Source organism: Methylonatrum kenyense (assembly GCF_023195885.1).
Taxonomy (GTDB): domain Bacteria; phylum Pseudomonadota; class Gammaproteobacteria; order Nitrococcales; family Aquisalimonadaceae; genus Methylonatrum; species Methylonatrum kenyense.
The window spans coordinates 55,695-111,742 of sequence record NZ_JALPKO010000001.1 but is presented as its reverse complement, the minus strand read 5'-3'; the positions used below and the strand labels follow the sequence as shown (position 1 = coordinate 111,742).

56 protein-coding genes (2 of these 56 cut by a window edge) are annotated in these 56,048 nt (G+C 64.0%); 38 read left to right on the top strand and 18 right to left on the bottom strand.

Annotated features, from left to right (window positions below; all coding sequences use genetic code 11):
* A protein-coding gene (gene apbC, locus M0534_RS00550; RefSeq protein ID WP_248566460.1) for an iron-sulfur cluster carrier protein ApbC crosses the window boundary here: on the top strand, positions 1–74 show its end. It extends 1,024 nt beyond the left edge of the window; the window shows 74 of its 1,098 coding nt (coding positions 1,025–1,098); the start codon falls outside the window, past its left edge; it ends in the stop codon at positions 72–74.
* On the opposite strand, the gene M0534_RS00545 is transcribed toward apbC, so the two are convergent.
* A complete protein-coding gene (locus M0534_RS00545) occupies positions 71–1,462 on the bottom strand; it encodes a sigma-54 interaction domain-containing protein (protein ID WP_248566459.1) in 1,392 nt (463 codons plus the stop codon). The two genes, apbC and M0534_RS00545, sit on opposite strands and share 4 nt — an antisense overlap.
* A gap of 162 nt (positions 1,463–1,624) precedes the next feature.
* Between M0534_RS00545 and mobA the strand changes: the two genes are divergently transcribed.
* Together mobA and M0534_RS00535 are read left to right on the top strand one after the other, a co-directional pair.
* Positions 1,625–2,257 (top strand): molybdenum cofactor guanylyltransferase MobA, encoded by a 633-nt coding sequence (mobA, locus tag M0534_RS00540; RefSeq protein ID WP_248566458.1) that lies wholly within the window; start codon positions 1,625–1,627, stop codon positions 2,255–2,257.
* Positions 2,254–4,638: a tetratricopeptide repeat protein gene (locus M0534_RS00535; RefSeq protein ID WP_248566457.1), complete on the top strand. Its 2,385-nt coding sequence runs from the start codon at positions 2,254–2,256 to the stop codon at positions 4,636–4,638. The genes mobA and M0534_RS00535 overlap by 4 nt, the downstream gene beginning before the upstream one ends.
* 93 nt (positions 4,639–4,731) lie before the next feature.
* On the opposite strand, the gene M0534_RS13680 is transcribed toward M0534_RS00535, so the two are convergent.
* The 3 genes from M0534_RS13680 to M0534_RS00525 are packed head-to-tail and all read right to left on the bottom strand — an operon-like array spanning position 4,732 to position 6,753.
* A complete protein-coding gene (locus M0534_RS13680; protein WP_282571217.1) occupies positions 4,732–4,866 on the bottom strand; it encodes a hypothetical protein in 135 nt (44 codons plus the stop codon).
* Entirely contained in the window at positions 4,863–5,636 is a 774-nt protein-coding gene (yqeC, locus tag M0534_RS00530; protein ID WP_248566456.1) for a selenium cofactor biosynthesis protein YqeC, read from the bottom strand. The genes M0534_RS13680 and yqeC overlap by 4 nt, the downstream gene beginning before the upstream one ends.
* A complete protein-coding gene (locus M0534_RS00525) occupies positions 5,623–6,753 on the bottom strand; it encodes a WD40/YVTN/BNR-like repeat-containing protein (RefSeq protein WP_248566455.1) in 1,131 nt (376 codons plus the stop codon). Before M0534_RS00525 ends, yqeC begins: the two co-directional genes overlap by 14 nt.
* A gap of 212 nt (positions 6,754–6,965) precedes the next feature.
* Here M0534_RS00525 and M0534_RS00520 point away from each other — a divergent pair, with 212 nt between their 5' ends.
* Entirely contained in the window at positions 6,966–7,370 is a 405-nt protein-coding gene (locus M0534_RS00520; protein ID WP_248566454.1) for a M67 family metallopeptidase, read from the top strand.
* Positions 7,367–8,812, top strand: a complete 1,446-nt coding sequence (moeB, locus tag M0534_RS00515) for a molybdopterin-synthase adenylyltransferase MoeB (RefSeq protein ID WP_248566453.1) — start codon at positions 7,367–7,369, stop codon at positions 8,810–8,812. The genes M0534_RS00520 and moeB overlap by 4 nt, the downstream gene beginning before the upstream one ends.
* Before the next feature lie 17 nt (positions 8,813–8,829).
* On the opposite strand, the gene M0534_RS00510 is transcribed toward moeB, so the two are convergent.
* Positions 8,830–9,537 carry a DUF3012 domain-containing protein gene (locus tag M0534_RS00510; RefSeq protein ID WP_248566452.1) on the bottom strand — a complete coding sequence of 236 codons (708 nt, stop codon included), beginning with the start codon at positions 9,535–9,537 and terminating at the stop codon, positions 8,830–8,832.
* 232 nt (positions 9,538–9,769) lie between these two features.
* Positions 9,770–11,047: a molybdopterin molybdotransferase MoeA gene (gene moeA / locus M0534_RS00505; protein ID WP_248566451.1), complete on the bottom strand. Its 1,278-nt coding sequence runs from the start codon at positions 11,045–11,047 to the stop codon at positions 9,770–9,772.
* A 37-nt stretch (positions 11,048–11,084) separates the two neighbouring features.
* Here moeA and M0534_RS00500 point away from each other — a divergent pair, with 37 nt between their 5' ends.
* On the top strand, positions 11,085–11,300 hold the full coding sequence (locus M0534_RS00500) for a DUF6494 family protein (RefSeq protein WP_248566450.1): 216 nt from the start codon (positions 11,085–11,087) through the stop codon (positions 11,298–11,300).
* A 97-nt stretch (positions 11,301–11,397) separates the two neighbouring features.
* Here the strand turns inward: M0534_RS00500 and moaA are convergent, their stop codons facing one another.
* On the bottom strand, positions 11,398–12,408 hold the full coding sequence (gene moaA, locus M0534_RS00495) for a GTP 3',8-cyclase MoaA (RefSeq protein ID WP_248566449.1): 1,011 nt from the start codon (positions 12,406–12,408) through the stop codon (positions 11,398–11,400).
* Positions 12,409–12,819: 411 nt separating this feature from the next.
* Between moaA and M0534_RS00490 the strand changes: the two genes are divergently transcribed.
* From M0534_RS00490 to M0534_RS00395, 20 genes are all read left to right on the top strand, one after another.
* Complete coding sequence (locus M0534_RS00490; protein WP_248566448.1) at positions 12,820–13,365, top strand: DUF3305 domain-containing protein; 546 nt, start codon at positions 12,820–12,822, stop codon at positions 13,363–13,365.
* The gene (locus M0534_RS00485) at positions 13,362–14,036 is read left to right on the top strand and encodes a DUF3306 domain-containing protein (protein WP_248566447.1); all 675 of its coding nucleotides are present in this window, start codon (positions 13,362–13,364) and stop codon (positions 14,034–14,036) included. Before M0534_RS00490 ends, M0534_RS00485 begins: the two co-directional genes overlap by 4 nt.
* A complete protein-coding gene (locus M0534_RS00480; RefSeq protein WP_248566446.1) occupies positions 14,029–15,708 on the top strand; it encodes a 4Fe-4S binding protein in 1,680 nt (559 codons plus the stop codon). Before M0534_RS00485 ends, M0534_RS00480 begins: the two co-directional genes overlap by 8 nt.
* Positions 15,705–16,349 carry a TorD/DmsD family molecular chaperone gene (locus tag M0534_RS00475; RefSeq protein WP_248566445.1) on the top strand — a complete coding sequence of 215 codons (645 nt, stop codon included), beginning with the start codon at positions 15,705–15,707 and terminating at the stop codon, positions 16,347–16,349. Before M0534_RS00480 ends, M0534_RS00475 begins: the two co-directional genes overlap by 4 nt.
* Positions 16,350–16,399: 50 nt before the next feature.
* Positions 16,400–16,615 (top strand): twin-arginine translocation signal domain-containing protein, encoded by a 216-nt coding sequence (locus M0534_RS00470; RefSeq protein WP_248566444.1) that lies wholly within the window; start codon positions 16,400–16,402, stop codon positions 16,613–16,615.
* A 56-nt stretch (positions 16,616–16,671) separates the two neighbouring features.
* Entirely contained in the window at positions 16,672–19,551 is a 2,880-nt protein-coding gene (locus M0534_RS00465; protein ID WP_248566443.1) for a formate dehydrogenase subunit alpha, read from the top strand.
* Between the two features lie 24 nt (positions 19,552–19,575).
* On the top strand, positions 19,576–20,166 hold the full coding sequence (fdh3B, locus tag M0534_RS00460; protein WP_248566442.1) for a formate dehydrogenase FDH3 subunit beta: 591 nt from the start codon (positions 19,576–19,578) through the stop codon (positions 20,164–20,166).
* A 138-nt stretch (positions 20,167–20,304) separates the two neighbouring features.
* On the top strand, positions 20,305–20,502 hold the full coding sequence (locus M0534_RS00455; protein ID WP_248566441.1) for a hypothetical protein: 198 nt from the start codon (positions 20,305–20,307) through the stop codon (positions 20,500–20,502).
* A 15-nt stretch (positions 20,503–20,517) separates the two neighbouring features.
* Positions 20,518–21,618, top strand: a complete 1,101-nt coding sequence (locus M0534_RS00450; protein ID WP_248566440.1) for a formate dehydrogenase subunit gamma — start codon at positions 20,518–20,520, stop codon at positions 21,616–21,618.
* Positions 21,619–21,707: 89 nt separating this feature from the next.
* Positions 21,708–22,247: a DUF6505 family protein gene (locus M0534_RS00445; protein ID WP_248566439.1), complete on the top strand. Its 540-nt coding sequence runs from the start codon at positions 21,708–21,710 to the stop codon at positions 22,245–22,247.
* A gap of 120 nt (positions 22,248–22,367) precedes the next feature.
* Positions 22,368–23,045: a TVP38/TMEM64 family protein gene (locus M0534_RS00440; RefSeq protein ID WP_248566438.1), complete on the top strand. Its 678-nt coding sequence runs from the start codon at positions 22,368–22,370 to the stop codon at positions 23,043–23,045.
* Positions 23,042–24,472, top strand: coding sequence for a dihydrolipoyl dehydrogenase family protein (locus M0534_RS00435; protein ID WP_248566437.1), 1,431 nt, complete (start codon positions 23,042–23,044; stop codon positions 24,470–24,472). Before M0534_RS00440 ends, M0534_RS00435 begins: the two co-directional genes overlap by 4 nt.
* A gap of 16 nt (positions 24,473–24,488) precedes the next feature.
* On the top strand, positions 24,489–25,442 hold the full coding sequence (gene arsS / locus M0534_RS00430; protein ID WP_248566436.1) for an arsenosugar biosynthesis radical SAM (seleno)protein ArsS: 954 nt from the start codon (positions 24,489–24,491) through the stop codon (positions 25,440–25,442).
* On the top strand, positions 25,439–27,106 hold the full coding sequence (locus tag M0534_RS00425; RefSeq protein ID WP_248566435.1) for an ATP-binding protein: 1,668 nt from the start codon (positions 25,439–25,441) through the stop codon (positions 27,104–27,106). Before arsS ends, M0534_RS00425 begins: the two co-directional genes overlap by 4 nt.
* Positions 27,099–27,719: a response regulator transcription factor gene (locus M0534_RS00420; protein ID WP_248566434.1), complete on the top strand. Its 621-nt coding sequence runs from the start codon at positions 27,099–27,101 to the stop codon at positions 27,717–27,719. The genes M0534_RS00425 and M0534_RS00420 overlap by 8 nt, the downstream gene beginning before the upstream one ends.
* Positions 27,720–27,728: 9 nt before the next feature.
* A complete protein-coding gene (locus tag M0534_RS00415) occupies positions 27,729–28,781 on the top strand; it encodes a methyltransferase domain-containing protein (RefSeq protein WP_248566433.1) in 1,053 nt (350 codons plus the stop codon).
* Positions 28,782–29,007: 226 nt separating this feature from the next.
* Positions 29,008–29,394: a thioredoxin family protein gene (locus M0534_RS00410; protein WP_248566432.1), complete on the top strand. Its 387-nt coding sequence runs from the start codon at positions 29,008–29,010 to the stop codon at positions 29,392–29,394.
* A gap of 5 nt (positions 29,395–29,399) precedes the next feature.
* The gene (locus tag M0534_RS00405; protein WP_248566431.1) at positions 29,400–30,137 is read left to right on the top strand and encodes a cytochrome c biogenesis CcdA family protein; all 738 of its coding nucleotides are present in this window, start codon (positions 29,400–29,402) and stop codon (positions 30,135–30,137) included.
* Positions 30,138–30,339: 202 nt separating this feature from the next.
* Positions 30,340–30,840 carry an OsmC family protein gene (locus M0534_RS00400; RefSeq protein ID WP_248566430.1) on the top strand — a complete coding sequence of 167 codons (501 nt, stop codon included), beginning with the start codon at positions 30,340–30,342 and terminating at the stop codon, positions 30,838–30,840.
* Between the two features lie 89 nt (positions 30,841–30,929).
* Positions 30,930–31,721: a proteasome-type protease gene (locus M0534_RS00395; protein WP_248566429.1), complete on the top strand. Its 792-nt coding sequence runs from the start codon at positions 30,930–30,932 to the stop codon at positions 31,719–31,721.
* Here the strand turns inward: M0534_RS00395 and M0534_RS00390 are convergent.
* The 4 genes from M0534_RS00390 to M0534_RS00375 are packed head-to-tail and all read right to left on the bottom strand — an operon-like array spanning position 31,612 to position 35,745.
* Positions 31,612–32,676 carry a zinc-binding metallopeptidase family protein gene (locus M0534_RS00390; protein WP_248566428.1) on the bottom strand — a complete coding sequence of 355 codons (1,065 nt, stop codon included), beginning with the start codon at positions 32,674–32,676 and terminating at the stop codon, positions 31,612–31,614. The genes M0534_RS00395 and M0534_RS00390 overlap by 110 nt on opposite strands.
* 10 nt (positions 32,677–32,686) lie before the next feature.
* Positions 32,687–33,664, bottom strand: coding sequence for an alpha-E domain-containing protein (locus M0534_RS00385; protein WP_248566427.1), 978 nt, complete (start codon positions 33,662–33,664; stop codon positions 32,687–32,689).
* A complete protein-coding gene (locus M0534_RS00380; RefSeq protein ID WP_248566426.1) occupies positions 33,664–35,115 on the bottom strand; it encodes a circularly permuted type 2 ATP-grasp protein in 1,452 nt (483 codons plus the stop codon). Before M0534_RS00380 ends, M0534_RS00385 begins: the two co-directional genes overlap by 1 nt.
* A 57-nt stretch (positions 35,116–35,172) precedes the next feature.
* Positions 35,173–35,745, bottom strand: coding sequence for a CHRD domain-containing protein (locus M0534_RS00375; RefSeq protein WP_248566425.1), 573 nt, complete (start codon positions 35,743–35,745; stop codon positions 35,173–35,175).
* Between M0534_RS00375 and M0534_RS00370 the strand changes: the two genes are divergently transcribed.
* From M0534_RS00370 to M0534_RS00350, 5 genes are all read left to right on the top strand, one after another.
* Entirely contained in the window at positions 35,744–37,468 is a 1,725-nt protein-coding gene (locus M0534_RS00370; protein WP_248566424.1) for a M14 family metallopeptidase, read from the top strand. The two genes, M0534_RS00375 and M0534_RS00370, sit on opposite strands and share 2 nt — an antisense overlap.
* 85 nt (positions 37,469–37,553) lie before the next feature.
* Positions 37,554–38,471 (top strand): metal ABC transporter solute-binding protein, Zn/Mn family, encoded by a 918-nt coding sequence (locus M0534_RS00365; protein WP_248566423.1) that lies wholly within the window; start codon positions 37,554–37,556, stop codon positions 38,469–38,471.
* Positions 38,434–39,312, top strand: a complete 879-nt coding sequence (locus M0534_RS00360; RefSeq protein WP_428348179.1) for a metal ABC transporter ATP-binding protein — start codon at positions 38,434–38,436, stop codon at positions 39,310–39,312. The genes M0534_RS00365 and M0534_RS00360 overlap by 38 nt, the downstream gene beginning before the upstream one ends.
* Positions 39,312–40,244, top strand: a complete 933-nt coding sequence (locus M0534_RS00355; RefSeq protein ID WP_248566421.1) for a metal ABC transporter permease — start codon at positions 39,312–39,314, stop codon at positions 40,242–40,244. Before M0534_RS00360 ends, M0534_RS00355 begins: the two co-directional genes overlap by 1 nt.
* A gap of 3 nt (positions 40,245–40,247) precedes the next feature.
* A complete protein-coding gene (locus M0534_RS00350; protein WP_248566420.1) occupies positions 40,248–41,126 on the top strand; it encodes an alpha/beta fold hydrolase in 879 nt (292 codons plus the stop codon).
* Between the two features lie 12 nt (positions 41,127–41,138).
* Here M0534_RS00350 and M0534_RS00345 read toward each other — a convergent pair whose 3' ends face one another.
* Positions 41,139–42,341 carry an MFS transporter gene (locus M0534_RS00345; RefSeq protein ID WP_345894687.1) on the bottom strand — a complete coding sequence of 401 codons (1,203 nt, stop codon included), beginning with the start codon at positions 42,339–42,341 and terminating at the stop codon, positions 41,139–41,141.
* A 145-nt stretch (positions 42,342–42,486) separates the two neighbouring features.
* Between M0534_RS00345 and M0534_RS00340 the strand changes: the two genes are divergently transcribed.
* The 5 genes from M0534_RS00340 (at position 42,487) to M0534_RS00320 (ending at position 49,443) form a co-directional block, all read left to right on the top strand.
* Positions 42,487–43,602, top strand: a complete 1,116-nt coding sequence (locus M0534_RS00340) for an alkene reductase (RefSeq protein ID WP_248566419.1) — start codon at positions 42,487–42,489, stop codon at positions 43,600–43,602.
* A 185-nt stretch (positions 43,603–43,787) separates the two neighbouring features.
* Positions 43,788–44,864, top strand: coding sequence for an NAD(P)-dependent alcohol dehydrogenase (locus M0534_RS00335; RefSeq protein WP_248566418.1), 1,077 nt, complete (start codon positions 43,788–43,790; stop codon positions 44,862–44,864).
* A 319-nt stretch (positions 44,865–45,183) separates the two neighbouring features.
* Positions 45,184–46,725: a GGDEF domain-containing protein gene (locus M0534_RS00330; protein WP_248566417.1), complete on the top strand. Its 1,542-nt coding sequence runs from the start codon at positions 45,184–45,186 to the stop codon at positions 46,723–46,725.
* A 79-nt stretch (positions 46,726–46,804) separates the two neighbouring features.
* Complete coding sequence (locus tag M0534_RS00325) at positions 46,805–48,433, top strand: alpha/beta hydrolase (RefSeq protein ID WP_248566416.1); 1,629 nt, start codon at positions 46,805–46,807, stop codon at positions 48,431–48,433.
* 176 nt (positions 48,434–48,609) lie between these two features.
* A complete protein-coding gene (locus M0534_RS00320; protein ID WP_248566415.1) occupies positions 48,610–49,443 on the top strand; it encodes a BON domain-containing protein in 834 nt (277 codons plus the stop codon).
* A 255-nt stretch (positions 49,444–49,698) separates the two neighbouring features.
* Here the strand turns inward: M0534_RS00320 and M0534_RS00315 are convergent, their stop codons facing one another.
* The 3 genes from M0534_RS00315 to M0534_RS00305 all read right to left on the bottom strand — a co-directional run bounded on the left by M0534_RS00315 (position 49,699) and on the right by M0534_RS00305 (position 52,104).
* Positions 49,699–50,340 carry a hypothetical protein gene (locus M0534_RS00315; protein ID WP_248566414.1) on the bottom strand — a complete coding sequence of 214 codons (642 nt, stop codon included), beginning with the start codon at positions 50,338–50,340 and terminating at the stop codon, positions 49,699–49,701.
* Between the two features lie 232 nt (positions 50,341–50,572).
* Positions 50,573–51,070 (bottom strand): GNAT family N-acetyltransferase, encoded by a 498-nt coding sequence (locus M0534_RS00310; protein ID WP_248566413.1) that lies wholly within the window; start codon positions 51,068–51,070, stop codon positions 50,573–50,575.
* Between the two features lie 20 nt (positions 51,071–51,090).
* Positions 51,091–52,104, bottom strand: a complete 1,014-nt coding sequence (locus M0534_RS00305; RefSeq protein ID WP_248566412.1) for a DUF5924 family protein — start codon at positions 52,102–52,104, stop codon at positions 51,091–51,093.
* 45 nt (positions 52,105–52,149) lie between these two features.
* Here M0534_RS00305 and M0534_RS00300 point away from each other — a divergent pair, with 45 nt between their 5' ends.
* Positions 52,150–52,566 carry a PaaI family thioesterase gene (locus M0534_RS00300; RefSeq protein ID WP_248566411.1) on the top strand — a complete coding sequence of 139 codons (417 nt, stop codon included), beginning with the start codon at positions 52,150–52,152 and terminating at the stop codon, positions 52,564–52,566.
* A gap of 324 nt (positions 52,567–52,890) precedes the next feature.
* Here M0534_RS00300 and M0534_RS00295 read toward each other — a convergent pair whose 3' ends face one another.
* Positions 52,891–53,793 (bottom strand): DMT family transporter, encoded by a 903-nt coding sequence (locus M0534_RS00295; RefSeq protein WP_248566410.1) that lies wholly within the window; start codon positions 53,791–53,793, stop codon positions 52,891–52,893.
* A gap of 99 nt (positions 53,794–53,892) precedes the next feature.
* Here M0534_RS00295 and M0534_RS00290 point away from each other — a divergent pair, with 99 nt between their 5' ends.
* Entirely contained in the window at positions 53,893–54,873 is a 981-nt protein-coding gene (locus M0534_RS00290) for a LysR family transcriptional regulator (protein WP_248566409.1), read from the top strand.
* Between the two features lie 104 nt (positions 54,874–54,977).
* Here M0534_RS00290 and M0534_RS00285 read toward each other — a convergent pair whose 3' ends face one another.
* Both M0534_RS00285 and M0534_RS00280 read right to left on the bottom strand, forming a co-directional pair.
* Positions 54,978–55,307, bottom strand: coding sequence for a hypothetical protein (locus M0534_RS00285; protein WP_248566408.1), 330 nt, complete (start codon positions 55,305–55,307; stop codon positions 54,978–54,980).
* A gap of 263 nt (positions 55,308–55,570) precedes the next feature.
* A protein-coding gene (locus tag M0534_RS00280; RefSeq protein WP_248566407.1) for a hypothetical protein crosses the window boundary here: on the bottom strand, positions 55,571–56,048 show its 3' portion. Its footprint extends 1,292 nt past the window's final position; the window shows 478 of its 1,770 coding nt (coding positions 1,293–1,770); its start codon lies beyond the right edge, outside the window — the gene reads right to left on this strand; its stop codon occupies positions 55,571–55,573.

Sequence of the window (56,048 nt, the reverse complement as noted above, 5' to 3'; positions counted from 1 at the left end):
TTGCCGCCCGGCTGTCGTTGCAGAGCCAGGATTCGCCCAGCCGCTTCCCGAAGATCGTGGTGGAGAATACCTAGACCGTCGACTGGCCAAGGCTCCTCCACGCCTTCAGCTTGCGTTCCAGCGTCTTGCGGCTGACCTGCAGGCGGCGAGCGGCCTCCGACTTGTTGCCGCCAACGGCGCTGAGGACGCGCAGGATGTGACGCCGCTGGACCTCTGCCAGCGGCAGGTCCTCTGGATAGGAGGGGTCACCGCCCGTCTGCCCGCCTTGGTCACGGTTGCGGAGCGTGACGGCCGTATCGGCCAGGCAGTCCGTCAGCCTTTGCCCCAGCACCATGGCGCGCTCGACCAGGTTTTTCAGTTCCCGCACATTGCCTGGCCAGTGGTAGCGCTGCAGCCGGGCGATTTCCCTGTCGTCCGGCACGCGGACCGGAAGCTCCAGGCGGCTGGACAGGTCATGGCTGAACAGCCCGATCAGTCCCGCCAGATCGGTCGGACGTTCGCGCAACGGTGGCAATTGCAGGCGCAGCACGTTGATCCGGTAGAACAGGTCTTCACGAAAGCGGCCGCTGGCGACTTCGTTGCCCAGTGACCGATTGGTGGCGGCAATGATGCGAACGTCGACCTGGATTTCCCGCTCCGCCCCGACCGGCCGTATCCGTTGTTCCTCAAGCACGCGCAACAGCTTGGCCTGCATGTCTGCGGGCATTTCACCGATTTCGTCCAGGAACAGCGTGCCGCCGTCGGCATAGCTGAACATGCCCTCCCGGTCCTGCAGGGCGCCGGTAAACGCGCCTCTGACATGGCCGAACAGTTCACTTTCCAGCAATTCCGGTGACAATGCGCCGCAGTTGATCGGTGCGAACGCCCCGTGCCTGCCGCTGCGCGCGTGAATAAAGCGGGCCAGGACTTCCTTGCCGGTGCCCGATTCACCATCCAGGAGCACGGTTGTGCTGCCCGGTGCCACCCGCTCTGCAAGGGAACGAATGGCCTGCATGCTGGAACTGTCGCAAACCAGTCCGTCATCCGGTTCCCTGGCGAGGTTTCCGGTGGCGACGGTCACGGGGCTTGCGCCAAGTCGCTGCATGACCAGCCTCTGGAGCTGCTGGGCCGGGAACGGAAGGCGGAGCCTCTGTGCACCGGCTGCCTGGTGATCCGGTTGCAGCTTGTCGGAGGCTGGCAGGATATGCAGCGTTGGCAGCTCCGGCAGTTCCGCTGTCAGCTCCTGCAGGCGCCAGTTCTCCGCATCGTCGTTGCCAAGACCGACCACCAGCAGATCCGGTACTGTGCTTTGCAGGCGCAGACGGGCGTCGCGCACCGTGACAGCCGTGCCGAGCGTGACGTTGCAGTGCTTCAGTGTCCGCTGCAGGAACGCCCGCAAACCCGCCTCCGGGGCCAGCAGCAGGATTCCGGCGGGGCGGGCTACAGGCTGTTCGGACTGTTTCCCGTGCACAGCTCGTGGCATGGTCCCGGGACTGGCAGGCATCTGCGGAATCGCTCCGTATGCGGTGTCTGACAAGAGGTCAGTACCTCGACGAAAGTCATATATGGGACAAAATGTACCAGTCCGGGTTCCGAATCAAGGGACTGGTTGAACCAAAAAGGGGCGCCTCCCTGGGGGAGTATCGTGGTTTCAGAGCGGGACAGTGATTTTGCGGTGACCGGCCTGGTGCTTGCCGGTGGCCGGGCAAGCCGCATGGGCGGACAGGACAAGGGGCTGATTGCCATCGCTGGCCAGCCCATGGTCGGCCATGTCCTGGCGCGGCTTCGGCCGCAGGTGCGGGAACTGCTGATCAACGCCAATCGCAACGAGGCCGACTACGCCGGCTTCGGTGCGCCGGTGGTGGCGGATCGCATGCCCGAGTTTCCGGGACCTCTGGCCGGCATGGCCAGCGGCCTGGCCGCCGCAACCACACCCTGGGTGGTGACGGCACCCTGCGATTCGCCGCTTGTCCCGCGGGATCTGGTGGCGCGTCTGCAGCTTGCCCTGCAGGCCGACGCAGGGGACCTGGCCGTGGTCGAGAGTGCGGGACGGCTGCAACCGGTGTTTGCCTTGTTGCCGGTGCGGCTGCTCGGCGACCTCGAGGCCTACCTGGCGGCTGGAGAGCGCAAGATCGATCGCTGGTTTGGTCGGCACAGGATGGCGATTGCGGATTTCAGTGACTGTCCGGAGGCCTTTATCAACGTGAACACGCCGGAGGAGCGGGATGCACTGGAACATCGCTTGCACAACGAAGAATCGGGAGCGGATCGCGCATGACGGTTAGCGAGACCTCACGGATGCTGGAGCAGGCGGCAGCGGATCACGCCGCGTTTGCACGCTGGTTGCGTCAAGGTGCCGACCAGGGAACGGATCGCGAGCTCAACCGACATGCCAGTCAGCGGGCCGCACCTCTGGTGCTTGCTGGCGGGCAAGGTGCGTCCCGGCGAATCGCCCGCTGGTTGGAGCGTTATGTCGCTTCCCATGCGACCACGCCCGTCTTTCTGCATCACGTTGGGTGCACCGGCGAAAGCCGGGACTGCGAGCATCTGCTGTATCGCCTGCTGGGCTTCATTCGTCAGCACTGCGAGCTGCGCGAGACCATCCCGGTGGACCCCGCCGCGCGGCGGGAGCTGCTGCCCAACTGGCTGGCCCGACTCGCGGCCCGGGGCCGCGCGATCCTGGTCCTGGATCGACTCGATGCGCTGCATGGTGCGGCGGTCGAGGATAGTCTCGACTGGCTGCCATCCTGGGTGCCGGACAATCTGCGCGTGGTCGCAAGCTGCCTCGATCCGGCGGTGATCGAGCTGCTGCGTCACCGAGGCTGGACCATTACCGGGCCGGAGCCGGGGGAGGCGCCCGCGGACTTGTCGGCTGCTTGTGATCCCGTAGCGCTGCGGGCGCTTGCCGTGGCACGTCGGGCGCTGCCGCGACCGCTGCTGGAAATGCTGCGCGACGGGATCGCGGAACCTGAGCTGGACCCGGTGACACAGTGCTGTTTCGAGTCGGGCCAGGAGCTGTCGCTTGCCGGCCCGGAATTCCGGGACATGGTGCGCAAGCAGTATCTCGCCGCGGGATCGGACCTGCAGCGGGCGCAACAGCAACTTGCCGGCCTGTATCTGGAGTCCGGCGGAGACGAGGCGCTGGTCGATGGCCTGTGGTTGTTGCAGCAGGCCGGCGACTGGCCGGCACTGGCCCAGCAGCTCTCCGGCCACGAGGTGTTGCGTCGCCTGTTGCAGCCGGAATGGCGCGATTTTCTGCTCGAGATCTGGTGGCGCTGGGGCGGTGGTGACGAGCTGCTGAAGTTCTACCGGCAGGTGATTGCCTCCTGGTCGCAGTCGGCAGCGGATCGCGCTGCGCTGGTGTGCGAGTTGCTCGATGCCCTCTGGCAACTGGCCGAAGCCGAACAGCTGCTGCCGCTGCTTGATCAGGCGCGGCAGTTGCCGGGCGTGAACGAGGATGCGGCACGGGCCAGCCTGGATGCACTTGAAGGGGCCTGCCGACTGCAGTCCGGGGATCTGGATGTCGCACGGGCGGCGCTGGCCGCCGCGTTTGAGTCAGCCGGGCAGCGCGGCGGTGCCGACTCCCCTGAAGCCCGCCGATGCCGTCACCGCCTTGCCATGGTGCTGGAGCAACAGGGTGAAATGGAGCAGGCGATCACCCATTACCAGGCGGCGCTGGCCGGTCGGGAAGCGACCCTTGGCAAGCAGCACCAGGAGCTGATTCCGCACCTGGTCAACCTGGCGGCGGTGCTGCGCGCCGACAACCGGCTGGATCAGGCGCGGCCGCTATACCAGCGTGCCTTGCAACTGTCCGAGCGCGACTACGGTGGTGGTCACCCGCAAACGGCCGCTTGTCTCGACAGCCTCGCCGGCCTGCTCTACGCCGGCCAGGATCTGGAGCAGGCCGAGGCGCTGTATCAGCGCGCCCTGGGCATCGCCGAGACGGCCTTCGGACCGGATCATCCGGCGACCGCGGCCAGTGCGCACAACCTGGGTGCGGTGCTCGATGCCCGCGAGCAGTTTCAGGCCGCCGAGATGCTGTTCCGGCGCGCCCTTGATATCCGCCAGCGGGCGCTCGGTGACGAGCATGTCGACACGGCCTCCAGTCTGCATAACCTGGCTGGTGTGCTGGATGCGATGGGGCGATTCGACGACGCCGAGCCACTGTATCGGCAGGCCATCGATGTCTGGGAACAGGTGGTGGGGCCGGACCACACGGCCACCGCGACCAGCATCAACAATCTGGCCGATCTGCTTCGAGAACAGGGGCGCTACGCGGAAGCCGAGGGGCTTTACCGTCGCAATCTCGATACCTGGGCGGGGCTGCTGGGGGAGCGTCATCCCCACACCGTCATGACACGCTCCGAACTGGCGATCCTGCTGGCCGAGAGCAAGCCCGGCTCGGAAACCGAATCGCTGTTGCAGGCGGCCAGCCGCGAGACGGCCGAGGTCATGGGCTGGGACAGCATGCAGCACATCAACACGGTGGTTCGCTATGCTGCGGTGCTGCGCGATTCCAGGCGGCGCGACGAGGCAAGAGAGCTGCTGGCGCGGACCCTGAAGCAGGCCGAAGGCCGGATCAGCCTGTTATCGCCGCGTCTGCAAAAGTTGCGGCGCCATCTTGATGCACTGGACCAGGATCCGGACACGCTGCACTGAGGAAACACTGATTGACCGGTCTCGGGCGCAGTCGCGGGAATAGATCAGTGTTTCCTTAAAGTCGCTGATCGAATTGTGCGCCCGCGTCGCGGTTCAAAGCGGCCGGGCCGTCAGGCCCAGCATGATGAACACGATCACGGCGGCGATCAGCAGGCAGGCCAGCGGGTGCCGGCGCCATCCGCCGGGCGTGAACAGATCGCGAACGGTTTCCCGAATACGCTCCATCATCGGTTTGAACTCCTCTCGACGACGGCTACCAGGTACGGGTCGTGGCGCGCACTGGTCAGGACCACGTGCGGGAAACGGGGTTCCCTGGCCAGGGTCTCGCGGCCAACTTCGCGCGCCCAGTATTCGCGCTCCGGGTCGTCGACCATGTGCAGCAGCGGGACCACCGGACGATCACCAACGCCTTTCATCAGGCCCTGGGGATGGCTGAAAAGCACTGCCAGGTCCCGCGGTCTAACGGTCTCCCCCGGCGCCAGCCCGGTAACCGCGCTGACACGTTCCGGCCGGTGCGCGATGCGCTCGTCCAGGGGCTTGCCGATGGCGGCCACCGACTGCACCAGGATGACCGCATCGGCGCAGTCCGGAATCAGGGGTTCGTGGGTGGCAGGCGCCTTGATCCAGCGCGCCCGAGCGCCATCCGACTTGAGCAGGGTGAGGTCGAGTTTCGCCCGGCGGTGGATCGCCAGCAGATCCGGTCCTTCCAGGCCGGCCAGACGGCCACGCTTGGACGAAGGACAGGCGAAGGCGAGCTTGCGGGCCGTGCTGGCCGGGATATCACTGCGCAAATGCGCGACGTCCGCCACATGCGTTTCTGCAGCCAGGCTCTTCGGAAACAGGTAGGTGAAGGTGCTGGCGGAGACCGCAGCCCGGCCGGGATGGATCTCCAGCAGGTGATACAGGGTGGTCTTCTTGCCGCCGGCACCCACCACGCTGACGATGCCCTGCTCCGCACCCAGCGCCCGCAATAGTATCCTGTTCTCAACTGTGGTCATCGTGATCCGCCCGGTGTGCGCTGACACAGAGGATTCGCGGCAGGAATGCGGCCAAGCACCGCCAGCTGTCGCCGGCATCGGGGCTGGCAAACAGGTGGCCGCTGGCGGTGCCGAAATAAACGCCGGTCTGGACATGGTCGTCCACGGTCATCGCCTCGCGCAGCACCGTGGTGTAGACGTGCCGCTGCGGCAGGCCGTGGGTCAGGGCCTGCCAGCTGGCACCGGCATCGCGGGAACGATAGACCCGCAGACGCCCGTCGGGCGTGGTGCGCAGGTGATTGCTGTCGATCGGCAGCACGTACACCGTGTCCGGTTCGCCGGCGGGCGAGGTGATGGCGTAGCCGAAATCACTGGGCAGGCCACTGCTGATCTCGGTCCAGTGCTCGCCACCGTCATCGCTGCGGTAGACGCCACTGTAGCATTGCCGGTAAAGGCGGTCCGGGTTGGCGGGGTGGACCAGCAGGCGGTGGATGTTATGGCCGCTTGCGACCTGCTCCTGCGGCAGGTTCGATGCCCGCACGCCGCTGTTGATCGGGTGCCAGTGTCGTCCGCCATCATCGCTGCGATAGGCACCACCGGCCGAAATCGCTGCATAGAGCCGCTGCGGACATCGCTCCGGCTGGACAATGGAGTGGGCGGAGAAGCCGCCCCGTGCGGGTTCCCAGGTATCGCGGCTTGGGTGTTCGTTCAGCCCCGAAAGCGACTGCCAACTGCGACCGGCGTCATCGCTGCGGAACACGCCAGCCGGGTCGATGCCGGCAAACAGGGTATCCGGTCGATCAGCCGTCGCCGGTGCCAGGTACCAGATTCTCTGCAAGCTCTCGTCACTGCGGACCCCGGTGTGGCATGGCGTCGCGGTCAGCGATTGCCAGCTGCGGCCGGCATCGTCGGTCCGGTAGATGTGCACGCCCCAGATCGTATGCGATGTCGCCGCGAAGCCGCGCTTTGGTTGCCGCGGGTCGAGCCATGCATGCAGGATCTCGTAGCCGGCAATCAGCGGCCCCTGTAGCTCCCAGTGTCCGCGTGCCGGATCGGATTCCAGCCGGAACAGACCCTTCTGCGTACCCACCAGCAGGACAGCTCCCATTGCATCCCTGCGTCTGGCCGACTGCGCCATGCTGTACTGCCTCCCCGTTAAGGAAACACTGAGTTATTCGCACGCTTGCCCAAGACCTCGGCCGGTTTTGGCCCCTGGCGGCGTTGCGCCACCGGCCCGGTAGCCATGGCTACCGAACCGGCACCGCACCTTGTTTCCTTAAATCAAAAGTCGCTCATTTGAACAGAAAAGCGCAGGGGAAGGCCACCGGCTACAACTGGTAGACTGCGACCATGTTAACGGTTTGTGTCAGCGCCTCGCTGCGCCAATCCATGCTTGATGAAGCGCGGGAGCGGTTTCCGGAGGAGGCGTGCGGTTTTCTGCTTGGTGTCGAGGTCCATCGGGTCGACGAGGTGCTGCACGTGGCGAACGAGGCAGCGGAGCCGAGGCGGCATTATCTGATCGATCCGGAGCGTTATCTGCGCATTCAGGCAGAGGCCTCGGGCCGCAAGCAGCAGGTCATCGGCGTCTGGCATAGCCATCCTGCCGCGGACGCGGTGCCATCGGCGACGGACCTGGCGCAGGCCTGGCCGGACTGGCATTACCTGATCGTTGGTTGGCCTGCCGCCGAGACCCCGCAACTTCGGGCCTGGTGGTCCGCGGCGGATGGATTTCAGGAGGAGACCCTGCAGACGTGAGTAGCGTGATTGTCCGCATTCCGACCCCGTTGCGCGGTTTTGTCGATGGCCGTGACCAGCTGGCGGTGGACGCCGACAGCGTGGAGCAGTTGCTTGAGCGCCTCGCCGAGCATCATCTGGGCCTGGTACAGCGGATTCTGACGCCGGAGGGTGAACTGCGACCCTTCGTCAACCTGTTTGTCGATAATGAGCGTCTGCAGGGTCCGGATGCCCTGCGGCGGCGCCTGGTACCGGGGCAGGTGGTGTCAATCATTCCGGCGGTGGCCGGCGGCGGTGCCGGTTCGGCACGGGAACAGCGGCTGTCGGCGTTGCGCGCGTCGATCCCGGAAATCGAGCCGGAAGAGGCCTGCCGCCGGCAGCAGCAGGGCGCAGTGCTGCTCGATGTGCGGGACCAGGATGAAGTGGCTGCCGGCAGTCCGGACGATGCTGTACGACTGGGCCGCAGTTTCCTGGAGTTGCGGATCGAGGACCGGGTGCCGGATTTGAACACCCCCCTGATGGTGCTCTGTGGCGGCGGTACGCGATCCCTGTTCGCCGCGGAGGATTTACTGCGGCTGGGTTATGCGGAAGTCAGCTCGGTGAGCGGCGGCTTTAACCGCTGGAAGAACGACGGTCTACCGTTCGAAGTCCCTCGCATGCTGGATGCCACGGCACGCGATCGCTACTCGCGGCATTTGCTGATGCCCGAGGTGGGCGAGGTCGGGCAACTGAAACTTGCCGATAGCCGGGTGCTCCTGATCGGTGCCGGCGGCCTGGGCTCGCCGGCCGCCCTGTATCTGGCCGCGGCCGGGGTCGGCACGCTCGGTATTGTCGACCACGATGTGGTTGATCGCAGCAATCTGCAGCGGCAGATCATCCACGCCGACGACCGCGTCGGGATGCCGAAGGCGGAATCGGCACGCCAGGCTATCCATGCGCTGAACCCGGATGTCCGCGTTGAACTGCATCGGGAATACCTGGATAGCGACACGGTCGACGGCATTTTCCCGGACTACGATCTGGTAATCGACGGGACGGACAATTTTGCCACGCGGTATCTCATCAACGACGCCTGCATCAAGCATCGTCTGCCAAACGTGCACGGCGCTGTGTTCCGCTTCGAAGGTCAGGTGAGCGTGTTCTGGCCGGGCCGCGAGCCCGCGCCCGGGCCCTGCTACCGTTGCCTGTTCCCCGAGCCGCCGCCGCCGGAGCTGGCACCCAGTTGCTCCGAAGCCGGTGTGCTTGGCGTATTACCCGGAGTGATCGGGCTGCTGCAGGCGGTCGAGACGGTCAAGCTGCTGCTGGATGTGGGTGAGCCATTGGTCGGCCGCCTGCTGTTCTACGATGCCCTGGCGGGACGTTTCCAGGAAATGCGGATGGAGCGTGATCCGGAATGCGCCTACTGCGGCGATGGCAGGAGCTTCCCCGGTTACGTGGACTATCAGCAGTTCTGTCGCGGCTAGCGACCGCCCGCGCCTTTTCAGCCCCCGATGCAATGGCTGGCGAAGGCGAAGCCGTCGTTCGGGGTCCACTGTGCCTGCGGGGTGTTCGCCATCTGCTGGCACCAGGCCGGCGATCCGACTGGTGGCGCACCGCTCGGCGGACCGCCGTCCATCATGCGCTCCAGCGCGAGCATGCGTTCGTCGAGCATCAGGGGCTCGAGTTGTTGCCCCAGTTCCATCATGGCCTGCTCGATCGGCACCATCAGTTGCGGATCACGCGCGGAAAGCATTGCCATCTGCTGTTCCCCGCGCATGAGCGTCCTTTCGAACCGGCTTTCCGTCTCGATCACCGGTCCGAGACGGCCGTCCAGGGCCGCCTGCTCGAATGAGGCCTCGAGTTCGATCTGTTGCGCCTCGTCCATGCCCAGCAGATGGGTCTCCAGCCAGTCGAAGAAGGTCTCGTAGATATCAATGAATTCGGGAGTGAATTCGTCGCGGAATCGTGCCGCGACGTCATTGGCCGCGGCCTGACTGTCGACACCGTCTACCGCATCGATGATCTTTTCGAAGGTGTTGATCTGCTGATCCATGAACAGCAGCAACTGATCCGTGACCGTTCCAGCATCAACGGTTACGCTGGCTTCAGCTGCCGTTTCCGGCTCTGCGGCATCGGGTTGATCGCTGCCACAGGCCATCAGCAAGAGGCCGAGCAGTAGGATGCATGCTCGCGAAAAAAACGTATCCATGACCTGACCCCCCAATCCGGACCAGCGCCCAGGTGGCGCCGGCCGTCTGCGAAAAGGGCGGTCCAGCGGATTCCGACAAGGCGGAAGGCGTTGGGCCGTCATTCATCGTGGCCTGCAGTGCTCCAAGGCAGCACGCCTACCACCTGTCACCGTCTCGCGACAGTATAGCCAGTGATTATCCAAGTATGCGTTTCGAGCGCCTATTCTTGGCTTGTTGGCAGCCGGTCTGCGGTCAGCCCATGACGCCGTGGAACGGCTGCACCTCGACAAACTCGCCTGCGGCAGCAGAATCGGCGTCATGCGGCAGCACGATGAAGCAGTTTGCCAGGCTGACCGAACTGAGGATTCCGGAGCCCTGGCCACCTGTGGTGCGAACCAGCAGTTCACCGTCGGCGCTGCGTTCCAGAATACCGCGCTGGAATTCGGTACGGCCGCGGCGCTTGCGCAGGTCGTGGGCGGCACGCACGCGGAAGCTGAGTGGCCTGCGGATCGTTTGACCCATTAAATGCCTGAGTGCCGGCTTGACGAACTGGCACCAGGTGGCGACCACCGAGACCGGATTACCGGGCATGCCGAAAAAGCGGGCCCGCCCGATCTTGCCGAAGGCCAGTGGCCGCCCCGGGCGCATGGCGATTTTCCAGAAGCCGACCTCGCCGAGTCGGCGCATGATGTCCTTGACGAAGTCGGCCTCGCCCACCGAGACGCCGCCGGAAGTCAGGATTGCATCGGCGAAGCCGGCTGCGTCGGCGAAGGCCTGCTCCATGGCGGCAGGCTCATCCGGAACCACGCCCATATCGGTGGCCTCGACGCCCAGTTCCGTGAGTACCGCATGCAGGGTGTAGCGGTTACTGTCGTACACATCGCCGGGGCGGAGGGCGGATCCGGCTGAACGCAGCTCGTCCCCGGTGGAGAAATACGCCACCCGGATTCGCCGTCGGCAACTGACTTCCACCAGGCCGAGTGAGCCCAGCATGCCGAGTTCTGCTACGCCGACGCGGCTACCCGCGGCGAGTACCCGGTCGCCGATGGCCAGATCTTCGCCGGCGGCGCGCACGTCCTGGCCGGCGCGGTGCGCACTGTCGATGCGAATCAGGTCATCCTGGCGCTCGACCTTCTCCTGCGGAATCACGGTATCGGCGCCGGCCGGCATCGGCGCGCCGGTCATGATGCGCAGACATTCGCCTGGCAGCAGCGGCTGATCGTAGGGGTGGCCTGCCAGTACGGTCCCGACCACCCGCAGGCGGGTATCGCCTTCGGTCGGCAGGTCGCCGCTGCGCAGCGCATAGCCGTCCATTGCCGAGTTGTCGCTGTTGGGCACGTTGACCGTGGAATGGATATCCTCGGCCAGGATCCGGCCGAGCGCGGCGCGGGTCGGCAGGCGTTCCACACCGCGAACTGGCGTGATGTCCTGGAGAATGCGGTCCCAGGCGGCGTCCACCGACAGCGTGTCTGGCTGGTAGTCGTCATCACAGGATGGAGCGTGTTGGACTGGGCGGTTACTGTCAGTCATGGTGGATAGTCAACGTAAGCAGTCAATGGAGGACAGGATGCTTGATCAGGATGCACTGAACATGCAAATCCGCAAGTTTCTGAAGCAGGTCGGCGTGACATCGCAACGGGAAATCGAGCAGGCGTTGCAGCAGGCCCTGGCCGACGGGCGCATCCAGGGCGGTGAACAACTCAAGCTGCGGATGACGCTGGAGGTGGATGAACTGTCACTGCGCCACACTGTCGACGGCGGACTCGACCTCGGCGCCTCGTAAGCTGGCGAACGCCTTTGGGAAACGCTGGCGTAGCGTGCCTTGCCCCGAACGAATCGCGGACTCGAACGCGGGCGCGCGACTGCAGTCCGGTGTTTCCCTAACCGCCGGTGACGCTCATGTGGCGGAAGATTACCGGCTTTGCCTGCAGGTTGAAGTCGTGGCCGCGCGGCTTGATGGCCATGGAATCCACGATGGCGCGCTTCAGCGCCAGCATGTCGCCCGGCTGTTCGCGCAAAATCTCGCGCAGATCCACCGAATGTTCCTGGCCCAGGCACAGCAGCAACCGGCCCTCGGTGGTAACCCGCACCCGGTTGCAACTCTCACAGAAGTTGTGGCTATGGGGCGAAATGAAGCCGACGCGGGTGCCCGTTTCCGGAATCCGGAAGTAGCGTGACGGCCCACCCGTGGTCTCCGTCGTCGGCACCAGCTCGTGGCGTTGCCGGATGACCTCGGCGACCTCGTCGGACGACATGTAGACCTCGGCCCGGTCGTGGTCGTCGATTTCGCCAAGCGGCATTTCCTCGATAAAACTGATGTCCATGCCGCGGGCGACGACGAAATCCACTAGCGGCAGGATCTCGTCGTCATTGCGATTCTTCATTGCCACGGTATTGATCTTGATCCGTTCGAAACCGGCTTCGCAGGCGGCGTCGATACCGGCCAGTACCTTGTTCAGATTGCCGACCCGGGTAATGTTGCGGAAGCGCTCCGGATCAAGGCTGTCCAGGCTGATGTTGATACGCCGCACACCAGCCCGGCGGAGCGGGACCGCCATGCGATCGAGCTGCGATCCGTTGGTCGTAAGCGTCAGTTCCTTCAGGCCGTCCAGAGCGCCGAGGGTCTCGAACAGTTCGATGACGTTATGCCGTACCAGCGGTTCGCCGCCGGTGATCCGGATCTTGTCGACGCCCAGTTCCGCAAACGCCTGACCAACCGCGGCCAGTTCTTCCAATGACAGGATCTCTGAGCGCGGCAGGAAGGTCATGTCCTCACTCATGCAATAAACGCAGCGAAAATCGCAGCGGTCGGTAACCGACAGGCGCACGTAACTAACCCGCCGGCCGAAGCGGTCAACCAGGGTTTGTGGAAGTGCACTCGCAGCAGTCATGAGTCTGTCACCTTGGGTGTTGTCGAGCCGTCTAACTCAAGTGTCGCATGAACTGCGCTAGGGAAACACTGATCTATTCCCGGGTCTGCGCCCGAGACCGGTTTTGGTCATCTGGCAAGGCGCGAGAATAAATCAGTATTTCCCTGGAGGTTACAAATAGCGTGCCGCCAGGGCACGTATCCGGTTTGCTGATTGCAGCAGTGGCGGAACGGGTCAAATTGACCCAGTTGCCCCCGTTTTGTGGCATTTCGACACGGTTCCGCTGGGTCGGGGGTTGGTGTTTGACTTCCAATTGTCTGAATTCCCGTTGCCTTGCCGATACAACTGCGCTGGTATGAGTCATGCACGCGTGACACTTGGAGACAGCTGGCGCAGACTGGCTGCATAACAAATTTCGGAGGGGCTAGTTCTGTGGCGGAGTTGACACCGCACACGACCGAGCTGACTGACCGGACCCGCCTTCCGGTCGGGGTGGTTGTTGGCCACCTCGGTACCGATCCCGCGAACCGGCGCTGGAAGGCTTTGGGCGTGGTGGTCGGGGCGCAGTTTGCCTCGTCAACGCCGGAGCGGCGCCCGATGCGCTCGGGGTCGGATGGCGATCTCTTTCTCTGGACCGGCTTCGACTGCCGCCTGCATCCCGCCCACACCGACGACTACGCATACAACCTGCAGGGCGAGCAGCCCGGCGTTTATGTCATCGTCCGGTCGTCCGATCAGGTGTTCCAGCCGCGAAGCGTTACCCTCAGCCTGGACGAGGCGCAGAACACCGATGCCACGGATCTGCGCTCGCCGGACGATACCGTGCACACTGTGCCGATGCCGCCCGAGGTCTACCGCTGGGTCGAGGGGTTCATCCTTGATCACCATGTTCCGAAACGGCGGAAGCCGCGGGGCAAGAAGCGCAGCAAGGCTTTGTTTGATGCCGAGGTTGGAGACTTCGCGGAGGATCCGAAATGAGCACCCGGCCCACTGATCAGTTCGAGCAGCAGGAAGGCGGCGCCGTCGGCCTGCTGTCGCGGTGGTCCCGCCGCAAGCAGCAGGCGCAGGCGGAGACGTCCGAGACCTTGCCCAGCAGCCCGGAGTTGGCGCGGGATGAAGTGGCTGCGGAAGCAGTCGAAGACGACCCGGATGAACGAATCGACCCGCGCACCGGGAAGCGTTTCTCGGAACTTACCGATGATGACATGCCGGCGCTGGATAGCCTGATGCCCGATTCCGACCTGAGCATGTTCATGGCAAAGAACATCTCGCCTGCCTTGCGCATGAAGGCCCTGACCCGGGTTTTTCATTCCGCCAAGTTCAACAAGGTTTGCCTCTGCGCCGAGTACGCCGAGGACTACACCACGTTCGAGCCGTTGGGCGACGTCATCCCGCACGACCTGAAAGCCTCCATCGCGCGGGAAGCCAAACGCCTTCGCGACAGCCTGCTCGGGCAGGGTGAGGAAATAAGCCCGGAGGAGGCCGAGGCACGCATCTGGCGTGAAACCAGGCACAGCCGGTCCACTGATGCCGTGCCGCGGGACGAACTGGCCGAGAGCCGCTGGCACCGTCACGAGCAAAGCATGAGGGATGCCGAAGCCGCCGAAGTCGCCGAAACCGAAGAGGAGCACGACAAGCACGATGTCTGAGCAGACACACCATGGCCTGCCGGTTCCTGCCGTTGCCGCCCGCGACGCCGCGCTGGCTGCCGTGATGCAGCTGGATAACGAGGCGACAGCGGTAGTCGAGTACCGCTCGGCGGGTTCCCTGTTGCTGCTGGGACCCGGGGCGGCGGTCGCCACGGTGCTGTCGCGGCTGCCCTCCGGATTGCAATGCACCGTGCTCGTCTCGGATGGCACGGCGGTGGACGTGCCGGAGCGGATGTCACTGGTCAGCGCGCATCCGGTCCAGCTTTCCGGGCACCTCGGCCATTTCGACGTCCGAATCCAGCGGCAGCAGGGCGAGCCGATGTGGCTGGCGGAGTTGTTGGGCGGGGAAACCCGGGCCTTTGACCTGGTGCTGGATCTGCACGCCGAGCCGTTGATCGACGTCGAAACGCTTCCCTTCGGCTATTACGCACCGCGTGACGACTCCGCGCGCCTGGAGCGGGCGCTGGCGGAAATCCCCGAGATGACCGGTGATTTCGAAAAGCCCCGGTACTTCAACTATAACCCGGACATCTGCGCCCACGGTGATAGCGGGCTCAATGGCTGCACCCGTTGCCTGGATGCCTGCCCGACCGGGGCGATTGTCTCGCTGGGTGAACGTGTCGAGGTGGATCCTTACTGGTGCCAGGGCGGGGGCAGCTGTGCAGCCGCCTGTCCCACTGGCGCAATGATTTACGCCTATCCCACGCCGAAGGACCAGTTGCGCCGTATTCGTATGCTGCTGGACGCCTACCGCGAGGCGGGCGGCGACAAGCCGGTACTCCTTTTCGTCGACGAAGAGGCCGGCCTGCAGGCACTGGAGGCGGCGGCGGAAAACCTGCCGGATTCGGTTTTGCCCGTGCCCGTCGCCGAGGTCGGTGCCATCGGCATGGATATCTGGCTGGCCAGCCTGGCCTACGGTGCAACTGCCGTGACCTGGCTGGAGACAGACGAACTGGCTGCATCGGTGCAACGCGAGCTTGCCGACCAGAAGCGTTTTGTCGAGCCGATCCTCGCGGCGCTCGGCTTCCAGCCGACCCAGCTTTCCGCGCTCACGCCCGATACCCTCTCAGGCATCGACTCGCTGGCCGGGCCGGCGGTTGCGGACGTCGCCCGCTTCGACACTTTCAACGACAAACGTGGCAGCCTGCGTCTCGCCATCGACCACCTGCGTGAGCAGGCCGCCGATGTTCCGGATAGCGTCGGGCTCGTGGCGGGTGCGCCGTTCGGTCAGGTACTGGTCGACAGTAATGCCTGCACCCTGTGCATGGCCTGCCCCCAGGTCTGTCCGACAAACGCCCTTTCCGATGCTGGCGACAAGCCGCAGCTCAACTTCACCGAAGATCTCTGCGTCCAGTGCGGCTTGTGCCAGACCGCCTGTCCGGAGGATGCGATCACGCTCGAAGCCCGCTACCTTTTTGATTGGGAGGTGCGCCGCAAGCCACAGGTGGCCAACGAGGAAGCGCCGTTCAATTGCATCGTCTGCGGTACGCCGTTCGCCACCGCCAGTGTCATTGAACGCATGACCGAACGGCTCGGTGATCATCACATGTTCCAGTCCGAAGCCAGCCTGAGGCGGCTGAAGATGTGCGGCGACTGCAGGGTCACGGATCTTTTCTCCGATGACATGACCGACGTTAGCAAACCCACGGTGTACGGGATGAAATCCTCATGAGTACGGGCAACGGAGCACAGGCCGTCACGGCAGAGGATATGGGTGACAATGCCCTGCGCGCCGGGGTCTGGCGTCTGCTCGCAGCGCTGCTCGCTGCGGCCCCCGATGCGCAGCGGCTTGAATTGCTGCGGGGCCTGGAAGTACCGATGGATGCGGCCGCCGAGGATGACGGCATGGGCGGTGCCTGGGCGGCGCTGCTGGAGGTGGCCCGCGTGGCCGAGCCGGAGGCCCTGCGTCGCGAATACCAGGATGTCTTCATCGGGGTGGGCGGAGGCGAAATCACGCCCTATGCTTCTTATTACGGGTCAGGGCAATTGATGGATCGTGCACTGATCGACTTGCGGCGTGATCTCGCCATGCTCGGTATCAGTCGTCACGACGATACCAGTGAGCCGGAGGATCACGCTGCCGCAGTGTGCGAAGCCATGGCCCTGGCGATCGAGGATGCAGAGGTCGACATGGCCTGGCAGCGGGAATTCTACGAGCGACATATTGCAAGTTGGATGGGTGATTTGATGAAAGACCTGAAAGCGGCCGGGTCGGCACGATTCTATCGTGGCGTCGCCGTTTTCGGGCAGGCGTTCATTACTTTGGAAGGCCGGTATCTGGATCGTGCCGGGGCCGAGGGTGAGTGGAACTGACAAGGCTATTGGCTGCACAACGAGTCTGGTCGAGGGAGGATGAGAGAACCATGAAGGCGCAAAGAGATGATGACAGGACGGTGGCTAACCGCCGGCGCTTCCTGAAAACGATGGCGGCAGCGGGCGGTGTTGCCGCCGTGGCCGGGTCGACGACGGCAGTATTTGCTGCGGATCGTGCTGTTGAGGATGAACCCAAGAGCAAGAGCAAGAAGGGCTACAGCGAAACGCCGCACATCCGTGAGTACTACGCCAAGGCCGGGTTCTGATTGGCCGTATTTGATGAGCATGGCCCGACGAAGGTCATGACGACGGGAGGATGATCATGAAACTCAGAAAGAAGACGGCTGCTGCGGCCGAACAGCCCGCGCGAGGCCTGCTGGCCAAGGCGATCGGGCGGCGGACCTTCCTGCAGGGCTCCAGTCTCGCAGTCGGTGGTCTGGCCGCTGCCAGCATGTTGCCGACCTCGATGGTCAAGAAGGCACATGCTGCGCGGAAGATCGACCGCGACGGCGAAATCACCACGGCCAAGTCGGTCTGTACGCATTGCTCGGTGGGTTGTGGTGTCATTGCCGAGCTCCAGGACGGTGTCTGGGTCGGCCAGGAACCCAACTTCGACAGTCCGATCAACCTGGGTGCCCATTGCGCCAAGGGCGCGGCGCTGCGGAATCATGGTCACAGTATCCGTCGGGTCCGTTATCCGATGAAGCAGGTCGACGGCCGCTGGGAGCGGATCAGCTGGGAGCAGGCTGTCGAGGAGATCGGCGACAAGCTGCTCGAGATCCGCGAGGAGTCGGGCCCGGACTCGGTCTGGTTTGCCGGTTCGTCCAAGGCCAACAACGAGGGCGCCTACCTGCAGCGCAAGTTCGCCGCGTTCTGGGGCTCGAACAACTGCGACCACCAGGCCCGGATCTGTCACTCGACGACGGTGGCGGGTGTGGCCAACACCTGGGGCTACGGCGCGCAGACCAACTCCTATAACGACATCAACAAGTCGAAGTGCATCATCATGTGTGGCTCGAATGCGGCGGAAGCGCATCCGGTGGCCATGCAGATGATCCTGCGCAGCAAGGAGAATGGCGCCAAGCTGGTGGTGATGGATCCGCGGTTTACCCGCACTGCCGCCCACGCCGACACCTACGTCCGGTTCCGTTCCGGTACCGACGTGGCGCTAATCTGGGGGATTCTGTACCACATCTTCGAGAATGAGTGGGAAGACAAGGAATACATCCGCCAGCGCGTCTACGGCATGGACAAGGTGCGGGAAGAGGTCGCCAAATGGACGCCTGATGAAGTGGAACGCGTCACCGGGGTGCCGGAAGAGGGTATCTACGCGGTGGCCAAGACCATGGCCGAGAACCGCCCCGGCACCTTCGTGTGGTGCATGGGTGGTACCCAGCACACCATCGGCAACAACTACGTTCGTGCCTACAACTGCCTGCAATTGGCTCTTGGCAACATCGGCGTCGAAGGTGGCGGTGCGAATATCTTCCGCGGGCACGACAACGTGCAGGGTGCGACCGATGTTGGCCCCAACCCGGACAACCTGCCCGGTTACTATCCGATTGCCGAGGGTGGCTGGAAGCACTGGTGCCGCGTCTGGGATGTCGACTACGACTGGCTGGCCGCGCGCTTTGACCAGAACGAATACGACGATGGCCAGGGCGGCAAGGTGAAGCCGATGAACAGCGGCGGCATCACCGTGTCACGCTGGATCGACGGCGTGCTGGAAGACAAGGAGAACATCGCGCAGAAGGATAATCTGCGTGCGGTCATGATGTGGGGGCATGCGCCCAACTCGCAGACCCGCGGTCCGGAAATGAAGCGGGCCATGGAAATGCTGGACATGCTGGTGGTCATCGACCCGTATCCGACCGTCACTGCCGTGCTGCACGACCGGAAGGACAACACGTATCTGTTGCCGGCGGCCACGCAATTCGAGCAGGCCGGGTCGGTCACCGCATCCAACCGGTCCCTGCAGTGGCGCGAGAAGGTCATCGATCCGCTGTTCGAGCACAAGCCCGACTCCGAGATCGCCTACCTGCTGGCGAAGAAGCTGGGCTTTGCCGACGAGATGTTCAAGAACATCACGGTAGAGGACAACAAGCCCGAGGCGGAGAGCATCCTGCGCGAGATCAACCGCGGTACCTGGTCCATCGGTTACACCGGCCAGAGCCCGGAACGTCTGAAGGCGCACATGCGCAACCAGGGCGACTTCGATGTGGTCAGCCTGAAAGCCCGCGGCGGTGAGCTGGACGGCGAGACCTACTGCCTGCCCTGGCCGTGTTACGGCACGCCGGAACTGAAGCATCCCGGCACGCACGTGCTGTATGACACCAGCAAGCATGTGATGGAGGGTGGCGGTAACTTCCGCGCCAACTTCGGCACAGAACGGGATGGAGAAACCCTGCTGGCCGAGGATTCCTGGTCCAAGGGTGCCGAGATCGAGGGCGGTTATCCGCAATTCGATTCCGACGTCCTCAAGCAACTCGGCTGGTGGGATGAGCTCACCGACGAGGAAAAGCGCGAGGCCGACGGCAAGGCGTGGACCACGGACCTGTCCGGCGGGATCATCCGCGTCGCGATGAAGCATGGCTGCCACCCGTTCGGCAATGCCAAGGCGCGTGCGCTGGTCTGGAACTTCCCGGATGGCGTGCCGATTCACCGCGAACCGCTTTACACACCGCGCTATGACCTGGTCGAGGATTACCCGACCTACGAGGACCGGAAGATTTTCTATCGGCTTCCGACCCGCTTCGAATCCGTGCAGGCACGGGACTACTCGCGGGAGTTTCCCCTCATCCACACCTCCGGCCGCCTGGTCGAGTACGAGGGTGGTGGCGAGGAGACCCGCTCGAATCCCTGGCTCGCCGAGCTGAAGCAGGACATGTTCGTCGAGATCAACCCGGCAGATGCCAATGATGCCGGCGTGCGCAACGGCCAGATGGTGTGGCTCGAGGGGCCGGAAGGTGGCCGGATCCGGATCAAGGCGCTGGTTACGGAACGCGTTGGTCGCGGCACCGTGTTCAGCCCGTTCCATTTCGGTGGCCACTTCCAGGGCGAGGATCTGCTCAGCAAGTACCCGCCGGAGGCGGCGCCTTATGTGCGCGGTGATTCGACCAACACGGCGACAACCTATGGCTACGACGCGGTCACGATGATGCAGGAAACCAAGACCACCCTGTGCCGCGTGAGCCCGGCCTGATAAGTATTCGAGAGGAGAGCCGTCATGGCACGAATGAAATTCCTGTGTGACGCCGAGCGTTGCATCGAATGCCAAGCCTGCGTCACGGCCTGCAAGAACGAACACGAGGTCCCCTGGGGCGTCAACCGCCGGCGTGTCATCGTAATGAATGATGGTCGACCGGGGGAGAAGGCCGTCTCGGTGGCGTGCATGCACTGCACCGATGCGCCCTGTGCCGCGGTCTGTCCGGTGGACTGTTTCTACACCACCGCCGACGGCATCGTGTTGCACGACAAGGACCTGTGTATCGGTTGTGGTTACTGCTTCTACGCCTGCCCGTTCGGCGCGCCGCAGTATCCGCAGCAGAGTGCGTTCGGTGTGCGCGGCAAGATGGACAAATGCACCTTCTGCGCCGGTGGTCCGGAAGAGGTCCATTCATCCGCCGAGCTCACCAAGTACGGCACCAACCGCGTCGAGCAGGGCAAGTTGCCACTGTGCGCGGAGATGTGTTCGACCAAGGCGTTGCTGGCAGGGGATGGCGACATCGTTGCCGATATCTATCGGAAGCGGATCATCACCCGTGGTGGCAGGCCGCAGACCTGGGGCTGGGAGGCAGCCTACGGCGAGGACGTCTGAATTCGGTGACGGGCGGGGCCGGCACGGCTCCGCCCGTAGTTCGGGTTCGGAATGTCCGAATGGCGATAAAAGGAGACTGGCGGCAGGTCTGGGTGTCATGCCCGGGCCACCGCCGACGACAACACGAGGAGATCTGCCATGCCGAGGAAACCACTGCACCTGCTTGCGCTCGTCCTGCTCAGTGGCGCGCTGGCGGCCTGCGGCTCGGAACAGACCACCATGTACGAACCGGGCGTGTACAAGGGCAAGGAGGACGCGGCCGCGTCCGAAGAGGCTGCTGAACGTCGTTCCGGTGCCTTGCGGAGTCGCGCCGAGCGCGGCTTTGCGGACCGCTAGCATGGAGGGGGAATCATGAAATCCCAGGCACAGGCATTAAAGGCCTCACGCCGCTGGCGCGCCATGCTGTGGTCGCTGTTTGCCATCATCATCCTTGCCATGGCATTGCCGTCGATCGGCTACCTGGTGGCCGATGCGGCCCAGGTCTATGGCCCGGAGCGTGACTTCTCCGAGGAACGGGCTGCCAACCCGCGATCCGAAATGTGGCGAGATGCTCGCTTCGGCGAGGGCGGGTTCACGACCCAGACCGGTCCCTATGTCACCAACCAGATGATTGCCAACATCGGCGAGAACTGGCGTCAGGTGCGCACCGGCCCGATGACCACGATTGGCGGCTGGTTCCTGATCGCGGTGCTGGTGTTGATCAGTCTGTTCTTCGCCGTCGTCGGGCGATCCCGGATCGAGGGCGGCCGGTCCGGCATGACCGTGGTCCGATGGAAGGGCTACGAGCGCTTCCTACACTGGTTCACGGCGCTGTCCTTTATCGTGCTCGCGATTACCGGCCTCAGTCTGCTGTTCGGCCGTTATGTCCTGATCCCGATCGTGGGCCACTCCGGTTTCGCCGGTTACGCCCAGGCAGCGATGTATGTGCACAATTTCCTCGGCCCGGCGTTCAGCGTCGGCGTGCTGTTCATGATCGTGCTCTGGGCCAAGCACAACATCCCCAACCGGACCGATGTGCAGTGGTTCAAGCAGGGCGGCGGGATTATCGGCAACAAGCATCCCTCCGCGGGCAAGATGAACGGCGGCGAGAAGGTCTGGTTCTGGCTCGGTGTGTTCACGCTGGGGCTGATCGTGATCGTCTCGGGCTTCATCCTGGATTTCCCGAACTGGGGTTTCCAGACCCGTGAGATCATGGCCTGGTCCCAGGGTATCCATGCGGTTGCCGCGATCATCTGGATCGGCTTCTTCTTCGGCCATGCCTACATCGGCACGCTCGGAACCGAGGGCGCGCTGGAGGGCATGACCCGCGGTCGGGTCGATACCAACTGGGCCAAGCAGCATCATGATTTGTGGTACGAGGATCTGATTGCTCGCGGTGAACGGCCGGTGCCGGAAAGCGAGTTGGAAGGTGCCAAGGCACCCAGCCAGCCGGCCGGACAGAGCGGCCACTAGGCCCTAACGAAAAGAAATCGGTGTCTCCCTGACGGCTGGCGGGGGTGGTTCCCGCCAGCCGTTCTTTATTCTCTGGTACGGATTCGATCATGAAGTTTCCGCGAGTTGCTCGGCTGGATGACACGGACGAGCATGTCTACGAGCGCGCCGCCGCCGTCGGCGAACCAGCCATTCCCGGGACATTTGCCTACACCTTCAGTGACGACGACCCGCTTGGTTTCGAGGGCAAGCGCAAGCAGGCCTTCCGCCACGGATTTCTCGGCCTGGAATCGTTTGGGCGCTGCACGGTGGTAACCGTCTCGGAAATGGATGAGGCGGAATACAAGGGCGTGGTGGAACGTCTCGCGCATCATCTGGTCACCGAATACGGGGCGCCGAATCTTGGCGATGCGCTGCCGGTTGCCCGTGAGGAGGTGGAGTATGCGGCCGGACTGTGCGAGCACGAGTTGAATACCGTGCTCGCGGTGGAGCGCGTCATTTCCGCCGATGGTGAAATCCACGAAACCTTCAAGGTGATCAAACCCCAGGCCCGGTGGGACGGCAAGGCGGTGAAGATCTGGGCCATGGAGCCCGAGGAACAGGGTCAGGACGACTCCGAAGACGGCGCGCGGACCGGCGGCAAGGACTGAATCCGGCGCTTCGCGTGTTCCTGGGTACCCGCGCCATTGCGGAAATTACGGATGGCTCCTCCGGCGCCGCGTGCGTCACACTTGGTTGGTTGTTTAACCTGGTGGCAGAGGGCTCTTCGCTTGAAGCGTGAAACCTTCCTACGTGTGGCGCTGCTGGTGCTTGTCCTGATGGCACTGGCAATTGGCTTCCAGTTCCGTGGCGAACTCAGCCCCGATGGGCTGCGCCGCGCGGTGGACGGATTTGGCGCCTGGGCGCCACTGGTGTTCATGGCTGCCTATGCGCTGGCGACCATTGCCTTTCTGCCCGGGCTGGTCTTCACCATCGCCGGCGGTGTGTTGTTTGGTCCCTGGCTGGGGACCCTGTTCAGCCTGATCGGCGCCACGCTCGGGGCCACGGCCGCATTCTTCATTGCCCGTCTGGCGGCCTCGGACTGGGTCGCGGACAAGGCGGGCGGGCGGCTGCAACAGCTGTTGCAGGGCGTGGAACGGGAAGGGTGGCGGTTCGTCGCACTGGTGCGGCTTGTTCCTGTGTTTCCGTTCAATCTGCTGAATTACTCGCTTGGCCTGACTCGCATTCCGCCGCTGGCCTACATCATCACCTCGTTTGTCTGCATGGCACCGGGAGCGCTGGCCTATGCCTGGGTGGGTCATGCCGGTGCCGAGGCCATGGCCGGCGGTGAGCGCGGCATCCAGGCTGTCTTGATTGCCTTGGGTCTGCTGGCCGCGGTGATCCTGTTGCCCCGGATTGTCCGGCGCATCCGGCAGCAACCGGTGGTGCCGTCGGGAGACCAGCCATGAGCGGCGCGGGGCGACTGGATTTGCTGGTCATTGGAGGCGGCGTGGGTGGCCTGGTGACGGCCAGTGTTGCCGGCCAGTTGGGTCTGCGGGTGGCGCTGGTCGAGCGGGGCGATAATCTGGGCGGCGACTGCCTGCATTTCGGCTGTGTGCCGAGCAAGACACTGATTCGCTCCGCGGCGGTGGCGCACGCGGCACGATCAGGTGCGGCGTTCGGCATACCTTCGTCCCTCGGTTCGGTTGACCTGGGCGCGGTCAGCGACCGGATTCAGGAGGTCATTGCAACCATCCAGAAGCATGATGATCCCGAGCGTTTCCGTGGCTACGGGATCGATGTGCGATTTGGCGAGGCCCGCTTCGTTGATCCGCATACGGTCGAGGTGGCCGGGGAACGGCTCTCGGCCCGCCGTTTCGTGATTGCCACCGGCTCACGGCCGGCCGTGCCGCCGATCGCCGGCTTGGATCAGCTGCCGTTCTGGACCAATGAAACGGTATTCAATCAGCGCGAACTGCCCGGGCGTCTCGGGGTGATCGGTGGTGGCCCGATTGGCCTGGAGTTGGCGCAGGCCTTCCAGCGACTGGGCAGTCAGGTCACCGTGCTGGAGGCCGCGCCAAGGATACTGGCGCGGGAGGACGCTGAACTCACCGACCTGCTCGAGGCGCGTCTGCGTCTCGAGGGGCTGGAGGTGCGAACAGGCGCCAGGATCAGCGAGGCCCGGTCGGCGGGCGAGGCTCTTGCGCTGGATGTCGCCGACGGTGATAACGTTGAAACGCGATCCTTCGACGCCCTTTTGGTCGCCACCGGCCGGCATGCCAATGTGGAAGCGCTGAATCTTGAGGCAGCCGGCGTCCGCACGGCGAAGGGTCTGATCGCCGTGGACCGCCGGATGCGTACCTCCCAGCGGCATATCTTTGCCTGCGGCGATTGCACCGGCCCTTATCCGTTCACCCATGCGGCCGAATACCAGGCCGGCGTGGTTATCGCCAATGTGGTCTTCCGGCTGCCCAAGCGCGCGAACTACCGCGTAATCCCCTGGGTCACCTACACGGCGCCGGAGCTCGCCCATGTCGGGCTGACCGAGGCCACGGCCGCGGAACAGGGGATCGGCGTCAAGGTCCTCCGATTCCGCTTCTCCGATGTGGATCGCGCCCTGACAGATGGCGAAACCGACGGCATGATGAAACTGATCGTCCGTCGCGGGCGTATTCTCGGTGCATCGATTCTTGGACCCCATGCCGGTGAACTGATCCATGAGGTGGTGCTGGCCATGCAGGCCGGGGTGAAGCTTTCGGCATTGTCCGGGGCGGTGCATGCCTATCCGACCCTGGCCCAGGTCCACCGCCGCACCGCCAACACGCTGTATGCCGAAAGCCTGTACTCGGCCCGCACGAAAACACTGGTGCGCTGGCTGCAACGGCTGATTCCCTGAACCCACGGAGTTTCTTATGTCCGCTACCGAACTGGTTCGCCTGCACAACGACTTCCCGCAGATCCGGCGGCGCGCGGTGCGCACGCTGCAGGTGAATCTGGGCTATCGCTGTAACCAGACCTGTTTCCACTGTCATGTGAACGCCGGGCCAAATCGACGCGAGAACATGATCCGGGAGACCGTAGACGACTTGCTGGCGTTGTTACGCCGGTCGCGGATCGAGACGCTTGACCTGACCGGCGGTGCGCCGGAGATGAACCCCTATTTCCGCGAGGTAGTGGTCGCAGCCCGCGAGCTCGGCATCCATGTCATCGATCGCTGCAATCTAACGATCCTGGAAGAACCCGAATACGCCGGCACCGCCGAATTCCTGCGTGACCATCAGGTGGAGGTGGTTGCTTCGCTGCCGTGTTATTCCGAAGACAACGTGGACGCCCAGCGGGGCGATGGGGTATTCGAGGCGAGCATCGCGGCGCTGCGCCGGCTCAACGCCCTGGGCTACGGCCAGCCGGATTCCCGGCTGGCGCTTACCCTGGTCTATAACCCGCTCGGCGCCAGCCTGCCGCCGTCACAGGACACGCTGGAAGCAGCGTACCGGAGGCATCTGGGCGAGGAGTTCGGCATCGTCTTCACTTGTCTGTTCACGATCGCCAACATGCCGATCAACCGCTTTGCCAAGGACCTGCGCAAGCAGGGCCAACTCGGTGCCTACATGGAACTGCTGCGGGATTCCCACCGCGAGGCCAATCTCGATGGCGTGATGTGTCGGGACACCTTGTCGGTGGACTGGCAGGGCGAGATCTATGATTGTGATTTCAATCAGATGCTGCACCTGTCCGCCGCCGGTCACCGACGCCATATCCGCGACCTGTCGCTGGATTCCCTGGAAGGCGAGTCCATCGCCGTGGCGGATCACTGCTTCGGTTGCACGGCGGGCCAGGGGTCCTCTTGTGGAGGTGCGCTGAAGTGACCTCTGTCGCCCACCAGCCGACCCAGGACTGGCGCTGGCGCCTGCCTGAGCCGGTGGGTGATGTTTTGGCCTGGTTTGCCGCCTTCGTCGGCTTCCTCGGCATGACTTTCTGGGCCTCCCGGTTCACCCCCGAGGATCCGGGCGTGCCTCTGATCTGGCCGGCTACCGGACTGGCGCTGGCCCTGGCTTACCGTTTCGGCTACGGCATGCTCGTTCCGGTTTTTATTGCCTGCGTATCGATTCACATGCTGCTTGGCGTGCAACTTCCACAGGCGGCGGTTCTGGCCTCAGGCATCGTCCTCGGCGCCGTTGCCGGATGCTGGATGCTGCAACGTTTTGCAGTACGGCGAACGCTGGAGCGGAGCAGGGACGTGCTGCTGCTGTTTGCCATTGGTGTCGGCGCCAGTGCGTTGATCAGCGGTTTTACCGGGGCCCTGACAATGGTCGGGATCTCGTCGGGTTTCCCGCAGGTCTTCGGCGTCTGCTGGATGGCGGATACCGCCGGTATGTTGCTGTTCGCGCCCGCGATCCTCGCCTTTGGCTCGACCGAGTCGGATTCCGCCACGGACTGGCGCAGCGGTCTGCTGATCCTGATGCCGGTGGCCGTCGCCGCGCTTGCCTTCGGTGTCGGGCTGGATCTTCTGGTCGCCTTGCCGCTGTCCTACCTGATCTTCCCGGCGGTCATTGTTCTCGCGCTGCTGCTACCGCTGGGGTCGGTTGCCCTCAGTGTGGCCCTGGTCGCGATGGTGGCGGTGAGTTGCACGGCCGCCGGCAAGGGTCCGTTCGCGCAGATGGGCATGCAACCGGACCTGATGTCGTTGTATGCACAGCTTTTCCTGCTGCAATTGACAGGCCTGTTGCTGGCCGCGGTGCGCTGCGAACGGTTGGATGCCGAGCGTCGTGAGCGCAGCCATGCCCGGACGCTGGCGCGAATCGGTCGCCTGAATGCGATGAGCGCCATGGCCGCCGGACTGGCCCATGAGATCAACCAGCCGCTCTGTGCCATCAGCAGTTATTCCCAAACGGCGCGCCGGTTACTCGATCGCGGTGCGCCGGCGCAATCCCTGGGGCCGGCCCTGGATCGCATTCGCGATGGGACCGAGCGGGCATCGGACATTGTCCGGCGCGCCCGCCGATTCCTTGGTGATCCGGAGCGTTGTCGTCAGTCAGAGGATCTGAGAGCGCTCGTTCGCGACGCCGTGGCACTGATCCGACCGGAGTTGCGGCGCAACTCAGTGCGCCTGGATCTGAGCTTGCCGGACACGCCACTGTTTTGCCTGGTGGACGGACTTGAACTGCAGCAGGTCCTGATCAACCTGATGCAGAATGCCGAGGAAGCGATCCTGGAGGCGGGACGGGGGCCGGCCGAACGCTGGATACGAGTGAGCGGCAGCGTCATGGCGGGTGGCCGCGAAATCTGTATCCGGGTTACCGACAGTGGACCCGGGCTGGGGCAGGTCGATATCGCCTCCCTGTTCGAGCCACTTGTCAGCCATCGAGCAGGTGGCACGGGCCTGGGCCTGGCGATCGCGCGCTCCATCGTCGAATCGCATGGTGGCCGTCTCACGGCGAAGACCGAGGCGGGCGCCGGTGCCTGCTTCAGCCTGATTCTGCCGCTGGCGGAGGCGCATGGAGCGGTTGAGGGCCAGGAACGCGATGACTGAGACCGTTTATCTGGTTGATGATGATCCGGACGTACTGGATGCGGTGACCTTCCTTCTCGAGGCGGACGGCTATCGGGTTGAGGCCTTTGCCGATCCGTTCGCGGCCCTGAAAGCACTGGGCCCCGATCATCGTGGGTGTCTGGTTCTGGATGTCCGGCTCCCGGGCATGACCGGCCTGGAGTTGCATCAGAAGCTTCGGCAGCAGCACGTGCTCATGCCGGTCCTGTTTATCTCCGGCCATGGCGATATCCCGCTTGCCGTGCGTGCGATCAATGCCGGTGCACTGGATTTCATCGAAAAACCCTTCCATGACATGGTCCTGCTGGAAAAGGTCGCCAATGCGATCGAGCTGGACGGCTCGCAGTATGTCCATATCACGCGGCAGGACGAGTTGGAGGCGCGGCTCGAACGCCTGACACCGCGCGAGCGGCAGGTCATGGAAGCGATGATGCAGGGCAAGCTCAACAAGGTGATCGCCGATGAACTTGATGTCAGTCCGCGCACGGTCGAGGTGCATCGTGCGCGGGTGCTGGACAAGCTCGAGGCGCGCAACAGTTCGGACATGGTGCGGCTCGTGTTGTCCACCGAGCGTTATCGGGATTGGTTGTTGTAGGAGTTTTTGATGAAGCACGATGAAGTGAAGACCTCCTACGGCGAGACCTTGCAGGGCTCCGAGGATCTGCAGACCGACGCCTGCTGCACGCCGGACGCGATGCCGCTTTTCGTGCGCAGGGTCTTGTCCGGGATCCACCCGGAAGTGCTGAGCCGCTACTACGGCTGCGGCCTGGTGGTCCCCGAGGTGCTCGAGGGTGCGCGAATCCTGGACCTCGGCTGCGGCTCGGGCCGCGACTGCTATGCGCTGTCGAAGCTTGTCGGCGAGCACGGCGAAGTCGTCGGCGTCGACATGACCGAGGAACAGCTCGCGGTGGCCCGCCGGCATGTCGACCATCACACCGAGGCCTACGGCTATGCGCGGCCCAATGTCGCGTTCCACCAGGGCTATATCGAGCGCCTCGATGAACTCGGGCTGGAGCCGCAGAGTTTCGACCTGGTGATCTCGAATTGCGTGCTGAACCTGTCGCCGGACAAGGCCCGGGTGCTGGAGCAGGTGCATGGCCTGCTCAAGCCCGGCGGCGAGATGTACTTCTCCGATGTCTATGCCGACCGCCGCATCCCGGCCCAGTTGACCAGTGACCCGGTGCTCTACGGCGAGTGCCTGAGTGGTGCGCTGTACTGGAACGATTTCCTGAGCCTGGCGAAGCGCGCCGGCTTCGGCGATCCGCGCCTGGTCGAGGATCGACCGCTGGCGATCGGCAATCCGGCGATCGAGGAAAAGACCGGCCCGATCCGGTTCTTCTCGGCCACCTATCGCCTGTTCCGCATCGACGGCCTGGAGCCGGCCTGCGAGGACTACGGCCAGGCGGTGATCTACCGCGGTACGATCCCGGAGCAGCCGCACGGCTTCCGGCTGGACAAGCACCACTGGATCGATGCCGGCCGGGTGTTTCCGGTCTGCGGCAATACCTGGCGCATGCTGCGCGAGAGCCGGCTGGCGCCGCACTTCGACTTCGTCGGCGATGGTGCCACCCATTACGGCATCTTCACCGGCTGCGGCACGACGCTGCCGTTCGACGACGACTACGGCGATGATCGAAGCAGCTCCGGTTGCTGCTGAGGCCTGATAACGGTCTGCCGGCCGGTTTTGGCCCCTGGCAGCGTTGCGCCACCGGCCCGGTAGCTACGGCTACCGAACCGGCACCCCGCCTTGCCAGATGACCGAAACCGGTCTGCGGCGCAGGTGCGGGAATAACTCAGTGTTTCCTTAAGTAATTTCCCCAATTTCTGCGCCGCGTCCGGCGTGCTCAACTGGCGACTCACAACAAGCCGTGAGGAGAACTGCCATGTTGACCCGTCTCGTTTCCATCGCTGCCCTGAGCCTGGCTTTCGCGATGCCCGCGTTCGCCGAATCCGCATTCAAGCCGTTCGACAAGGCCACCTTTGAGGAGGCGCGCGACGGCGGTGGTCCGGTGCTGGTCGAGATCTGGGCCGAATGGTGTTCAACTTGCGCCCGGCAGTCGCCGATCCTGGAATCGCTGCTCAGCGACGACGAGTTCGCCGATTACACCGCGCTGAAGCTGAACTGGGACGAACAGGAAGACCAGGCCCGCGAGATGGGCGCGCCGCGCCAGAGCACCCTGTTCGTCTACAGCGGTGGCGAGCGCCAGGAAATGTCGGTCGCCGAGACCGATGAGGACAAGTTGCGCGAGTTGCTGCGCAAGGGACTCTGAGCGCGATGTTTCCCCTTGACCTGAGTGTGCTGCAACTGGGCTCGGCCTTCCTGGCCGGGCTCTTCACCACCTTGTCGCCCTGTGTGTTGCCGCTGCTGCCGATCATCGCGGCGGCGGCCACCGGGCGGCACCGGCTCGGCCTGCTCGGCCTGGCCGCCGGCCTGGTCGTGGCCTTTACCACGGTCGGCGTCACGGTCTCGGCTAGCGGCCACCTGTTGGGGGTCAGCGAGTCGGCGCTGCGAACCACCGCCGGCGTCTTCATGCTGGCCTTCGGTGCCATATTGCTGAGCAGTCATCTGCAGGCCGGTTTTTCCCGGCTGACTGCGGGGCTTGGTGCCGCGGGCCAGGGGGGCATCTCACGCATCCAGTCCGATCATCCGGCGGCCCAGTTCGGTATCGGCCTGTTGCTGGGGGTTGCCTGGAGCCCGTGCATCGGTCCGACTCTGGGCGCGGCCATCGGCATCGCCTCGACCGGCTCCGGTATTCCCGAGGCAACCGTGATTATGGGCACGTTCAGCCTGGCTGCAGTGGTACCGCTCGCGGCGGTCGGATTTGCCTCGCGCAAGGCCTTCATGAACAACCGCGAACGCATGGCCAGGGTAGGGCAGATTGGTCGTTGGATCATGGGCCTGTCGCTGCTTGCCATCGGTCTGTTCGTGCTCAGCGGCCTCGACAAGACGCTGGAGGCATGGCTGCTGACCCAGACGCCGGACTGGCTGATCAATCTGACCACCCGCTTCTGAGGCCGCACTCCCGGGTTTTCCCCGATCGGTTCCGTGACGCTCACGACGGAACCCACCTTCGCCCTCTGCCTCCCCCAAGGTAGAGGGTGTTTTCTTGAAATCCTGCCGGTTGAGAGCTGCGCTTCATAACGGGACGCGGAGGTTGTCTGCGTGATGCGAATCCGCAACACTGCGGCCGTTATCAGGTAATCGGGGGAGCAGTATGAAGGCCGACGACTTGCGTGCCGTGCAGGCACCGTTGAAATCGCGCTACCAGGAGGATCCGGAGGCGGCGCGGATCACGCTGTCGGCGGAAAGCCGCGCCGGGGAGGGCGTGACCTGCAGCCTGGATACGACCCAGGGGCCGCTCACCGCCGGGCTGCATCCGGCCACCGGTGGCGACGGCATGAGCCTGTGCAGTGGTGACATGCTGCTCGAAGCGCTGGTGGCCTGTGCCGGGGTGACGCTGAATGCGGTGGCGACGGCACTTGAAATACCCCTGCGGGAAGCCACGGTGCGTGCCGAAGGGGATCTGGATTTTCGCGGTACACTCGGACTGGCTCGGGAGGCGCCTGTCGGGTTCGAGGCGATCCGGCTGCAGTTCCGGCTTGATACCGATGCCGATGACGAGCAGGTGGCAACCCTGCTGAAGCTGACCGAACGCTACTGCGTCGTGTTCCAGACCCTGAAACAGACACCCGAACTGCAAGTCGAGCGGGCATGATCCGCTGGCGTTGGAATGGTGCCCCGCTATTCCTCGTCGGGCAGATGCGCTATAAAGGAGGCGACCTTCACGGCCGGAACCACCCCCCCATGACATATTGTCTTTCCGCCCTGGTCGATGCCGGCATCGTGTTCGCGTCCGATTCGCGCACCCATGCCGGCGTCGACCATGTCAGCACCTACAGCAAGATGCACACCTTCGCCTGGGACGGAGAGCGGGTGCTGGTGCTTTTGTCGGCCGGCAATCTGGGAACGACCCAGGCGGTGTTGCGCCAGATCGATCTGGACCTGGCGGACGAGGGCGCCGAGGATCTTCGCAGCCTGCCGCACCTGCATCAGGTTGCCGAGTACATCGGCCGTCTGAGTTTGAACGTGCAGCAGGGTTTGAACAGTGGCATGCAGCAGGGTGTCTCGTTCGAGGCAACGTTCATTCTCGGTGGACAGCGTCAGGACCAGGCGCCGGAGATGTACCTGATCTATCCGCAGGGCAACTACATCACCTCGTCGCCGGAACAGCCGTTTTTCCAGATTGGCGAGACCAAGTACGGCAAGCCGATTCTCGATCGGATCGTGCAGCCCTCATTGAGTCTGGAGAGCGCCGCCCGCTGCGCGCTGGTCTCCATTGACTCGACCATGCGCAGCAATCTGTCGGTGGGCCCACCCATCGACCTGCTGCTCTACACGCGTGACTCGCTGCGCATCGACCGGCGGCTGCGGTTGAAGACCAGCTCCCCGTATTTCCAGTCGGTACGCAAGCAGTGGGCCGCCGGGCTCAAACGCCTGTTCGAGGATTTGCCCCCGTTTGAGTGGGAGCGGGAGACGGGCCAGTTGAGCCTGGATACGTCTGCAACGGGACCTGCCGCTCCAACAGGGCGTGAATGAACTCCAGTTTCTCAATCACCGGATCCGAATATACGAAGGGGTAAAGGGTCGGCATGCCGAGGCTGCCGCCGAGGGCGTTGATCATCAGCGAAAGCTCCCGCCACGTTTCCAGTCGAGCGTTCAGGTTATCCGGCAGGGCGGCTATCAGGTCGTAGTCAACGGCCGTTTCAAGCGTGTCGTCGATCAGCAGGTAGTGGGCCCAGGTTTCCGCCCAGTCCTCCCAGGGATGTGCCGCGGCATAGGCACTGATGACATGGTGCGGCCAGTCCATGCCGCCGCCGGCGTAATGGCGGGCTATTGCGTCAGCGTAATCGGCGCGCTCGTCACCGAATAAGTCGCGAAAGGCCGAGAGTTCGTGGCCATTCGTCGCGATCAGGCGGTCCCAGTAGAAATGCCCGCTCTCGTGCCGAAAGTGGCCGAGCAACGTGCGGTAGGGCTCGCCGAGACGCTTGCGCATGGTCTCGCGGTAGGCAGAGTCCGCCTCGCGCACGTTGATCGTGATCAGTCCGCCGGCATGACCGGTCAGCACTTGCTGGTTATCGTCGTCCTCCATGAAGGCGAAGCCCAGGCCGTCCTTTTGCTGGCTCCGCGGTGTCAACGGCAGGCCCAGTGTCATCAATTGATAAAGCAGATGGCGCTTGGCCGTTTCCAGTCGTTGCCAGTGCAGATGGTTCTCCGGCTGGCTCAGATCTGGAATGATCTCGTTCAACCGACAGGCCTCGCAGAACGGCTCCGGGTCCGCCTCCGGAATCATCCAGTTGCAGACGCGATCACGGACGTAATGCAGGCACATTCGATAGTGCCGGCCATCGACGCTGTACAGACCATCGCCCACCGGTTCCAGAGAACGCACCGCCTGTTGCTGCGGCACGAAACCGACGGTACGGCCACAGCGCAGACACGCGCTGTTCTCGAAGTAGAGGGTATTGCCGCACTGGCAGGAAAAGCGGCGCATGGGTGGCCGTTCAGGCCTGCCCGGTGCCGGCTGTGGCCGGAGCCGAGGCGTGTGCCCAGCTATCGTGATTGAAGCGGAAATAGCTGTCGGTGATCGCCTCGTGCAGGGTATTCAGTTCCTGCTGGAACAGGTCGACGAAGCGGCGCACGCTGTCCAGATTGTTCGCGTCCAGGTGTTCACGATCCAGCTGTTCGCTGATTTCCCGCAGTCGACGTAAGGGTTTCTCGGCCCGAGGGAGACGCGCCAGGCTGGCGTTGATCCGCCCGAGGCAGAAGCTGCAGGCGCGCGGGAACTTCTCGCCGCGCAGCAGGAAATGCACCACGGCCTGGCCGTTGATCCGGACCTGTACCTCGTGCCGGTACATCTCGTAGGCAGACAGCGAGTGCAGCACGCTCATCCAGCCGAGGTTGGAATACACATCGGCGGCATCGCGCGGCAGCAGATTGGCGCTGCGCACGTCGACAATGCGACTGGTCATATCGGCGCGCTCCAGGGCCTGGCCCAGCGTCATGAAACTGTACGGCGTATTCCTGCTCAGGGTGCCGCGCACGATACCCTCCACCTGCTGGCAGCGGGCGATGGTCTGATGCAGGAATTCGTGACGGGCGCTGCGGCTGCGGATCGACGGCAGGCTCTCGCCGACAAAATAATGCAGCTCGTTGATCCCCTCCCACAGCTCGGCCGGAATGATGTCCCGACAGGTTCGCGCATTTTCCCGCGCCTTCCGCACCGCCGACGCCAGTGAATTAGGGAACCGTGGCTCCTTCAGCAGGAACTGGATCACGTCGCGTTCGCTGGTTTCCAGTTCGAGATCCCGAAACGCCTCGTTGGCGCCGAGGATGTCGACCAGCGTGCCCCAGGACAGCGGCGTTTCCCTGGGCAGATCGAACAGCATCTGGCTTGAGGTCGCCACCAGCCTCGCAGCACCCTCGGCGCGTTCCAGGTACCGCGCCATCCAGTAGACGTTTTCGGCGACACGCGACAACATCAGGCGGTCTCCTCATCAATGATCCAGGTGTCCTTGCTGCCGCCACCCTGCGACGAATTGACCACCAGCGAGCCACGGCGCAATGCGACCCGGCTCAGGCCGCCGGTGGTCACATGCATGTTCTCGGCCTGCAAAACGAACGGGCGCAGGTCGACATGCCTCGGTTGTAGTCGGTTCTTGATCAGGGTCGGCACTGTCGACAGCATCAGGGTGGGTTGCGCGATGTAATTGCGTGGTTGCTGCCGGATCAGCTTCGCGAACTGCCGCCGGGTGGCCGCGCTGGCCTTGGGTCCGACCATGATGCCGTAGCCGCCGGATTCGTTGGCGGGCTTGACCACCAGCTTGTCCAGGTTGTCCAGCACGTAGGCGCGCTGTTCCGGGTCCATGCACAGATAGGTCGGGACGTTCGGCAGGATCGGTTCCTCGTTCAGGTAGTACCGAATAAAATCGGGGACGAAGGCGTAGACCACCTTGTCGTCGGCGACGCCCGCGCCGGGTGCATTGGCAATCGCAACCTTGCCCGCCCGCCAGGCCCGCAGAATGCCCGGTACACCCAGGGTCGAATCCTCGCGGAACACTTCGGGATCGAGGAACTCGTCATCGATCCGCCGGTACACCACATGCACCCGCTGCGGCCCGAACACGGTCTTCTTGTAGACACAGTTGTCCTCGCCGACGAACAGATCCTGACCTTCCACGAGATCCGCACCCATCTGGCGGGCCAGATAGCTGTGCTCGAAGTAGGCACTGTTGTAGATGCCCGGGGTGAGGACGGCGACAGAGGGACGCGGTGCATCCTCCGGTGCCAGGGATAGCAGCGTGTCGAGCAGCAGGCTTGGATAATCGTTGACCGGCAGGATGTTCTGGTTCTGAAACAGCTCCGGGAAGACGCGCTTCATCACATGCCGGTTTTCCAGCATGTACGAGACGCCGGACGGTACCCGCAGGTTGTCTTCCAGCACATAGATTGTGCCGTCGCCGTCACGCACCAGATCGGTGCCGCAGATGTGCGCCCATGTTTCAAAAGGGGGCGAGATACCACGGCACTGGGGTCGGAAGTTCTTCGAGTCGGCCAGGATCGAGGCCGGCAGGGCACCATCCTTGATGATGTTCTGATCGTGGTAGCAGTCGTGGATGAAGCAGTTCAGTGCGCGCAAGCGTTGCTTCAGTCCGGCACTGACCTGGTCCCACTCCCGCTTCGGAATGATCCGGGGTACCGGATCGAAGGGCCAGGCGCGATCGATGTTCTCGCCATCGCTGTAGACGGTGAAGGTGATGCCCATTGTGCGTATGGCTGCATCCACCGCATTGGTACGGCGTTTCAGTTCCCGCGGCGACATGTCCTGCAGGTAGTGCAGCAGGTGCGCGGCAACCGGTCGTGGTTGGTCCGCCTCGTCCAGCAACTCGTCGAAAAACTCCTTGGTGCCAGCCTGTTCCGGAGATTTGCTCATCTTGGTGCCCGTCTCGCAGTCGCGTTAGGTAATTGATTGCAAAAGCCGGACCATGGCTCAGTCAGCGGACAGCTGTTCGCCCTGTCCGCGCAGCACCCGGCCCTGCGTGTCACTCTCCAGCGGAATCAGTTGGCCACGCAGCTCGCCATCAGGAAAATCGCGGCTGACGATTTTCAGGTGTAGTTCGCCGTCGCGCAGTTGCTGCGCCTCGGTGAGGCTCAGTCGGAACCGGCCGTGAAAGATGCCGCTCTCGCTCTCCGGTCCGGTTTCGGCCGCCAGTCCGTACAGCGGTGTGCCCGCTTCACCGTGTCCGCCCTCCTGAAGCAGGATGCCCGGATTGTCCGGGCTATCCGTCATGTCCCGTAGCGGCGAGGACAGGCCCTGGAAACTGCCGTGTACCGACAATGTCCGATCATGCAGCAGCGCAGTGACCTGGGCGCTGGCGGCGGTGTCCGCCGGAGCCGATGCGACATTCGCGCCGAGCAATACGGCGTGATAAGTCTTCGGGTCCGTTGCAGTGTTCGCCATACCCGGCGCCAGTGTGATTAGCAGCAGCGCAAGCCGGAAACCGTGTCGTCGCATCAGTGTCTTTCCGCCAATCGCATTGTTGAAATAATAGGATACCGTCATGCCCCAGACCCTGCCGCCGGGCCGATTTACCGAGACCTATCTGGACTACCAGGCCCTGACTGCGCAACTGCAGCAATGGGCTGATACCTATCCGGACGTGGTGCGGCTGGAGAGCCTGACCCGGACGCCAGAGGGCCGTGACGTCTGGCTCCTGGTTGTCGGTCCGGACCCGGATCGACAACGGCCCGGCGTCTGGATCGATGGCAATATGCACGGTGCCGAACTGGCGGGATCCAGCGTCGCGCTGGCAATCGCCGAGGCCGCCATCGATCTGCATCATCCGCCCGGACCACTGGATGCGGCGCTGCCGGCACACCTACTGGACTGGCTGACTGATGTGCTGTTCTATGTCTGCCCGCGTATATCACCGGATGGCGCGGAGCACGTGATCCGCACGGGCAGCTGCACCCGTTCCGCGCCACGCCGCGCTGCGCATGCGCAACGCGATCCCTACTGGGAGCCCGCGGACATCGACGGCACCGGCTGGTGCCGTATGCTCCGGATCGAGGACCCCGCCGGCGATTTCGTGGCCGCCGCCGACCGGCCCGGCTTGATGCTGCCGCGTACCATCGACGATCCGCCGCCGTATTACCGCCTGTATCCCGAGGGCCTGATCGAAAACTGGGATGGCGAAACCCTGCCGCAGTCCAGTGGCCTTGCCGGAGTCACTGACTTCAACCGCAACTTTCCCTGGAGCTGGCAGCCGGAGCCGGAGCAGGTCGGTGCCGGGGATTTTCCGGGGTCCGAACCCGAAACCCGGGCGGTGATCGATTACGCGGTGCGGCACCCGAATCTCTACGCCTGGCTCAACCTGCATACCTTTGGCGGGGTTTTCATCCGGCCCAGAATCGATGTGCCGGATACCCGCATGGATCAGGCCGACCTGGCGCTCTACCGCCAGCTGGAAGCCTGGGGTGAGGAGACCATCGGTTATCCGACGGTCAGCGGTTTCGAACAATTTACCTACGAGCCGGAAAAGCCACTGCACGGCGACCTGGTGGAATTCGCCTACCACCAGCGCGGTTGCCTGGCCGAGGTCTGTGAACTCTGGGATTTGTTCCGGACACTGGATCGACCACTGGCCAAACGCTTCGTCGAGAACTATTCGGCCCTTGGCCGTGATGACATGCTCCGCCTGGCCAGCTGGGATGCGGATCATAACGGCGGACGCCTGTTCCGGGACTGGCGGACCGCCGAGCACCCCCAGCTTGGTCCGGTGGAGGTCGGTGGCGTCAATCCGCTGATCGGGGTCTGGAATCCGCCACTGGAAAGACTGGCCGGGATCTGTGAGCGGATGAGTGAATACTGGCTCCGCGTTGCCGCTATGCTGCCACGATTGGAACTGGCCGAGATCAGCATCGAGATGGTTACGCCGCAACTGAACCGAATTACGGTCCGCCTACGCAACCGTGGCTATCTGGCCACGGATGGTCTGAGCACCACCCGCGAGAGCCCGTGGAACGAGCCGATACGTGCCAGCCTGCAATGCGACGGTTGCCACCTGCCGCCGGGCGAGCACGCGCAAAGGACGCTGCCGAGCCTGGATGGCTGGGGCCGCGGGCAGGGCGTCTGGTCGCATATGCCCTGGCTTCAGCGCTCTCGCGGTAGCGGACATGAGGCAGTCCTGCGCTGGCTGGTTCGTGGAACCGGAAGTGTTCAACTGCAATGCGGCAACCCCCGGCTTGGGTGGCTCGTTAGACAATTGACCTTGCCACTGCAGTGAGTGTGCGCGGCGGGCTCGTTACACTTGGCCGAGCGCTATGCTCTTTGCACTGTGTACAATCTGGCCTCGGCTGCTACCGAGAGGAATGAAAGCGGTGAATCGATTTGCGTGTGGGCTTACAACCTTTTTTCTGCTGGTGGCCATGACCGTGATCTCGACGGCACAGGCCGACGACCGGCTGCGTGTCGTCGCCACCTTCAGCATCATCGGCGATTTTGTCGCTGAGGTGGCGGGTGACACCGTGGCCCTGCATGTGCTGACGCCGCCGGGTGCCGAGGTCCATGAATACGAACTGCGGCCACGGGATTTCATGGCCCTGGAGCGGGGCGACCTGGTGTTTGCCAACGGCTACGACCTGGAACAGTGGATGGGGCAGCTGGAGGCCACGGTGCGGTCCGGCACTGAAATCGTGCATCTGGCCGAGGCCAGTGGCGCCGAGACCCTGCCGATTGCCATCGGCGAGTTCGAAGGGGTTCCGGATCCGCACCTGTGGATGGACCCGTCGATTGCCGTGGGCTATGTGGAGGCAATCGCCGACGCGCTGGCGGAGCGCCTGCCCGACGATGCCGAGGCCATCCGCGCCAATGCCGATGTCTACATCGAGCAACTGGAAACACTGGAGCGCGAGATGCGCGAGGAACTCGAGGCGGTCCCCGAGGAGCGCCGGGTGCTCATCACCAGTGAAGCGGCGTTTCTGTACTTTGCCCGCGCCTTTGACTTCGATCATGACGGTATCTGGGGCACCAATGCCGAGTCGGAAGGCACACCAAGCCAGATCATGCGTATTCTCGATGTGATTGCCGAGCGGCAACCGTCCGCGGTGTTCTGGGAAAGCACGATTTCCAGTCGTTACGTGGAGGGTGTTGCCGAGGACACCGGGGTGGAGGTCGCCGGCCCCCTGTATGTGGACTCGGTTGGCGACGCCGAATCGGACGCGGATACCTATCTCCGAATGATGCGGCGCAATGCTGCGACCATCCGCAACGCGCTTGGCGATGATTAATCGCCCTGTCCCGGCCACGGACACCGGAGACGTTGCGGTCGCCATCCGCGACCTGACCGCGGCCTATGATCGCGAGCCGGTCCTTGCCGGCGTGGATCTGGACTTGCCGGCGGCCCGGTTGATTACCGTGCTCGGGCCCAACGGCGCCGGCAAGTCAACCTTGCTGCGGATCCTGGCCGGCACCCTGGCGCCGCTTCATGGCGAGATCCTGGTGCATGGTCAGCCGGTGGAGGCCGAACGCCGGAAAAGCCGGATCGCCTATATGCCGCAGCAGGAGCAACTCGACTGGGATTTCCCTCTGGCGGTGCGTGACGTGGTGCTTTCGGGGCGCTACGGGCATATCCGGCGGCAGGGCGGCTGGCGGCGTTTCCTGCCGCCATCGCTGATCCGGGGGGAGCATGAGGCGGCGGTGAAAAAGGCCCTGCAGGACACCGATATGCTGGAGCGCCAGCACGTCCCGATCGACCGGCTCTCCGGCGGTCAGCGCAAGCGCGTCCTGTTAGCACGGGCACTGGTACAGCAGGCGGATCTCCTGCTGCTGGATGAACCGCTGGCCGGGGTGGATAGCGCCAGCGAGGAACTGATCATGCGGGTCCTGCGCCGTACGCGCGATCAGGGTCATACCGTGTTGATGGTCACCCACGATGTCATGGGAGCGCGGAAAAGCGCGGATCATGTGGTGTTGATCAACCGCCAGGTGGTCGGTCAGGGGCCGCCGGATGCGATGCTCAGCGACGAGATGCTGGCTCGCGTGGCGACAATCAACTGGATCAAGCCGGTGGCGCGGGAACGGTCCCTGTCCAGCGTCGATGGTCCGGCAGCCTCGCCCCGGGAGCGCTGATGGAGCGGCTTCACGACATCGGTGTCGGCATCGTCGATGCCTTCATTGGCCTGATGATGGTCGGCGTCAACCTGTTGCCGGAGGCACTGGCCGAACCGTTCCAGTACGCCTTCATGCAGCGGGCCCTGCTTACCGCCCTGCTGGTCGGCGGCATGTGCGGCCTGCTGTCCAGCTACGTGATCCTGAAGCGTTGGTCCCTGCTCGGTGATGCCATCTCCCACGCCGTTCTGCCCGGGGTGGCGATTGCCTATCTGCTGAATTTCCCGTTTTTCATCGGTGCCCTGGTGACCGGCGCGCTGACATCGGTTGGTATCGGCGTTATCGAGCGGCATACGCGGATAAAGTCGGACGCGGCGATGGGCCTGATGTTCACTGCCGCATTCGCTCTGGGCATCGTCATCATCAGCCAGATCGCCACCTCCACCCACCTGATGCATATCCTGTTCGGCAATGTGCTGGGGGTGCGTTACCCAGCGCTGATGCTGACCCTCGCCGTCGGCCTGGTGTCGCTGCTGACGGTGGCGCTGTACTACAAGGAGCTGTTGCTCTACGTGTTCGACCCCGTACAGGCGCGTTCCCTGGGCCTGAATACGTCGGTCATTCATTACGGCCTGATCCTGTTGCTGACCGTGGTCATCGTGGCCAGCCTGGAGACCGTTGGCATCATCCTGGTCGTTGCGATGCTGATCACACCCGGAGCGACGGCCTATCTGCTGGTCAACAGCCTGGCGGCGATGATGTTGCTGGCAACGACGATAGGCATGCTGTCGGCGGTGATCGGACTGGTGCTGGCGGTTCGCCTTGATGTCGCCTCCGGTGGCGCCATTGTCCTGGTGGTTACCGGTTTCTTCTTGTTGGCGTTTCTGTTCGCACCACAGCGTGGCGTGGTGGCACGCTGGTTCCGCCGCCGCCGCATACCGATGGCAGGCTAGGCCATGTTCCCCGACGGCTTTCGCCGGCACAGCCATTGCGGTTCCGAGATCACGATTAACCTTCAGGAAGGCGGCAATGGCCCCCCGCTGTTGCTGCTGCACGGCTATCCGCAGAATCATGTCATGTGGCATCGGCTGGCGCCCTTGCTCCGCCAGCAGTTCCACCTGGTTTGCCCGGATCTGCGCGGCTACGGCGACAGTGACAAGCCTGAGGGTGGCCCCGATCACGCCGGTTATTCCAAGCGAGCCATGGCCCGGGACATGGTGGAGGTAATGCAGGCACTGGGCTACCAGCGGTTCGCGGTTGCCGGGCATGACCGCGGCGCCCGGGTGGCGCATCGGATGATGCTGGATTTCCCCGAGCGGGTCAGTCGCGGCTGCGTCATGGATATCGCGCCGACGCTCCACATGTTCGAAACCACCGACCAGACCTTCGCCACCGGCTACTATCACTGGTTTTTCCTGATCCAGCCGGATGGCCTGCCCGAACGGATGATCGGTGCCGACCCCGATTATTACCTGCAGCAGAAGCTGCAGCGGTGGAGTGCGCCCGGTGCCCGGTTCGACCCCGATGCCGTGGCCGATTATCTGCGCTGTTTTCGGGATCCCGCGACGATCCATGCCTCCTGCGAGGATTACCGGGCCGCAGCCGGAATCGATCTGACGCATGATCGCGCGGACCGGGGCCGCCGGCTTGAGCAGCCGTTACTGGTGCTCTGGGGCAAGCGTGGTTTCGTTCACCGTCAGTACGACGTGGCCGGGGTCTGGCGCGACTACGCCAGCGACATGCAGGCGGCCGCCCTGGACGCCGGTCATTTCCTGCCCGAGGAGGTGCCGGAAGCGGTGGCCGCGGAACTGCAGCGGTTTTTCGCGGCGCCCTGAAGCGGCGTCGGGCTAAGCTGGCGCCGGAGCGTTGACCCGGCGATCCGAGATCGGCAGGTGCAGCACCGTTGCGGCGATGCCGAGGCCGACGGCCAGCAACCAGACCATGTCGTAGCTGCCGGTCACGTCGAAGACCCGGCCACCCATCCAGGCACCGATGAAGCTGCCGATCTGGTGGTTCAGGAAGACGATGCCGAACAGTGTCGTCATGTAGCGCGGCCCGAAGATCTGCGCCACCAGACCGCTGGTCAGCGGGATGGTCCCAAGCCAGAGAAAGCCCATCAGGGCGCTGAATACCAGCGCCGTGGCAGGGCTGAGCGGCACGATCAGGAACGCGGCAATCACCACGACGCGGGCCGCGTACAGGCTGCTGAGCAGTCGCGGCTTGCGGATTCGGTCACCAAGCACGCCAAAGACAAATGATCCCAGGATATTGAACAGCCCGATCAGGGCCAGCGCGATCGCTGCCACGCGGCCGGACAGGCCCTCATCCTCAAGGTAGGCGGGGAGGTGCGTGGCAATGAACATCACGTGGAAGCCGCAGACGAAGAAGCCCGCGTTCAGCAACCAGTAACCGCGATGCTCGGCAGCCTGGCGCAGGGCCTGCGTCATGCTCTGCTCGGAGCGCAGCGGGGCCGGGCGATGGCCTGCCGCGGGAAAACCGATGGCCAGCAGCGCCAGTATGATGCCCAGGCCAGTCAGGCCGAGGAATGCGCCCTGCCAGCCCATCCCGTCCAGCAGGCCGTGGCTGATCGGCACCATTGCGAACATGCCGAAGGAGCCGGCCGCGGTCACGATACCGAAAGCGAAACCGCGACGGTTGTCCGGCACCACCTTGGCGACGGCCCCGAGTACCACCACGAATGTGGTTGCGCTGAGGCCGGCACCCACGAGGAAACCGAGGCTCAGGTTCAGCGCAACCGCCGTGGTTGCCAGGGTCGTGAGCGCGAGCCCCAGCGCGTACAGCGCACCCCCGGCACCGGCGACGAGGCGCGAACCGTAACGGTCGGCAAGCATGCCGACACCGGGCTGAACCAGGCCCCAGGCCAGGTTCTGAAGTGCGATGGCCAGCGCAAAGACTTCCCGGCTGCCGCCCAGGTCAGCACTGACTGCCGGCATGAAAATGCCGAATGACTGACGCATGCCCATGCTCAGCATGACCACCAGGCAGGCGCAGACCAGGGCAATCCAGACGGTGGTGCGGGTGTCGGTCACGGGGTCATCCAGGTGGTTGCGGACCAACGACGTTACGACGGGCCTCCGGTTGTGGCAATCGGCCTTTCCGCGCGCCTTGAAATCCGGCCACCGCGGACCAAGGTCATGAGCCACTACGGAACCCGATCCATGGAGACCTTCCAGCATGTCTGCAAAGCAGGATCCGCTTTTTCAGCCTTTCACCCTGGGCAAGCTGAAATTGCCGAATCGATTGATCATGGCGCCCTTGACCCGTTCCCGCGCTGCGCAGCCGGGGGACGTGCCGACGGACATGAATGCCGAGTACTACCGGCAGCGGGCGTCCGCCGGCCTGATTATCAGTGAGGCGACCCAAGTCTCGTCCCAGGGCAAGGGTTACGCTTTCACGCCCGGGATTCATAGCCCGGAACAGGTTGCCGGTTGGCGCCGGGTGACCGATGCCGTGCATCAGGCAGGCGGCCGGATCCATGCCCAGTTGTGGCATGTTGGCCGGATCTCGCGGCCGGAGCTGCAACCGGACGGTGCGCGTCCGGTGGCGCCGTCAGCGATCGCGCCGGAGGGCGCCCAGACCTTCATCAGTGCCGAATCGGGCATGGTCGACGTGGTCGAACCCCGGGCCCTGGAGATCGACGAGATGCCGGCCATCGTCGAGCAGTACCGGCAGGGCGCGCGCAACGCCAAGCAGGCCGGATTCGACGGTGTCGAGATCCACTGCGCCAACGGCTATCTGCTGGACCAGTTCATCCGCACGGGCAGCAACCGGCGTACGGACGCCTATGGCGGCAGCATCGAGAATCGGTTGCGCCTGCCGCTTGAAGTTCTGGATGCCGTGCTGGAAATCTGGTCGCCGGATCAGGTCGGGGTTCGGGTGAGCCCCACCGGCAGTTTCAACGACATGCGGGACGACGACCCCGTGGCCACCTTCGACGCCTTCGCACGTGCCGTCAACGAACGCGGCATTGCCTACATCGAGGTAGTGGAGGATTCCTTCCAGGGCAATCATGCGCAGGGACGGCCCGAGCCGGTGATCGACGCCATTCGCTCGGCGTTCCGCGGCGCCTATATCGGCAACGGTGCCTACACGCCCGACGAGGCCAGGCAGCGTCTCGGGAGCGGCCGCTGCGACCTGGTTTCCTTCGGCCGGCCGTTCATCGCCAACCCGGATTTGCCCGAACGGTTAGGGTGCGCCGCCGAGCTCAACGAGCCGGATTACGACACCTTCTATGGCGGCGACGAACGGGGATACACGGATTATCCCGTTCTCGAGCACGTCGGCGCCTGAATCCCTCCGGCCCGGTAGCCATGGCTACCGGGCCGGTGGCGCGCCTTGCCGAGTGTGCAACACCGGTGTCGGGCGCAGACGCGGGAACAGATCAGTGTTTCCCTGACGGCTTGATCTGGCTCAAGTGGCCGATCTGTCTGCCATGCTGTGATAGGTGAAAGTCGAACTCGACCAGAGGAACAGCAATGGCAACAATGATGAAAGCTGCAGTTTTCGTTGAACCGGGCCGGATCGAAATCGATGACAAGCCGGTTCCGGATGTGGGGCCCAACGATGCGCTGATTCGGGTCACGACCACCACGATCTGTGGCACCGATGTGCATATCCTGAAGGGTGAATACCCGGTCGAGAAGGGTCTGACCATCGGCCATGAGCCGGTTGGCGTGATCGAAAAACTTGGCTCTAGCGTGGTCGGATATCAGGAAGGCCAGCGAGTCATAGCCGGTGCCATCTGCCCCAGTTTCACGTCCTATGCCTGCCAGGATGGCTGCGCCGCCCAGGACGGGGGCCATGGCGGTCACGGCTACAAGCCGATGGGCGGCTGGCGGTTCGGCAACACCATTGACGGTGCGCAGGCCGAATACCTGCTTGTTCCCGATGCCCAGGCGAATCTTTCCCCGGTTCCGGACGGGCTGACGGACGAGCACGTGCTGATGTGCCCGGACATCATGTCCACCGGGTTTGCCGGCGCCGAGGCGGCCGGTATTCGCATCGGCGATTCGGTGGCGGTGTTTGCCCAGGGCCCGATTGGCCTCTGTGCAACCGCGGGCGCACGGCTGCGCGGGGCCGGCCTGGTCATCGCGGTGGATGGCATTGACGAACGCCTGCAGATGGCAAGCCAGATGGGTGCCGATGTGGTGCTCGACTTCCGCAAGGTGGATGTGGTTGACGAAATTCTCAAGCTGACCGGCGGCCGTGGTGTGGATGCCTCCATCGAGGCCCTGGGGCTGCAGAGTACCTTCGAATCGTCGCTGCGGGTGCTGAAGCCGGGTGGCACCCTGTCCAGCCTGGGCGTCTATTCCGACGACCTGAGCATTCCGCTGGGCGCCTTTGCCGCCGGCCTCGGCGATCACAAGATCGTTACCTCACTCTGCCCGGGCGGCAAGGAGCGCATGCGCCGGCTGATGCAAACCATCGACGCCGGTCGTATCGACCTGGGCCCGATGGTCACGCATCACTACGGTCTGGAAGACATCGTCGACGCCTACGATCTGTTTTCCCACCAGCGCGACGGCGTACTCAAGGTGGCCATTCGTCCCTGAACTCGCGGTACGCGACCCGGGCCGGCCGGTGCCCGGGGCGCATCGCCGCCAGACACGCCACGGTCGCCGTGTTCCGGGGGTTGCCGGCCGGCGAAGGTCAGTCCCGGCGAAGTCCGTGACGCAGCGGCACCAGACGACGTGCCGGCCTAATCACCAGCGACCAATTATCCGATGACCGGCGGGGAATAAATCAGTGTTTCCCCTAGAGTGGGGTGGTGAATCTAAGGCGGTCTGCTAGGGGTGGGCGTACCAGGAACCGAGCGGCTCTCGCACCTTTCTTTCCCTGAGAGGACTCGTGGCGGAAAAGAACAATCGGTTAATGGCCAGGTTGAAGCCGGCCGCTGCGGCCGGGTTTGTCGGGTTCAGCTATTTTCTGCTTGCCCATCTCGGCGTGGTGTATACCGTGACGCCGGAGGGTATTGCCATTGTCTGGCTGCCCAATGCCATGCTACTCGCGGTATTCCTGGTCAGTCCGAAGCAGTACTGGCCCGTCTTTGCCGGTGCCGCACTGCTGGCCGAAATCGTCGCAGACGTGCCGGCGTTCCCGCTTTGGGCCGCGCTGGCGTTCGGCCTGATCAACCTGTCCTCGGTCACCCTCGCCGCATTCCTCCTGCGGCGTTTCGTCGATCATCAGTTCAGTTTCCATCGCTTTCGGCATGGCCTGGCCTTTCTTCTAATCGGACCCTTGCTTGCCGCCTGCCTGGCAGGTTTGTTCGGTGCGCTGGTTTACCTGGGGCTTGGGCGCGCAGATACCAGCTATCTTGTCCTCTGGCGAACCTGGTGGTTCGGCGATGCGCTCGGCATGTTGTTGTTGACGCCACCGCTGGTGGTCATCGCCCGCCTGGGTCGGGCAACCTGGGGCTGGCCAGGATGGCCAGCCCTCGCCGAAACGGCTGCTGTGCTCGCCTTGATTCTGTTCATCACAAACCATGCGTTCCTGCCGGCGGCCGAGACAACGCACGGACACTTCCTGACTCCGGTGCTGGTGGTGCCGCTGTTGCTCTGGCTTGCCGGGCGGTATGGCTTGATAGTCACGTCGATTGGTGTCGGACTGGTCACCTTTCAGGCCATTCGGTTCCTTCGCGACGGCTTGCATCCCTTCCGCGAAGCCTCGCCGACCTTCGTTGTCTGGCAACTGCAGGAGTATCTGGCAGCAGTCGCGGTTGCTGCGGTTGGCCTGTCGCTGCTGGTGCGGGAACTGCGACGCCAACAGGGCCAGCTGGAAGAAAACGAGGCCGCGCTCCGGGCTCAGCGGAACGTGCTGGAAGAACGCGTCCGTGCGCGCACGCGGGACCTTCGCCGCGCAAACCGCGAACTGCATGAACTGAACAGCCGCCTTGCGAACTACGCCACCACCGACGAATTGACCGGTGTTCCGAACAGGCGCGCGTTTCGGGAACGTGCCTCACGTTATCTGGAGCGGGCTGCAACAAGCGGATCGCCGGTGACCCTGCTGATGCTGGACCTGGACCATTTCAAGAAGATCAACGACGGACACGGGCATGCGGCAGGTGACACCGTGCTGCGCGCGATCGTGCAACCCATGCGCGATGCCCTGCGGCCCGGTGACGTGCTCGCTCGCACCGGCGGCGAGGAGTTCGTCGTGTTGCTCGACGACACCAGTTTGTCCCAGGGCGTTGGTGTGGCGGAGCGCATAAGAGCGGGCATTGAGGAGCGGGAGGTGCATCACGAGGAGCAAGTCATTCGGCTGAGCGCCAGCTTTGACGTCGCGCAATGGAATGGCGCGGAATCCCTGAATGAGCTCCTTGATCGTGCGGATCAGGCGGTCTATCAGGCGAAAAACCGCGGCCGGAATCGCGTCGAGCATCTGCATGCAGAGGCAGACGAACCGACCTCCTGACCGTCTCGGACTTATCCGTTCGCTGCCGGTATGATAGGCACCTTCTTTTCGTGCGACCCCGCCGGGAATCTTGTCAGGCATGCATCCGTTTCGTCAGTTATCCGTTCTGGGCCTGCTGTTGGGGACCTTGTTCTTCGCTTTCTCCCTGACGCCCAGCCTCGTGCCACGCCCGTTTCATGTGCAGGGCATCCTGTCCGGCCTGTCCTTCGCCGCCGGCTACTGGCTCGGTTTCGCCGGCCGCTGGCTATGGTGCTATCTCGGTTTGCCCTTGCCCAGGCCGCGCCTGGAGTTGACGCTGAAGTGCATTGCGGCGGCGTTCTGCCTGGTCGTTGCAGGCCTGTTCCTGCGTCAGGCCTCCGAGTGGCAGAACTCGGTGCGGATGCTGATGGAAATGGACGAGGTTGGCGGTATCCGCCCGTTCAGCATCGGCCTGATTGCCCTGCTGGTGTTTGTCGTCCTGTTGCTGCTTGGCCGTTTGTTCCGCAAGACATTCATCGTCCTGTCCGACCGGCTCTCCCGGCACGTGCCGCACCGGGTGTCACTGGTTCTCGGTGTGGCGGCCTCGGTGGTCCTGTTCTGGTCGGTGATCGACGGCGTGATTTTCACGCTGGCGCTGCGTGCGGCGGACAACTCCTACCAGCAGCTCGACGTGCTGATGCAGGACGAGGTCGAACCGCCGGAGGATCCCACGGTTACCGGCGGCGCCGAGTCGCTGGTGAGCTGGGAAGCGCTTGGCGGCCGCGGCCGTCGCTTTGTCACCTCCGGTCCCCGTGCGGCGGAACTGAGCGACTTTTTCGGCGAGGAAATGCCCGCACCATTGCGGGTCTACGTGGGGCTGAACGCCGCCGAAACGCCGGAGGAGCGCGCTGAACTGGCATTGCAGGAATTCAAGCGGGTTGGCGGTTTCGATCGCTCGGTTATGATCCTGGCCACCCCCACCGGGCGCGGCTGGGTGGATCCAGCGGCGCTGGATACCGCCGAGTACCTGCACCGTGGTGATATCGCCACGGTGACCATGCAGTATTCCTATCTGCCCAGTCCGCTGTCGTTGATGGTGGAGGCGGACTATGGTGCCGAAAGTGCCCGAGCACTGTTCAAGGCCATCTACAATCACTGGTCTCGCCTGCCTGCCGATGAAAGGCCCCGGCTGTACCTGCACGGCCTGAGCCTGGGCGCCCTGAATTCCGATCGCTCGTTCGACGTTTACGACATCATTGATGATCCCTTCGATGGTGTTCTCTGGAGCGGGCCGCCGTTCCGCAGCGAAACCTGGTCCATGGTGACACGGGACCGCGACGCGGGGACGCCGGCCTGGTTGCCCACATTCCGCGATGGCGCCGTGGTCCGGTTCATGAATCAGTACGAGCGGCTGGACACAATGGAAGGCCGCTGGGGCGATTTCCGGATCGCGTTCCTGCAATACGCCAGCGATCCGGTGACCTTTTTCCAACCGTCGATGTTCTACCGGGAGCCGGCCTGGATGGAGTCGCCCCGCGGGCCGGACGTGTCACCGGAACTGCGTTGGTATCCGGTGGTGACCATGCTGCAACTGGTCGCGGATATCGCCGCGGGCAAGGCTCCGACGGGCTATGGTCACGAAATCGCCGCGCCGGACTATATCGATGCCTGGTTGGCGCTGACCGAGCCGGAGGGCTGGTCGGAATCGGACCTGGCGCGTCTGCGCGCCCGCTTCGATCACCGCCGGTGACGTTGAATCGGGCCTCCCATGCACTGGTTGGCCTCCCGCATGCATCGACCGGCCAGGCTAGCGGGGAAGCCCAAGATCATCTGCTGACTCCATGATCCGCAGGGCCCGGTGGCGTTCGGCACAGACTAGAATTCTGGAGCAGGACGAACCGAATCAGTCGTTGAAGGAGCATGGTGATGAAAATCGGCAAGTATTTGGTCGGCGCGTTGTTCGCAAGTGCCCTCGTGGCCGGCCCAGCCACCGCCTCGGCGGAGGACAATGGTGTCGGACAGGCGGTCAACGAGGCACGACTTGAAGGCCAGCTGGCGGCAACCTATGCGCTCAATGAGCACCTGTCCGTGTTTGATATTTCGGTGGACGTAGAAGGTGATACGGCCATTCTTTCGGGTACTGTGGAGGACGATGCACAGCGAGATCTGGCCGAGCAGATCGCGCGCGACGTGGACGGAATCGAGAATGTCGACAACCGGATCGAGGTCGACGGCGCAGAAGGCGAGGCGGCCGCGGAACGCGAGCGGATCGGCGAGCGCACCTTTCGCGATCGGGTCTCGGATTCCTCGCTGACGGCAACCATCAAATCCAAGCTGCTGTGGAACCGCAACACCAGCGGGCTCGATATCAGCGTCACCACCCGGGGAGGCAATGTGACCCTGACCGGTGATGTCGATTCCGAGACCAGCAAGAAAACCGCCGAGCGACTGGCGCGCGATACCGATGGCGTGCAGTCCGTGGATAACCAACTCGCGATCCGCGGTGAGGAGCCGGAAGACGACGAGGCGCGGGAGTTTGCCGATACCGTCTCCGACAGCTGGATCACCGCCAAGGCGCGTTCAACCCTGTCGTTTTCGCGGGATGTCGGTGCCAGCAGCATCTCCATCGAAACCCGAGACGGGGTGGTGCATCTGAGTGGTGACGTCAGCTCGGAGGACGAGAAGCGGCGGGCAGTGGCCCTGGTCAGTGACCTGCGCGGCGTACGTGCAGTCGAGGCTGACGATCTGGTGGTGCGTTAGGGAAACGCTGATTTATTTCCGCGCCTGAGCCCGAGACCGGTCTTGGTCATCTGGCAAGGCGCGGTGCCGGTTCGGTAGCCCTACTACCCAAGGCAAGCTGCTACTGTCCGGAGGCGTAGCGTGGGTCAAGCGAAGCGGACCCACGCGGTGTGATCTGTAGGCAGGACAACGTGGGTTTTCGGACAAGGAAGGCGTTCGGACGAACCAGGGCCTGGTTGGGCATCGGTGGCGGTAACCGAGAGCCCGTTGCCACGATCAGTGAATGATCAGCTCGTCGATCAGAACGATCTCGCAGGCGCCATCCCCGGTATCGGTGCGGCTGGTGGATGTCCGCCAGCTGCCGCCACGGTTATCCGAGACGTGTACCAGATGGCCGCGAACGGTGATTTCATCATCCTGCCGGACCCGTTTCAGGGCCCGCAGCGCATCATCGTTCCCGGCGATCATGTGCATATTGCTGCTGTGCCGGTCGATCTCCGACCGCGGGATCGGCAGCGAATCCGCGCGCCATGTGTACCAGCGCCCGCTTTGCGAAATGCGGATGTCCTGGAGTACCTCGTCCCGCGCCATCGGCCCCCAGCCGAGCGCCAGGTCCCGCGGCGACACCCGTGATTCCATGCCCAGGCGGTAGTTTCGCGCGCCCAGCACCCGGGCGCGGAGTTCGAAGGTGGCCTGGGGCGAGAACAGGTAGTCCGTGCCGCTGGCCGGATAACTGCGGTTGCGGTCGTTCAGGTTGGTTTGCTGCGGTTCGGCGTCAAGCCGGGGTAAGGGCCGTTCCGCCGAGAAGGGGTATTCGGCAGCAATCGGCGTTTCTATTACACCGGCCGGAGGCGCGATCGCGAAATGAAACGCAGTCCAGGCGACAACAGCGATCAAGGCCAGGCGGAAGTAGGGCATTGTCAGTCCGTTTCACCTTGCGCCGTGTTTCCCAGAGTGAAGCACCAATGCCGCCGGCGGCGCAACAGACCCGAGGTTGGTGCGACGGCATGACGCCAGCGGAAGTCCACCATCAGGGCAGTGGTTGCGAGAATCAGCACCAGGCTGGCGAAGGAACAGCACGCCGGCAACGATCATGGCGTCCATCGACCCGTCCGGCATCGGTGGCCAGGACCCAGCCGGCGCCGCGACCTTAGTCCGGTGTGGGGAGTTGCTTGTACATCACCAGGGCATCCACGTAGCCATGAGTGGGGTGACGAAACGCGCCGGGAAGCACGCCGACCTCGGTAAAACCGTTGCCGCGCCAGGCACGAATCGCGGCCGTATTGGTGGCGACCACCAGGTTGTACTGCATGGAACGGAAGCCGAGCGCGACGGCCTGCTGCTGGGAATGCCGGCAGAGCGCCGTCCCCAGACCCTTGCCCCGTGCCTCCGTCGCCACGACATAGCCGCAGTTGCAGACATGGGCGCCTAACGCCGGCTGATTGGGTTTGATGTAGTAACTGCCAAGGATCCGATTCGAGGAATCAAGGGCAACGAATGTTGCGACCGGCACCGTCACCCAAGCGTGGTAAGCTTCGGACTCGGATATGTCCGGAGGCAGGGGGTAGGTTTCGCCGGCGCGCAGCACCGGTTCGACGACGGCCCAGGTGCCGGGCCAGTCCGTTTGATTGAACAGGCGTATCTGCATGGTTCCTCGTCGGCACAAGCCTAACAGTCGACCCGGAAGCGGACCACGCCGATTAGCTGGTCGGATTCGGTCTTCACGCGGACCGTCCAGCGGCCTTGGGGCGCATCCGGGAAGTTCTCCTTGTAGGTCCAGATCCGGTAACCGGCCTCCCGTCCGCCGAACACTGCCACCGGAAGCTCCTCGCGAAACACCCCGTCCAGCGCCCATTCGTGGCGCACCTCCTCACGGATGCCACGTGGTGCGCGCACCGCGGTGAAGGCATACAGCCTTCCCGCGCGCAGATCGGCCTCACAGACACGGCTTAGGCTGCTTCCCGCCGTGCGCATTTCCTCGTCCATGGCATCGGTGATCCCGCTGTCGGTCAACCAGAACGTGGCCGGCGGCACCACAGATCGGCCGAACCAGGCGGCAGCTCCCAGCAGGAGGACGAGGCTCAGCAGGCGGAAGGCATTGCCCAGGCTGCGAAGCGGAACCCGTTCCGCGAGACTGGGCACGGCGCAGACCACCGTGAGCGCGGTGGCCAGGGCATAGGTGTCGGTCGTGGGGAGTTGGAACAGGATCGGCAGTGTGGCCAGCAAGACCACGAACATGGCACTGCTGTGGTAGGCGAAATACAGCCAGCGGCGCTTGGCCAGCCAGCCGTAGTAGCTGGGATCCCAGACGGAGACTGCCGCGGCGGCACAGATGGCCAGCGTGAAAACCGCCTGTTCACTGCTCCAGGTGGTGGTGATCAGGAAAAACGGCAGCACGAAAAAGAAGCTTTCCTGATGCACGAGCTGGGCGGTGAAGTGCATCATCGGTGCAGGTACTTGAATGCCGGTCAGCCGGGCCAGTAGCTTGCGCGCCGGCTGCTCGATCAGCAGCAGCACCCAACCGGCGAGGACGAAGGCGGCGACCAGACGTGCCATGTCTTCCTGGCGATCCACCAGCATGAAGCTGAGAATGCCGGAGCCGAGACCGATCAGGGCGAACACATAGGGATGCCGGCGAATGAAAACGCCGATCCGCAGGGCCCGCATCCGCCAAGTTGCCATTTGAACTCCGGCTGCCCGGTTGCTTATCGATACAAGGAGATGAGTATGGTTGATCGCGACAGCGTGGCGGATTTTCTCACCACCGAGTTTCCCCAGACAAAGTGTCGGGTAATCGCCGTCGGTGACGGCGCGGCAAGCGTGACCCACCCGATCGGCCCGGACGAACTCCGGCCGGGCGGCACCGTCTCCGGGCCGGTATTGCTGGGTATCGCGGACGTCGCCCTGTATGTGGCGCTACTCGGCGAAATCGGGTTGGTACCGCTGGCGGTCACCACCAACCTGACCGCCAACTTCCTGCGCAAGCCGTCTTCGGATGCGGCAATCCGTGCCGAGGCGCGACTGCTCAAGGTCGGCCGCTCGCTAGCCGTGGGCGAAGTCTACTGCTATTCAGAGGGTATGCCGGAGCCGGTGGCGCATGTGGTCGGCACCTACTCTATCCCGCCGGATCGCACCAAGGACTAAGCGGCAATGCTGCATCGGGCGTTGGGCCGGGGGCCGGCTGCCAGGGAAACACTGGTTTAGTCCCACGCTTGCGTTGGAGTCCGCATTTTTTCCGGGGCAAGGGGCGCTGCGCACGAGGTGTAGGGTGTATTAAGCGCAGCGAATGCACGCTGTGTGATCCGTCACGATCATGGCAACAGGCTCTCGGTTACCGCCGCCGCCGATGCCCATCCCGGGCCTCGTTCGTCAGAACACTTTCCTTGTCCGAAAATCCGCGCTGTCCTGCCAGGGGATCACTACGCCTTTGGCCAGAAACACGTCGCCTTGGGTAAGGGGAGCCCACCGCTAGCCGCTTTCCTCCCGCGGCTCGTGGCTGATTGGCGGTGGCGCACCGGCGGGTGCCCGACGTTGCCGCTCGCTGAGCCCCAGCAGGACCAGCGGCACCACGATCAGCGTCGCGCCGGCAAAGAACCAGGCGTCCGGCACCTCGGCGAACAGTAACCAGCCCAGCAGCACCGCCCAGATCAGGCCAGTGTATTCGGCGCTGGTCACGCGGTTGGCCGCCACATCGCGGTAGGCGAGGATCACCGTGGTGCTGTAGCCCAGGATCATCAGCGCCGAGCCCATGGCCGCCGCGAGCAGGCGCCAGTCCCACGGGGCGCCCTCCCAGAGCATCAGCAGCAGGGCGGCGGGCAGGGCGTAGACATGGGTCAGGAACAGCACATCCATGGTGTTCTGGCTGCGCGGCAGCTTGCGTACCAGCAGCGCGCTCAGCGCCAGTGCCGCTGCGGCACCGAGCCCGCTCAGGCTGTACCAGCCGAAATCCAGCGGCCGGAGGATCAGCAGTATCCCGGCGAAGCCGAGCACGACCGCGGTCACACCCAGCACGGACACGCGCTCGCGGAACAGCACCACCGCCAGCAGCAGGATGACCAGCGGCGCGGCGTAGAACAGGGCATTGGCCGTGGCCAGCGGCAGATGCACCAGGGCCACCACCATGCACAGGACGCCGACCAGCCCGATATGCGCCCGGGCAACGTGCACGGCCGTGCCGCGGCCAAGCCCGCGGTGGTCCAGCAGCGGCCAGAACGGTAGCAATATGGCCAGTGTGCACAGCACCCGCATGAACAGGAACTGCAGCACCGGTACGTCACTGCCCTGTGCCTTGACGATGATGTCCGACAGAATCGCCAGCAGATTGCCGATCACCAGCAACAGAATGGCGCCGCGTGCCGTCTTGCCCGACATGGTCCTGCATCTCCGTGCGAAATCATTGAATTGAGCAAGATTACGGCAGGAATGGCATCAGATATAATGATGTAACGTGTTTCCTCATGAAAAAATATCATGGATAATCTGCCACCGCTGAAAACCCTGCCGGTGTTCGAGGCGGTGGCCCGGGCGCGCAGCTTTTCCCGGGCGGCGGCGCAACTTCACGTCACCCAGAGCGCGGTCAGCCACCGGATTCGCCAGTTGGAGGACTTTCTGGGCGAGACACTGTTGCTGCGTCGCGGCCGCACGGTGGAACTCACGGCCGAGGGTCGGCGTTACCTGGAGGAAATCAGCAGCGGGCTGGACCAGATCCGGCAGGCCACTGGCGCCTTGCAAGGCCGCGCCAGCACGGCCATTCGTCTGGCCGCGCCCAGCTCGTTCGCCGTGCGCTGGCTGATTCCCAGGCTGCCGGACCTGCAACGCCAGCACCCCGAGATCGAGGTCATGCTGGAGATGCTGGATGAGGCGCCGGACCTGTCAGATCGTCTGGCCGATGCCTTCATCACCCTGCAGCCACGGCAGCGGGGGTTCAGCACCGACCTGCTGTACGAGGAACGCATCTTCCCGATCTGCAGCCGGCAGTACCGGGAAACCGTGCACCAGCAGTTGCGCCAGCGCGGGCTGATTGGTGAAGAGCCACCGGACCGCCTGCAACCCGACTGGCTGCATGGTCATCCGCTGTTGTCCTCGTCCAGCATCACCGGGCGTGCGGGCGAGGACTGGACAGACTGGTTTGCCGCGCAGGGCTCAAGCGTGCCGGCCAGCAGCCGGATGCAGCATTTCAGTCATATGCTGATGGCCCACGCCGCGGCCCGCCACCATCAGGGCATCGCCCTGACCAACGACTACATGATGCAACCCGATGACGATCCGGACCTGGTGCCGCTGCATGCAGGCATGCACCGCACCGGCGATCGTTTCTTCTTCGCCTGCAAGACCAGCCGCCGCCGGGAACCCGGTCTGCGCGCACTGTGGCACTGGATCGTCGGCCAAGCAGTCCGTTCCGGCCTGCGGGCGAGGGCCGACAGGACGCGTCAGGACACGTTTGCCCGCTGAAGGCCCGCGGCCGAGGACAGGCCACGGTGCCTTTCCGCCCGGGCAAAGAAAAACGGCCGCCAGCAGGGCTGACGGCCGTCCGTGATGCGGAGTGAGACGGTCGCTTACATTTCCGGACGGGCGCGGGCGTTGCCGCCGTCGCGACCGCTGCCATCGATATTCGCGCTGTACGGCGTCGGCGCGACCTGTTCCACCTCCTCCGGGCTCATCTGGTCGACATCAAACACCGGCGGTGGGCCCTGCGGCCGCATCTCGCTCACGTTGTCGAAGATCGGCAACTGGAAACCGCTGAGGGTAGCGCCGGAAGAGTGCTGCATCTCGGCCGTGGCCGTAACCAGCATCAGCGCGGCGATACCACCGAGAAGCCCCATGAAAAACCGGGGATCACCCGAACGTTCCTCAAGACCGGAAAAGGGACTGGCCATCGCAGTCATCGCAGCGCACTCCGTCTTTTTCTCACTTGCCCCAGTGTACCGGAGGATGCTTGGGCATCCAATCTATCACCGCCAGGTTTGACCGCCTGATGCCTGGCCCGTTCAGCGCCGGCGAGAAATAGGAAATTGGAAATTGGGGACACCCTCGGATTTTTAGTGGCGCGAACGAACCCAAGTCCTGAAGTCTGTGTGCGGGGAATTTAAGGGTGTCCTAGATTTCTCCTAGATTTCAAGATTTGTAAATTTCCCCTTCCGCCAGGTGGTCAGCGCTTGTGGAGGTTTTTTCTCACGTGGTGGCTAAGCTGGAGCAGGTTGACCTTACGGTAGACGTCCAGCCGTTCGTCGGCGAGAGCGTTTCGGGCGATGGCCGTCTGCAGGACGGGTACAGCCACCGCGTCCACCGAAGCCCGGCGGATGGCTGCCTCCCAGGCCGGACTCGACTGCACCTTGCCCCAGTCGTTCCACGGGCCCTGGTGGACCCGGGGTGGCCGGATCGCCTCGCCGATCTTGCCGCCGAGCAGGGTTCCGAACCGGATGGGAGCGTTGACCCACCATGGGTAATACGGAAAGCGGCCGTCGGCATGGCGGACGAAACGGGACCGGCGCAGGTACGGGCGGAACGCCCGATGGAATAGTCGATGGTTCATTTTCCACTGGGTCGGTGCTGCCGCACTCACCTTGACGGCATCATGTGACATGAAGGGCTCGTAACTTGGGAACAGTCGCCGGTTGCTGTACAGG

Excerpts from the sequence above, each read along its gene's own strand:
- M0534_RS00380 (WP_248566426.1), bottom strand. The coding sequence starts at position 35,115 with ATGAGCAAATCTCCGGAACAGGCTGGCACCAAGGAGTTTTTCGACGAG.
- M0534_RS00335 (WP_248566418.1), top strand. The coding sequence starts at position 43,788 with ATGGCAACAATGATGAAAGCTGCAGTTTTCGTTGAACCGGGCCGGATC.
- M0534_RS00480 (WP_248566446.1), top strand. The coding sequence starts at position 14,029 with ATGTCTGAGCAGACACACCATGGCCTGCCGGTTCCTGCCGTTGCCGCC.
- M0534_RS00410 (WP_248566432.1), top strand. The coding sequence starts at position 29,008 with ATGTTGACCCGTCTCGTTTCCATCGCTGCCCTGAGCCTGGCTTTCGCG.
- yqeC (WP_248566456.1), bottom strand. The coding sequence starts at position 5,636 with ATGACCACAGTTGAGAACAGGATACTATTGCGGGCGCTGGGTGCGGAG.
- M0534_RS00325 (WP_248566416.1), top strand. The coding sequence starts at position 46,805 with ATGCATCCGTTTCGTCAGTTATCCGTTCTGGGCCTGCTGTTGGGGACC.
- M0534_RS00535 (WP_248566457.1), top strand. The coding sequence starts at position 2,254 with ATGACGGTTAGCGAGACCTCACGGATGCTGGAGCAGGCGGCAGCGGAT.
- M0534_RS00310 (WP_248566413.1), bottom strand. The coding sequence starts at position 51,070 with ATGCAGATACGCCTGTTCAATCAAACGGACTGGCCCGGCACCTGGGCC.
- M0534_RS13680 (WP_282571217.1), bottom strand. The coding sequence starts at position 4,866 with ATGATGGAGCGTATTCGGGAAACCGTTCGCGATCTGTTCACGCCCGGC.
- M0534_RS00545 (WP_248566459.1), bottom strand. The coding sequence starts at position 1,462 with ATGCCACGAGCTGTGCACGGGAAACAGTCCGAACAGCCTGTAGCCCGC.
- M0534_RS00295 (WP_248566410.1), bottom strand. The coding sequence starts at position 53,793 with ATGTCGGGCAAGACGGCACGCGGCGCCATTCTGTTGCTGGTGATCGGC.
- M0534_RS00300 (WP_248566411.1), top strand. The coding sequence starts at position 52,150 with ATGGTTGATCGCGACAGCGTGGCGGATTTTCTCACCACCGAGTTTCCC.
- M0534_RS00485 (WP_248566447.1), top strand. The coding sequence starts at position 13,362 with ATGAGCACCCGGCCCACTGATCAGTTCGAGCAGCAGGAAGGCGGCGCC.
- M0534_RS00525 (WP_248566455.1), bottom strand. The coding sequence starts at position 6,753 with ATGGCGCAGTCGGCCAGACGCAGGGATGCAATGGGAGCTGTCCTGCTG.
- arsS (WP_248566436.1), top strand. The coding sequence starts at position 24,489 with ATGTCCGCTACCGAACTGGTTCGCCTGCACAACGACTTCCCGCAGATC.
- M0534_RS00390 (WP_248566428.1), bottom strand. The coding sequence starts at position 32,676 with ATGCGCCGCTTTTCCTGCCAGTGCGGCAATACCCTCTACTTCGAGAAC.
- M0534_RS00415 (WP_248566433.1), top strand. The coding sequence starts at position 27,729 with ATGAAGCACGATGAAGTGAAGACCTCCTACGGCGAGACCTTGCAGGGC.
- moeA (WP_248566451.1), bottom strand. The coding sequence starts at position 11,047 with ATGACTGACAGTAACCGCCCAGTCCAACACGCTCCATCCTGTGATGAC.
- M0534_RS00520 (WP_248566454.1), top strand. The coding sequence starts at position 6,966 with ATGTTAACGGTTTGTGTCAGCGCCTCGCTGCGCCAATCCATGCTTGAT.
- M0534_RS00340 (WP_248566419.1), top strand. The coding sequence starts at position 42,487 with ATGTCTGCAAAGCAGGATCCGCTTTTTCAGCCTTTCACCCTGGGCAAG.
- M0534_RS00455 (WP_248566441.1), top strand. The coding sequence starts at position 20,305 with ATGCCGAGGAAACCACTGCACCTGCTTGCGCTCGTCCTGCTCAGTGGC.
- M0534_RS00320 (WP_248566415.1), top strand. The coding sequence starts at position 48,610 with ATGAAAATCGGCAAGTATTTGGTCGGCGCGTTGTTCGCAAGTGCCCTC.
- M0534_RS00435 (WP_248566437.1), top strand. The coding sequence starts at position 23,042 with ATGAGCGGCGCGGGGCGACTGGATTTGCTGGTCATTGGAGGCGGCGTG.
- M0534_RS00290 (WP_248566409.1), top strand. The coding sequence starts at position 53,893 with ATGGATAATCTGCCACCGCTGAAAACCCTGCCGGTGTTCGAGGCGGTG.
- M0534_RS00445 (WP_248566439.1), top strand. The coding sequence starts at position 21,708 with ATGAAGTTTCCGCGAGTTGCTCGGCTGGATGACACGGACGAGCATGTC.
- M0534_RS00470 (WP_248566444.1), top strand. The coding sequence starts at position 16,400 with ATGAAGGCGCAAAGAGATGATGACAGGACGGTGGCTAACCGCCGGCGC.
- M0534_RS00475 (WP_248566445.1), top strand. The coding sequence starts at position 15,705 with ATGAGTACGGGCAACGGAGCACAGGCCGTCACGGCAGAGGATATGGGT.
- M0534_RS00285 (WP_248566408.1), bottom strand. The coding sequence starts at position 55,307 with ATGACTGCGATGGCCAGTCCCTTTTCCGGTCTTGAGGAACGTTCGGGT.
- M0534_RS00305 (WP_248566412.1), bottom strand. The coding sequence starts at position 52,104 with ATGGCAACTTGGCGGATGCGGGCCCTGCGGATCGGCGTTTTCATTCGC.
- M0534_RS00395 (WP_248566429.1), top strand. The coding sequence starts at position 30,930 with ATGACATATTGTCTTTCCGCCCTGGTCGATGCCGGCATCGTGTTCGCG.
- M0534_RS00370 (WP_248566424.1), top strand. The coding sequence starts at position 35,744 with ATGCCCCAGACCCTGCCGCCGGGCCGATTTACCGAGACCTATCTGGAC.
- M0534_RS00385 (WP_248566427.1), bottom strand. The coding sequence starts at position 33,664 with ATGTTGTCGCGTGTCGCCGAAAACGTCTACTGGATGGCGCGGTACCTG.
- M0534_RS00405 (WP_248566431.1), top strand. The coding sequence starts at position 29,400 with ATGTTTCCCCTTGACCTGAGTGTGCTGCAACTGGGCTCGGCCTTCCTG.
- M0534_RS00450 (WP_248566440.1), top strand. The coding sequence starts at position 20,518 with ATGAAATCCCAGGCACAGGCATTAAAGGCCTCACGCCGCTGGCGCGCC.
- M0534_RS00500 (WP_248566450.1), top strand. The coding sequence starts at position 11,085 with ATGCTTGATCAGGATGCACTGAACATGCAAATCCGCAAGTTTCTGAAG.
- M0534_RS00360 (WP_428348179.1), top strand. The coding sequence starts at position 38,434 with ATGCTGCGACCATCCGCAACGCGCTTGGCGATGATTAATCGCCCTGTC.
- M0534_RS00375 (WP_248566425.1), bottom strand. The coding sequence starts at position 35,745 with ATGACGGTATCCTATTATTTCAACAATGCGATTGGCGGAAAGACACTG.
- M0534_RS00330 (WP_248566417.1), top strand. The coding sequence starts at position 45,184 with ATGGCCAGGTTGAAGCCGGCCGCTGCGGCCGGGTTTGTCGGGTTCAGC.
- M0534_RS00365 (WP_248566423.1), top strand. The coding sequence starts at position 37,554 with ATGAAAGCGGTGAATCGATTTGCGTGTGGGCTTACAACCTTTTTTCTG.
- fdh3B (WP_248566442.1), top strand. The coding sequence starts at position 19,576 with ATGGCACGAATGAAATTCCTGTGTGACGCCGAGCGTTGCATCGAATGC.
- M0534_RS00355 (WP_248566421.1), top strand. The coding sequence starts at position 39,312 with ATGGAGCGGCTTCACGACATCGGTGTCGGCATCGTCGATGCCTTCATT.
- M0534_RS00315 (WP_248566414.1), bottom strand. The coding sequence starts at position 50,340 with ATGCCCTACTTCCGCCTGGCCTTGATCGCTGTTGTCGCCTGGACTGCG.
- M0534_RS00420 (WP_248566434.1), top strand. The coding sequence starts at position 27,099 with ATGACTGAGACCGTTTATCTGGTTGATGATGATCCGGACGTACTGGAT.
- M0534_RS00465 (WP_248566443.1), top strand. The coding sequence starts at position 16,672 with ATGAAACTCAGAAAGAAGACGGCTGCTGCGGCCGAACAGCCCGCGCGA.
- moaA (WP_248566449.1), bottom strand. The coding sequence starts at position 12,408 with ATGACTGCTGCGAGTGCACTTCCACAAACCCTGGTTGACCGCTTCGGC.
- M0534_RS00400 (WP_248566430.1), top strand. The coding sequence starts at position 30,340 with ATGAAGGCCGACGACTTGCGTGCCGTGCAGGCACCGTTGAAATCGCGC.
- M0534_RS00350 (WP_248566420.1), top strand. The coding sequence starts at position 40,248 with ATGTTCCCCGACGGCTTTCGCCGGCACAGCCATTGCGGTTCCGAGATC.
- M0534_RS00510 (WP_248566452.1), bottom strand. The coding sequence starts at position 9,537 with ATGGATACGTTTTTTTCGCGAGCATGCATCCTACTGCTCGGCCTCTTG.